This is a genomic window from Dyadobacter sp. (genome assembly GCF_039919315.1).
GTDB lineage: Bacteria > Bacteroidota > Bacteroidia > Cytophagales > Spirosomataceae > Dyadobacter.
Window position 1 is genome coordinate 1 of record NZ_JBDSFX010000068.1, and the last position, 51,342, is coordinate 51,342.

The 51,342-nt window shown below is 46.7% G+C and carries 44 protein-coding genes and 2 riboswitches; of the genes, 27 read left to right on the forward strand and 17 right to left on the reverse strand.

The annotated features are described in order from the left end of the window. Positions 1 to 129: 129 nt before the first annotated feature. Positions 130 to 780 (reverse strand): NAD(P)H-dependent oxidoreductase, encoded by a 651-nt coding sequence (locus ABIO93_RS18935; protein WP_348070475.1) that lies wholly within the window; start codon positions 778 to 780, stop codon positions 130 to 132. A gap of 107 nt (positions 781 to 887) precedes the next feature. On the opposite strand from ABIO93_RS18935, the gene ABIO93_RS18940 reads away from it, so the two are divergent. Then, entirely contained in the window at positions 888 to 1,790 is a 903-nt protein-coding gene (locus tag ABIO93_RS18940) for a LysR family transcriptional regulator (protein WP_348070477.1), read from the forward strand. A gap of 16 nt (positions 1,791 to 1,806) precedes the next feature. On the opposite strand, the gene ABIO93_RS18945 is transcribed toward ABIO93_RS18940, so the two are convergent. The 5 genes from ABIO93_RS18945 to ABIO93_RS18965 form a co-directional block, all read right to left on the reverse strand. Continuing rightward, the gene (locus tag ABIO93_RS18945; protein ID WP_348070479.1) at positions 1,807 to 2,439 is read right to left on the reverse strand and encodes a response regulator transcription factor; all 633 of its coding nucleotides are present in this window, start codon (positions 2,437 to 2,439) and stop codon (positions 1,807 to 1,809) included. An 80-nt stretch (positions 2,440 to 2,519) separates the two neighbouring features. After that, on the reverse strand, positions 2,520 to 3,626 hold the full coding sequence (locus ABIO93_RS18950; protein ID WP_348070481.1) for a histidine kinase: 1,107 nt from the start codon (positions 3,624 to 3,626) through the stop codon (positions 2,520 to 2,522). Beyond that, entirely contained in the window at positions 3,616 to 4,290 is a 675-nt protein-coding gene (locus tag ABIO93_RS18955) for a hypothetical protein (RefSeq protein ID WP_348070483.1), read from the reverse strand. Before ABIO93_RS18955 ends, ABIO93_RS18950 begins: the two co-directional genes overlap by 11 nt. 2 nt (positions 4,291 to 4,292) lie before the next feature. Then, positions 4,293 to 5,276, reverse strand: a complete 984-nt coding sequence (locus ABIO93_RS18960; protein WP_348070485.1) for a hypothetical protein — start codon at positions 5,274 to 5,276, stop codon at positions 4,293 to 4,295. Positions 5,277 to 5,407: 131 nt separating this feature from the next. Beyond that, a complete protein-coding gene (locus tag ABIO93_RS18965; RefSeq protein ID WP_348070487.1) occupies positions 5,408 to 6,547 on the reverse strand; it encodes an AraC family transcriptional regulator in 1,140 nt (379 codons plus the stop codon). A 103-nt stretch (positions 6,548 to 6,650) separates the two neighbouring features. Between ABIO93_RS18965 and ABIO93_RS18970 the strand changes: the two genes are divergently transcribed. Next, on the forward strand, positions 6,651 to 8,108 hold the full coding sequence (locus ABIO93_RS18970) for a S41 family peptidase (RefSeq protein WP_348070489.1): 1,458 nt from the start codon (positions 6,651 to 6,653) through the stop codon (positions 8,106 to 8,108). Here the strand turns inward: ABIO93_RS18970 and ABIO93_RS18975 are convergent. Continuing rightward, positions 8,086 to 8,340 carry a mannonate dehydratase gene (locus ABIO93_RS18975; protein ID WP_348070561.1) on the reverse strand — a complete coding sequence of 85 codons (255 nt, stop codon included), beginning with the start codon at positions 8,338 to 8,340 and terminating at the stop codon, positions 8,086 to 8,088. The two genes, ABIO93_RS18970 and ABIO93_RS18975, sit on opposite strands and share 23 nt — an antisense overlap. 247 nt (positions 8,341 to 8,587) lie before the next feature. Here ABIO93_RS18975 and ABIO93_RS18980 point away from each other — a divergent pair, with 247 nt between their 5' ends. After that, entirely contained in the window at positions 8,588 to 8,920 is a 333-nt protein-coding gene (locus tag ABIO93_RS18980; protein WP_348070491.1) for a YegP family protein, read from the forward strand. A 46-nt stretch (positions 8,921 to 8,966) separates the two neighbouring features. Here ABIO93_RS18980 and ABIO93_RS18985 read toward each other — a convergent pair whose 3' ends face one another. The 3 genes from ABIO93_RS18985 to ABIO93_RS18995 all read right to left on the reverse strand — a co-directional run bounded on the left by ABIO93_RS18985 (position 8,967) and on the right by ABIO93_RS18995 (position 14,773). Continuing rightward, a complete protein-coding gene (locus ABIO93_RS18985; protein WP_348070493.1) occupies positions 8,967 to 11,291 on the reverse strand; it encodes a hypothetical protein in 2,325 nt (774 codons plus the stop codon). Between the two features lie 192 nt (positions 11,292 to 11,483). Next, positions 11,484 to 12,257: a helix-turn-helix transcriptional regulator gene (locus ABIO93_RS18990; protein ID WP_348070495.1), complete on the reverse strand. Its 774-nt coding sequence runs from the start codon at positions 12,255 to 12,257 to the stop codon at positions 11,484 to 11,486. 65 nt (positions 12,258 to 12,322) lie between these two features. Further along, positions 12,323 to 14,773 (reverse strand): outer membrane beta-barrel protein, encoded by a 2,451-nt coding sequence (locus ABIO93_RS18995; RefSeq protein ID WP_348070497.1) that lies wholly within the window; start codon positions 14,771 to 14,773, stop codon positions 12,323 to 12,325. Positions 14,774 to 15,018: 245 nt separating this feature from the next. Here ABIO93_RS18995 and ABIO93_RS19000 point away from each other — a divergent pair, with 245 nt between their 5' ends. Together ABIO93_RS19000 and ABIO93_RS19005 are read left to right on the forward strand one after the other, a co-directional pair. Then, positions 15,019 to 16,059: a histidine kinase gene (locus ABIO93_RS19000; RefSeq protein ID WP_348070499.1), complete on the forward strand. Its 1,041-nt coding sequence runs from the start codon at positions 15,019 to 15,021 to the stop codon at positions 16,057 to 16,059. A 1-nt stretch (position 16,060) separates the two neighbouring features. Then, entirely contained in the window at positions 16,061 to 16,774 is a 714-nt protein-coding gene (locus tag ABIO93_RS19005) for a LytTR family DNA-binding domain-containing protein (RefSeq protein WP_348070501.1), read from the forward strand. Here ABIO93_RS19005 and ABIO93_RS19010 read toward each other — a convergent pair. Beyond that, a complete protein-coding gene (locus ABIO93_RS19010; protein ID WP_348070503.1) occupies positions 16,766 to 16,963 on the reverse strand; it encodes a hypothetical protein in 198 nt (65 codons plus the stop codon). The two genes, ABIO93_RS19005 and ABIO93_RS19010, sit on opposite strands and share 9 nt — an antisense overlap. A gap of 135 nt (positions 16,964 to 17,098) precedes the next feature. Between ABIO93_RS19010 and ABIO93_RS19015 the strand changes: the two genes are divergently transcribed. Then, positions 17,099 to 18,028 (forward strand): Rpn family recombination-promoting nuclease/putative transposase, encoded by a 930-nt coding sequence (locus ABIO93_RS19015; RefSeq protein ID WP_348070505.1) that lies wholly within the window; start codon positions 17,099 to 17,101, stop codon positions 18,026 to 18,028. 97 nt (positions 18,029 to 18,125) lie between these two features. Here the strand turns inward: ABIO93_RS19015 and ABIO93_RS19020 are convergent, their stop codons facing one another. Then, complete coding sequence (locus ABIO93_RS19020; RefSeq protein ID WP_348070507.1) at positions 18,126 to 18,611, reverse strand: hypothetical protein; 486 nt, start codon at positions 18,609 to 18,611, stop codon at positions 18,126 to 18,128. Next, positions 18,506 to 19,210, reverse strand: coding sequence for a hypothetical protein (locus tag ABIO93_RS19025; RefSeq protein WP_348070509.1), 705 nt, complete (start codon positions 19,208 to 19,210; stop codon positions 18,506 to 18,508). Before ABIO93_RS19025 ends, ABIO93_RS19020 begins: the two co-directional genes overlap by 106 nt. Before the next feature lie 150 nt (positions 19,211 to 19,360). Between ABIO93_RS19025 and ABIO93_RS19030 the strand changes: the two genes are divergently transcribed. The 4 genes from ABIO93_RS19030 (at position 19,361) to ABIO93_RS19045 (ending at position 24,509) form a co-directional block, all read left to right on the forward strand. After that, the gene (locus ABIO93_RS19030; protein WP_348070511.1) at positions 19,361 to 19,711 is read left to right on the forward strand and encodes a DUF1801 domain-containing protein; all 351 of its coding nucleotides are present in this window, start codon (positions 19,361 to 19,363) and stop codon (positions 19,709 to 19,711) included. 151 nt (positions 19,712 to 19,862) lie between these two features. Further along, a complete protein-coding gene (locus ABIO93_RS19035; RefSeq protein ID WP_348070513.1) occupies positions 19,863 to 22,730 on the forward strand; it encodes a PVC-type heme-binding CxxCH protein in 2,868 nt (955 codons plus the stop codon). A gap of 67 nt (positions 22,731 to 22,797) precedes the next feature. After that, the gene (locus tag ABIO93_RS19040) at positions 22,798 to 23,979 is read left to right on the forward strand and encodes an FG-GAP-like repeat-containing protein (protein ID WP_348070515.1); all 1,182 of its coding nucleotides are present in this window, start codon (positions 22,798 to 22,800) and stop codon (positions 23,977 to 23,979) included. 50 nt (positions 23,980 to 24,029) lie between these two features. Continuing rightward, positions 24,030 to 24,509 (forward strand): low affinity iron permease family protein, encoded by a 480-nt coding sequence (locus ABIO93_RS19045; RefSeq protein ID WP_348070517.1) that lies wholly within the window; start codon positions 24,030 to 24,032, stop codon positions 24,507 to 24,509. A gap of 6 nt (positions 24,510 to 24,515) precedes the next feature. Here ABIO93_RS19045 and ABIO93_RS19050 read toward each other — a convergent pair whose 3' ends face one another. After that, positions 24,516 to 25,688, reverse strand: coding sequence for a DUF748 domain-containing protein (locus ABIO93_RS19050; RefSeq protein WP_348070519.1), 1,173 nt, complete (start codon positions 25,686 to 25,688; stop codon positions 24,516 to 24,518). Positions 25,689 to 25,828: 140 nt separating this feature from the next. Here ABIO93_RS19050 and ABIO93_RS19055 point away from each other — a divergent pair, with 140 nt between their 5' ends. Further along, entirely contained in the window at positions 25,829 to 26,170 is a 342-nt protein-coding gene (locus ABIO93_RS19055; RefSeq protein ID WP_348070521.1) for a YciI family protein, read from the forward strand. Positions 26,171 to 26,227: 57 nt separating this feature from the next. Continuing rightward, positions 26,228 to 27,463, forward strand: a complete 1,236-nt coding sequence (locus tag ABIO93_RS19060; protein WP_348070523.1) for a sigma-70 family RNA polymerase sigma factor — start codon at positions 26,228 to 26,230, stop codon at positions 27,461 to 27,463. On the opposite strand, the gene ABIO93_RS19065 is transcribed toward ABIO93_RS19060, so the two are convergent. Next, entirely contained in the window at positions 27,449 to 29,752 is a 2,304-nt protein-coding gene (locus ABIO93_RS19065) for a hypothetical protein (protein ID WP_348070525.1), read from the reverse strand. The two genes, ABIO93_RS19060 and ABIO93_RS19065, sit on opposite strands and share 15 nt — an antisense overlap. 144 nt (positions 29,753 to 29,896) lie before the next feature. Here ABIO93_RS19065 and ABIO93_RS19070 point away from each other — a divergent pair, with 144 nt between their 5' ends. Next, the gene (locus ABIO93_RS19070; RefSeq protein WP_348070527.1) at positions 29,897 to 30,385 is read left to right on the forward strand and encodes a GNAT family N-acetyltransferase; all 489 of its coding nucleotides are present in this window, start codon (positions 29,897 to 29,899) and stop codon (positions 30,383 to 30,385) included. Positions 30,386 to 30,394: 9 nt separating this feature from the next. Beyond that, positions 30,395 to 30,583 carry a hypothetical protein gene (locus ABIO93_RS19075; RefSeq protein WP_348070529.1) on the forward strand — a complete coding sequence of 63 codons (189 nt, stop codon included), beginning with the start codon at positions 30,395 to 30,397 and terminating at the stop codon, positions 30,581 to 30,583. A gap of 27 nt (positions 30,584 to 30,610) precedes the next feature. Here ABIO93_RS19075 and ABIO93_RS19080 read toward each other — a convergent pair whose 3' ends face one another. Then, on the reverse strand, positions 30,611 to 32,815 hold the full coding sequence (locus ABIO93_RS19080; RefSeq protein WP_348070531.1) for a TonB-dependent receptor: 2,205 nt from the start codon (positions 32,813 to 32,815) through the stop codon (positions 30,611 to 30,613). Positions 32,816 to 32,921: 106 nt separating this feature from the next. Continuing rightward, a riboswitch (cobalamin riboswitch) is annotated at positions 32,922 to 33,146 on the reverse strand. Positions 33,147 to 33,248: 102 nt separating this feature from the next. Next, positions 33,249 to 33,385, forward strand: a riboswitch (cobalamin riboswitch). Between the two features lie 167 nt (positions 33,386 to 33,552). On the opposite strand from ABIO93_RS19080, the gene ABIO93_RS19085 reads away from it, so the two are divergent. From ABIO93_RS19085 to ABIO93_RS19145, 13 genes are all read left to right on the forward strand, one after another. Next, positions 33,553 to 34,929, forward strand: a complete 1,377-nt coding sequence (locus tag ABIO93_RS19085) for a cobyrinate a,c-diamide synthase (RefSeq protein WP_348070533.1) — start codon at positions 33,553 to 33,555, stop codon at positions 34,927 to 34,929. Then, entirely contained in the window at positions 34,926 to 39,206 is a 4,281-nt protein-coding gene (cobN, locus tag ABIO93_RS19090) for a cobaltochelatase subunit CobN (protein WP_348070535.1), read from the forward strand. Before ABIO93_RS19085 ends, cobN begins: the two co-directional genes overlap by 4 nt. 36 nt (positions 39,207 to 39,242) lie before the next feature. Further along, a complete protein-coding gene (locus ABIO93_RS19095; RefSeq protein WP_348070537.1) occupies positions 39,243 to 41,072 on the forward strand; it encodes a magnesium chelatase subunit D family protein in 1,830 nt (609 codons plus the stop codon). 23 nt (positions 41,073 to 41,095) lie between these two features. After that, positions 41,096 to 42,547, forward strand: a complete 1,452-nt coding sequence (locus ABIO93_RS19100; RefSeq protein WP_348070539.1) for a cobyric acid synthase — start codon at positions 41,096 to 41,098, stop codon at positions 42,545 to 42,547. A gap of 6 nt (positions 42,548 to 42,553) precedes the next feature. Further along, complete coding sequence (locus ABIO93_RS19105; protein ID WP_348070541.1) at positions 42,554 to 43,576, forward strand: aminotransferase class I/II-fold pyridoxal phosphate-dependent enzyme; 1,023 nt, start codon at positions 42,554 to 42,556, stop codon at positions 43,574 to 43,576. Then, complete coding sequence (gene cbiB, locus ABIO93_RS19110) at positions 43,555 to 45,603, forward strand: adenosylcobinamide-phosphate synthase CbiB (RefSeq protein WP_348070543.1); 2,049 nt, start codon at positions 43,555 to 43,557, stop codon at positions 45,601 to 45,603. The genes ABIO93_RS19105 and cbiB overlap by 22 nt, the downstream gene beginning before the upstream one ends. Next, positions 45,604 to 46,182 carry a cob(I)yrinic acid a,c-diamide adenosyltransferase gene (locus tag ABIO93_RS19115; RefSeq protein WP_348070545.1) on the forward strand — a complete coding sequence of 193 codons (579 nt, stop codon included), beginning with the start codon at positions 45,604 to 45,606 and terminating at the stop codon, positions 46,180 to 46,182. It begins immediately after the preceding gene. Further along, positions 46,183 to 46,689 carry a bifunctional adenosylcobinamide kinase/adenosylcobinamide-phosphate guanylyltransferase gene (locus tag ABIO93_RS19120; RefSeq protein ID WP_348070547.1) on the forward strand — a complete coding sequence of 169 codons (507 nt, stop codon included), beginning with the start codon at positions 46,183 to 46,185 and terminating at the stop codon, positions 46,687 to 46,689. 6 nt (positions 46,690 to 46,695) lie between these two features. Then, on the forward strand, positions 46,696 to 47,721 hold the full coding sequence (gene cobT / locus ABIO93_RS19125; protein WP_348070549.1) for a nicotinate-nucleotide--dimethylbenzimidazole phosphoribosyltransferase: 1,026 nt from the start codon (positions 46,696 to 46,698) through the stop codon (positions 47,719 to 47,721). Then, positions 47,718 to 48,500, forward strand: a complete 783-nt coding sequence (locus tag ABIO93_RS19130; RefSeq protein WP_348070551.1) for an adenosylcobinamide-GDP ribazoletransferase — start codon at positions 47,718 to 47,720, stop codon at positions 48,498 to 48,500. Before cobT ends, ABIO93_RS19130 begins: the two co-directional genes overlap by 4 nt. Next, entirely contained in the window at positions 48,485 to 49,015 is a 531-nt protein-coding gene (locus ABIO93_RS19135; protein WP_348070553.1) for a histidine phosphatase family protein, read from the forward strand. The genes ABIO93_RS19130 and ABIO93_RS19135 overlap by 16 nt, the downstream gene beginning before the upstream one ends. 51 nt (positions 49,016 to 49,066) lie before the next feature. Next, positions 49,067 to 49,642 (forward strand): DUF1572 domain-containing protein, encoded by a 576-nt coding sequence (locus tag ABIO93_RS19140; protein WP_348070555.1) that lies wholly within the window; start codon positions 49,067 to 49,069, stop codon positions 49,640 to 49,642. A gap of 132 nt (positions 49,643 to 49,774) precedes the next feature. Next, entirely contained in the window at positions 49,775 to 50,179 is a 405-nt protein-coding gene (locus ABIO93_RS19145) for a DoxX family protein (protein WP_348070557.1), read from the forward strand. A gap of 8 nt (positions 50,180 to 50,187) precedes the next feature. Here the strand turns inward: ABIO93_RS19145 and ABIO93_RS19150 are convergent. Beyond that, positions 50,188 to 51,342, reverse strand: a 1,155-nt coding sequence (locus ABIO93_RS19150; protein WP_348070559.1) for a phospholipase domain-containing protein, incomplete at its 5' end; no start/stop codon positions are given.

The following is a 51,342-nucleotide window of genomic DNA, read 5'->3' on the forward strand; positions in this document are numbered from 1 at the left end:
ATGCAAAGAGGCCAGTTAAGACTAGCAAGAAATTTTTCATGTCCAATTATTTAATTAATAACCGGACAAATTTGCGAAGGGCGATTTTTTGAAAAAACGACACCTGTGTTCAAGTGTCGTTTAGGCAGGTTAAACCGGAGTATATTGGGGTTCTTCAGTTTCCACTTTTTTTGAATTCAGGTCATTAGTACCGGAAAATACATGGACCAGGTGATCACGGTAGTATCCCAGGTCGCGGTTGATGTCCGCATTTTTTTCAACGTCATGAAAGTGAAAGCTTTTCAGCGGCTTCATTCCCGTGAATGCATTCATGCGGTGGAAGCCAAACATAGGTCCTTCGTCAACGCTTTTTTCATGGAAGAATTCGCCAGGTAATGTAAATGCCGTCGCGGGAGCATTCCAGCTGGTAGTCAGCATGTAATGTCTGCCGTGTAGCTGCCCGCCCGTGCCGTAATTGATCGCCGGATTGTCGGATTTCCGTCCATCGCTATGGTAAATGCCCTTGTTATGACCGGCTGTAAATACGACATCAATGTACTTTTTGAACTCGTGTGGCAGCTGGAACCACCATACCGGCGTATGATAAATGACCACATCCGCCCAGTTGTATTTTTCGACTTCCTCGGCAGGGACATATCCTTTGCTAATGTGCGTCGTACGGACTTCGAAGTCTTTGTTATCTTGAAAAAATGCCTCTGTGGATGCTGTGACGGAGTTATTATATCTGCCTCCTGAATGTCCGAAGTTCTGCCCGCCGTTAATGATGAATATTCTGGTCATGTCTTTTTGTTTTTCAAATTGCTATGACACAAAATTACCGGGGTATTAGTTATTATAAAAATAACATAAATCATACATTTGTATCATTATTATAATAATTAGATCACATGGTCAATCTGGAATGGTACCGCACTTTTAAGGCTATATATAAAACTGGAACCCTCACGGGCGCAGCCGAGGCATTGTTTATTTCTCAGCCGGGCGTAAGCCTTCACCTCGGTTCGTTGGAAAGTTATGTAGGTTATAAGCTGTTTGACCGCACGGGCCGGCGCATGATCCCGACCGAGCGGGGTAAGGTACTATTCAATTCCATTATCGAGCCCTTGATGCGCCTGGAAGACACAGAGAAGAACTTTCAGAAGAGCACTGAAAAACATACGCCTACCATCAGCGTTGGAATGTGTTTTGAAACCTTCCAGATTACACTGGAACAGTACATTTCGACATTACCTTTCAATGTCATCATCCGTTTCGGCGAGTACCGGGAAATGCTCGACCAGCTTGATAAGGGAATTCTGGACCTAATCATCACGCCTCAGAAAGGCACATCGCCCAATATTGAGCATGAGGCATTTTCTTCGGAAACCATTGTGATGGTGTGTGGTAATGAGGTGGATGACATTGCTTTTCATGAACTATTGAACAAAAAAGACAATGATGCAATCCTGGCCTGGCTGAAAGAGCAGAAGTGGTACGGAACGACCAGCGATATGGAACATTTATTCCGGTTCTGGCAACTCAATTTCAACAGTAACCCTGATTTTCGGCCTAACTACATTGTCCCGAACATCAACTCCATCGTTCGCTGCCTTACCAGCGGAAAAGGCCTGGCAGTAATCCCTGATTTTCTGTGTCGAAAAGAAGTGGAAAGCGGACTGGTCAAACTGTTGTGGGAAGGTTCGCCGAAGCTTAAAAACACATTGCACTTCGCGACTCGGAGGAGAACGCAATATGGCAGCGAGATTGCATTGATCAAAGATCTGTTCAGAAAAGTAATGGTGGAGGAATGAGCAATGGTGTGGATAATCAAACCAGTTTTTGCCTCAATGCCTTCGAAACAGCTTCCTGAGAGGAGTTCACATGCAGCTTTTCGTATATTTTGCGAATGTGTGAATTGACCGTGTTAATGCTGATGAAGCAGGTTTCGGCGATCATTTTGTAACTCTGGCCATCGACCAGGCATTTCAGAATTTCTTTCTCACGTTTGGATAGGTCATAAAATTCGGGCTCCGGCTGGTTCACCGACTGAAAAAACGACAAAACCTTCCGCGCAATGCTCGGGCTCATGGGCGACCCGCCGGTATACACCTCTGCAATGGATTCGAGTACCTGGTCGGGCGAGGTACCTTTGAGAATATAGCCCGAAGCCCCCGCACAAATGGCTGCAAAAACTTTATCCTCGTCTTCAAATACAGTTTGCATCAATATTTGCATGCCCGGAAATTCCTTTTTAATGATTTTAACCGCCTCAATCCCTGAGACTTCCGGCATTTTGATATCCATAATGATCACGTCTGGCTTGGCGCGGGCTACCTTTTGGAGCACATTGAGGGCATTGGAAAAAACGCCGCTTAGCAGATAGTCGTCGCTCCCTTCGAACAGCAGCGAAAGATTATCGGTAAAGGTTTTATTATCGTCAAAAATGGCTACCCGGATCATGATATTTTAACTAAAATGTTAGCATTGAAGACTTAGCGGATCAAAGGTCAATAAAGCGATGCACACAGTCAATAGCGAATTCATGCGATCGGGATGACCATTTTGACCTGCGTTCCCTGGCCGAGTTTTGAATTAATTTGCAAGTCGCCGCCGATCTGGGTGGCCCTGTTTTTCAGGTTTCGCAGGCCATTTCCTTCATTCAAGACGTCCTCTTCAAATCCTTTTCCATCGTCGCTGATCAGGATCCAGACATAGTTTTTTTCTTTCTGTATGGTCATGGCTACGTGAGATGCATCGGAATGCTTAGCCGCATTCACTACACTTTCTTTGAAGATCAGAAACAGGTTTCGTTGCACTTCCAGGCCCATTTGCCAATGCTGGGTGTCTTTGGCCGTGAATTTCAGCTCTATTTTTTTGCTTTGAAGAACTGATTCTGCGAATGATTTGACCTTCTCGAAAAAGTCTTCGGCCTGGTCATTCTGAGGATTAATAACCCATACCACACCGCGCATAGTTTGCATCATTTCCTTCGATTCGTCCATGATCCGTTCCAGAATCGGGCGGATCTCTTCGGGTTTTTTGTCAAACCGCGATCTCGCCATTTCACCAAGAAAAGTAATGCTGCTCAATGCGGTACCCACGTCGTCGTGCAAGTCGGCAGCAATTTCGTTCCGGATTTTTTGCAGGCGGATCTGGTTACGTAGACGGTACATTCGGATAAAATAGAGGACGATGCCTACTATCAGCAGCACATAGGCGGCGATCATGGGCACAAACCAGGGCCTTTGCCAGAAAGCTTCATCAAGGTGAAACGGGAGCGAGGCAATGTGTTCCGGGTAGTTGAGATTCCTGACCTGCAAGGTATAATCGCCCCCGAAAAGATTGATGTAATTGACAATGGTATGCTTCCCGTTTTCATGCCAGCGTTTGTCGAAACCTTCTAGTCGGTAGGCGTAACGTGCATTCAATGAGTCTTTTATGTCTTTGAATTGAATGATAATGTGTGTTTGATTGTAAAGGAGGGATATAGGTTTGCCCATGTTATAACTGGAATCCTGTTCTTCGTTGGTGGCCAGAAAAGAGGTGAATTGAATGTCCTGAGCCGGTGCGAGGTTGCATAGCAAAACACAGGCTGCAATTAGCGCAGCAAGCCTTTTACCGGCAAATCGGGTACATTCAATGTTCAAATTCTGGCATTCGATCAAGGCTGGGCAGTTTGGGTTTGACGGAAAATAGGATCGCGATCAGGCAAATGATCTTGATCAGGTTATAAGCGGGAATGATCTTGTCCCAAAGCAGATCCATGAAATTATCTGAAAAATAAGCCGTCAGAAAATTGCTCATGACATCGATAAAGAGGTTGATACAAAAATCAATGAGCAACACCAGCACCAGGTAAAATAGCGGCTCGTTGATGTGAGAGCTGTTTCTGAGCCGATCGGTAATGTAAATACCCGACAGTGCCATCATAATGACATCATAAGGAATAGTCGACCGCAGCTGAAACTCCTGAATGCCGTACGTAATGATGTACAGCCACACCACGATCCAGATCAGAACGGATAACCCGGCAATGAGTTTCGGCTGGACGATATGGTTTAACAGATTTTGAAAGATCATTCCAAATATCACACTCCCAAGCAACGGCATGCAATAGTAGGCCACATTACGTAATTGCAGCTGCGCGAGCACGGTTACCAGGAAAACGGAGCACACCGAACCCATCACATACAACCGAAAAGTGGTATCCAGACGCCGCCATTGCCACGCACCGGCGAGGATAGGCAGGTACCACAGATAGGCGCTGATCTGCGCGAGTTGGTCAAAAATGTTCTGTATCAGCAAAAGCATGGCTATCTGTTCAGCCGGCGTACACAGGAAGACGTCATATTAGGCGTGCTGCCGTCACCCAGTGGCGGTGGCTCCGACGGGTTGCCTGGATCTAGGGACACTTGCTTTGTCAGAAACGGCCGGGCGGTGGAAAATGGCAGGGTACCCCACACGGTTTCCCGTGGGTAGTCCGCAATCGTCGCGTCCTCGCTTTCGGCGCCAATAGCGATGATGTGCATGATCCGAAAAGGTTCGTTGTTGCGGCTTGGCGATCCGTAGCCGAGAAAAAACTTGATCCCGACACCATTGCCCTCGCCATTCCAGAGCTGATCAATGAGCGCGTTTTTGCCCAAAAAATAGCCTGTTACCAGTCTGGGCAGATTAATCGCCCTCAGTCCGCCGCTAGTGGCGACCGCCCTGGAAACATTTGCGCTGTTGGCAATTGCGAACACCCTGGGTGGAAGCTTGACCGTGAATTCAGGCGTGCCCTCACGGAAACGCTCTTTGAAATTATTGCGCAGCTCGTGGTAGTAGCTGTCATTCACATCCATCACATAAGCCTGCGTCTTTTCACCTTTATTGAAAGAAACTGAGGCGAAATCCACGAGCTCGAAAGTCTTGGTAACAGGCTTAAACACCGGCATGGTTTGTGATACTTCATTATATTGTTCAAATACCTCTGGTCTGCTGGTTAATGAGGCTCTGCGCATAAGCAGGAGCATTTTGTTATTTTCATCGAGACCGAAATATACATTGAGGCCGTCGAAATGAAAGCCGGTCGTGAAATCCCCTCCCGGATTGGGGCCGTTGCGGTTTTCGGTCAGCAGCTCTTCCAAGGTAGTTTTGTCAAGAAAGAAAGAGGCTTGTGAAACGTCAATGCTCTTGCTGGCCCGCAATCCCTCGAATCCGGCGATGAGATCGAATGCTTCCTGTTTGGAAAGCGGGTCAAAAGCATGGTGGGCAGGTGTAATCAGATTAGATATCCTAACAAAACCTCTTGAAGACATCGTGTTACATGGTTTAGGTTAAACAACTTATTATCTTTTAAAATAATATAGAAATTATCGCATTGTCAATGCGTTGATTTTGGGGTATTTATGGGTAATAGTACGTGTTCGGAATGGGGGTAAAGAACTAGTTACGATCTGTGCAGTTTAACATAAGCCGAGGGCGTTGTCCCTTCTGATTTTTTGAAAACCTGGTTAAATGTGGCCTTGGAGTTAAAGCCGCATTCCAAAGCTATCCCGAGAATGGATAAATGGCTGTTGGCCGGATCGATAGCTTGTTGCTTAAACTCATTTAATCGGTACTGATTGATCAGTTCATAAAAATTGCTTCCTAATTCAGCATTAATCGCCTGAGAAAGTTGGTGCTTGGGAATGTCCATCATGTCGCTGAGCTCCGCGATGGTCAGACTGGGATTGAGATAGGGCTTCTCGCGCGACATAAGATCCTTTAATTTTGCTGCGATCATCGTGCTGCCCTCGCTGTTCAGCCCGCTCTTTGAATATTTAACGGAAACTGGTTCTGCTGCAATTTCTGATGTCCGGAACGTATTGTGCTGCATGGGCGCAAAGGCCATTTTTTCCTGCAAAAGCTTGTAGGCGATCCAGTACACCAGTACAACTACCAATATAAAATGCGAAGGATAAATGCCTGAAAAGTGTGGTACCTGATATTTTTTGGCATAAAAAGTAAAAAGTGCGAAAACCATCAGGCCTAACAGGAGCCACAGAAATTCTTGCAGCCAGCGAATATTGACACGGGCATCGTCAGAAAAGTACTGCGAACGCTCGCCGACATTGCGGTAGAAAAACCACAATGCGGCCGAAGTAAAACCGATGTGCAGGTAATTGGTGATGTGATTCATCCAGCCAAAATCTGCCTGGCTCACCATAACCGGGTCGGACAGATAAGCCACTTTGGAGGCGGTTCCCGACAAGAAATAGGGTGTCAGCAGAACGAGGTAAACCAAAAACGGAATGGCGTAAAGCAAATGGGCCCGCCGGAAAGTAAAATCAATTTCGACGATACTTTGGGTTAACAGCAAGATCAGCGGTCCGTAAAGAACAGGTAAAAGCCACGATAACCTGCTGAAATGAGGGTAGGCAATGAACAGGTCTTCGACGTCCAGGCTAATCAGGAAAAGATGGAAAATGACCAGCAGGATGAAAAATGAGAGAATCCGGTTGGGAATCCTGTTCGATCCTTTTTTGTAGAGGAGGAAGATCAGAAAGCTCCCCTGAATGATGCCGGAAAGTAAAAGTGCAAAGATCAAAGCGAATGTGAAACCTCAAAAATAGCCAAATTATTTGGTCTGAACTTGTCGGCAGAGACGATCAGGACGATTTTTCGGGCAAACATTGCGGAAAATTTAAAAAATGAAATTGTCAATCTACACCACCATTATTACCCTGTCCCTGTTTTTCTGTCTAAGCCATGCACAACCCGCTTATGAAAAACGCTTTCCGTCCGATGTGCTGATCAAGGATCTTTCATTCATCCAAAACGCTGTAAAAGGCCTGCACCCGGGGTATGACCGATTTGGCAAAAAGGGAGAGTTTGATGCAGCTTGTGATTCTGTTCGCACTGTTTTAGAAAAACAGGATTCGTTAACATTGAAGTCATTTTTCAGGCTTGTAAATCCCATGCTGGTGAAAGTACGTTGCGGTCATACCAAGTTTTTCCCGCCTATGAAAGGCTTCCCATTTTACTTTCATACCGATCATCTTTTGCCTGTCATTGTCCGGTTTGACGACGGCGGCAGATTGTTAATTGTTAAGTCAACCAATGAAAGCTTTCGGGGAAAGTATCTGGAAATGATTAATGGGAAACCTGTCGGTGAAATCGTGAAGGAGTTGCGGAAGCAAATGTTCATCGATGGTTTCGTGCAATCCTCTGCTGATGCGCAGATTGAGCAGTATTTCAGTGCTTGGTATGCTGATTTTATTCAAGACGGTGAAGAATTTCAATTGGCTTTTAAAGACGAATCGGGTCGGGAGACATCGTCGGATGTGGCTGGGATTTCTAATGAAACCTGGCAGGAACTTAACAAAAAGACAAGTTCATTAATCGCCACGAATCGACTGGAAATGAAGAATGATTCTGTCGCATTGTTGCGGATACCAGGTTTTTATTCCAACAATGGCAACAAGCATTTTATCAGCTTTCTGGATTCGAGCTTTTCGGAGATCAGGAAAAAGAACATTCAAAACCTGATCGTCGACGTGCGGGATAATGAAGGCGGCAATGATGTTTTGGGAAAGGAACTGTTTGCCCGAATGGCAGTGAAAGATTTCAATTACTACGACCGGATCGAAGTGAAGGTCAAGACTAAAAAGCAGGTACCCAACTATAAAGCGGCTTATTTTCCGAAATTCATCGGTCTGGCCAGACTTTTCATTCACAAGGATGAACAGGGGAGGCTTTTGTTCAAAAAACATAAAAACCTGGGAGCGCATCACCCTCAAAAAGACACCTATCGAGGCAAGGTTTGGTTTCTGACCAATGGTTTGAGCTACTCAGTCACTTCGGAATTTCTGGCGGTCGCCAAGAGCGAAAACCGTGGCGTTTTCGCAGGTGCCGAATCGGGCGGGACTTATGAGGGTGACAACAGCGGTACCTTCGTTATTTTCAAGCTCCCAGCAACCGGACTGGATCTGGGTGTCCCGGTAGGAGGTTACTATATGGCTGTCAAACCCGCAGAGAAACCTGGCAGAGGCATTATTCCTGACATGACTATCTTGCCAACCCGCCAGGACTTGCTTGAAAACCGTGATCCGGCTATCCCATTGATCTTGAAAAAAATAGCCGGATCTACTCACCCAATTTCGCAATAGACTCGATCAGCCCGCGCATGTATCCGATCGCGAAAAGGGCGCCTATGTTGCTGTATCCCGGATGTTCGTTGCTGTCACCGGCCATGGTGGGGACGTGGTCCGGGCGCATCGGGCCTTTGAAACCAATGTCGTAGTAGTTTTTCATCGCCAGATACATATCGGTTTTACCATCATCGTGAAACGTTTCTTCGAAATGGGTTTTATCGCCGCGAACGTCCCGGGAATGCGGAATTGATCTCTCCCAAAAAAGTGTAAAAACTGCCTTTATAAAAAGTCGCGTCGATTTGCCATGTCCCTAATATTTTTCCCATCTAAGACCCTTTGTTGATTGGCCTGCTTCCAGTCTTTGGCTGTGCAGCCCCACATGGCAATGTTAAGCATGTCGGCCTCGGTTGCGATGATCCACATTAAAAAATCTCAAAGCATTGCCTTCCCCAAAAATATCCATACTTTGAATTCTCAATCAAACATATACTACTATGGGTAAATTTGCAGTGTCCACTAGGGCTAATGGTGAATACCAATTCAACCTGAAAGCTGACAACGGACAGACGATTTTGGCAAGCGAAGGCTATTCCACCAAAGCAAGCTGTGAGAACGGAATTGAATCCGTCAGAAAAAACGCCCCGGATGAGGGCCGCTACGAGCGGTTGACTTCTAAAAATGGTAAATACTACTTCTCCCTCAAAGCAGGAAATGGTCAGGTGATCGGAAGCAGCGAAATGTACGAAAGCACTTCCGGCCGTGATAACGGCATCGAATCGGTGAAGAAAAATGCGCCGGATGCTACTATTGATGATCAAACCGCATAAATACTAAAAAGAGGATGGTCAGGCGACCTTCCTCTTTTTCTCTCTACTACTCCAACATTAAACGGTGAGTCCGCGTCTGCCCGCGTTCAGCTACTTTGAGCAGATATACACCCACCGGTATCTTTTCCGGTATCCTGAGCCAGAGATTTCCGGATTGTCTGTCAATGGTTTCAATGGGTATTGCTCGTCCGGCGAGGCTTGTGAAAGTTACGGTCGCAGTAATGGGTTCGTCCAGTCGCAGCACAAATGGGCTGTTTCTGATAACCGGATTGGGGAATATGCCGTAGGGTTCCTGGCGAAGTATGACGGCCGTGGCTTTGTATCTCGTCAGTTTTTCGTCCATGTCTGTTTGGCTGAGCCGGTAATAGCTCGTCCCTGTATAGGGTGTGATGTCAATTAGGTCATAGTTTTTTAAATCGCTGCTTTCAGGTTCCAAATCGCTGACTTCCCCTGCTTTTTCGAAAATCTTTAAATCTTTGCTGCGTTCAACGACAAAGCTTTTATTGTTGGTCTCGAACGTGGTGGTCCACATGATTTTGACGGTCTGGTTTGGCAATGGTTCTGCACGGAATGACACCAACGTCACCGGAAGCGCATCCGGGTCTGTGGTGAGAAAGAAGCCGCTGAAATCACTTGCTTCAAAACTGACGACCCAGTAGCCGGATGTACTGTTCCAGGTTACGCTGGCAGGAGCCAATGTGGTAAATGTGCCGGGATAGCTGCCGGGAGTGCCGCTGCCGTCAGAGCTGGTACCACTTTTTTTAGCAATGCGGATATTGCCTTTGTTTCCGGCCATGTCCGTTGCATTCACCGGCATGTCGGGCCCGTGGCCGGGTACAGCATTGTAAGAGTCAAATTCAGATTGCAGAAAATACAATTTCACCGCTGCCGTAAATACATTTTCAGAGCTTACCTCATAATGTCTTGCCAGATAAAAGCCTCCATTGAAAGCCGGAGCGCTGTTTTCCACCCAAACTTTTCCTATGATGTTCCCGCCAGGGTCGGTCGGAGAAAGGGGAGTAACTGAGCCGATCAATGTGCAGCTGCCAGTTTGAAGTAAATTCTCACCTGCTATTAATGTTATAGTCGCATTCGTTGCTGCGAGCGGGAGCGTCGCATGCTGTTTTATTTGAATGTTAACCTTTGAAAATGGGTCATTGAAAGGAACATTGTCTACCAACACGCTAACGCTCGCTGCACCGCCTGCGCCGATGGTGTTGAAAGTAGCAGTAGCTTCTCCGCCTGGCTGAATGGGGGCAGTGACGTTGGAGGTCGACCCCAGCGAGGCGAAGAAAGTAACGGGCTGACCAGTCAATGCACTCAGATCGCTTCCTGCTATGAGCTCATTCTCCGAATTTCGGGTGAAACCTGTGGTGATCAAAGAGGTGTTGGACGGCGGACCGAGGCAGATTTCGCTGTTTTCAGTTGTTGTATTTAGCATGAGATATGGCGCAAAAGTGTATTTGGGATCGTCCATATCACCTGTTGAAGCTGCCTTATTGGAACAGTCCTTGGCTCCCAGGTTACAGCTCCACCAGTTGTTGGTGACATTCACATTTCCTTGCGAAACCTGAACCGCCACGGCACTTCGGGTGGTGTTATTGGAATGCACACCATTCCCTGAAAACCGGTTGTAATTGATCATTACGGTATTTCCAATGGCTGATCCATTGTTGACCATGATAGCGCCGCCGCCAATTCCGGTAGCACTCGTTGCAAAATTTCCGATAAAATTATTCTTCTGGATAGTCGCGGAGAAACCGGGGTTGCCCTCTCCTGAGATAATGCTCAGCGCACCGCCGCTGCTACCTGCTCCTGAGGCTGAATTGTTTAAAAAAATACAGTGTGTGAACGAAAACGAGGCGATGGCACCTGCGTTAGCACCAACTTCGAAATGAAGCGCCCCGCCATTGCTACCATGAGCGGGATCGATGGTGTTGTTTGTGAAACTACAATTGGAAATATTTAACACACTACCTGGTCCGCCGGCCAAAATGGCGCCTCCGCCCAGTACATCGCTGGTCAGTTTGCCTCGCGTAAAAGTGATGCCCGAAATCGTGACGTTCACATTACTGGTCGTCCTGCCGGGGTTGATCAGCAAAATCCGGTCTGCATTGTTACCGTCTATAATGGTATTGCCCGCACCAGCGCCGGTAATCGTGATGTCGGTAGGGTTGTTGCCGAGCTGTATCTGTCCCAATGTGAGCACATACGTGCCTGCCTGCACGCTGATCGTGTGCGGGCCAGCGGTCAGCGCGGCGTCCTGGATAGCACCCCGGAGCTGGTCCGTCGCGTTGCCGTCCGTGGTGACGCTCACCATGTAATTCGTCGCGTTAACCTGCAATGAAGCAAGCATTAGCAGACAGCCCATGACTGCACGGCAAGTTGGAAAGCGAAATTGAAAGGTTCTTTTTACATAATGAAAAATGTAATGGTTAATGATCATGATGGTGTGGATGAAGTTGAAGTGTAATTTGACCTGCCTTTGTTTCAAATGAGGCGGCAATTACAGGCTAACCAACTGCATTTAATATAGATATGGTAGGTAGTCAGTCCAACTTGATCACCAGAGCAGCGGGGATTTGAGAAACTCCGAAGGGGTTTGCCCGGTAAATAATTTGAAGTCTTTATTGAAATGGGGCTGATCAAAATAACCGGCACGAAAAGCTGCGTCGGCCAATGCGTCTCGTGTAAGTCCTTCATTGACAATAGACTGCATTCTGATAATATTTGAAAATTGCTTGGGAGAAATCCCTGCGACGCGTCGGAAACGTTTTTCAAAAGCATCCTGACTAATGAAGAGAGCGTCTGCTAATTCCTTGATCCTAATGACGCCTTTGGCTGTACGGATTCGCTCAATGGCGGCCAGTATTAATATATCCGGTTTGTAATGACCGATCTTGGAAAGTAAAAAATGTTCCAAGACCTTGATCCTCAGCCAATCATCGGTCATTTCGGCCAACTGGTCTTCTATGCGGGTAATGTCTTTAAAACCAGCCAGATCATCCATTGAAACGCTCTCACCAAGCAACTCGTGAAGTGGTTCTTTGAAAAACACGGCTGCCACCGCTTCTTTGAAAATAACCAGAACATTTGCTGCGCCTTTCGAATAATTGATCAGCTGCCGCGATTTTCTTACGCCCGATAAAACCGAGACCGGTAATTCTTTTTTGACATGATCATTCAGATAACTCACCGTACCCCGAACCCTGAACGCCATTACCAGCGACGTTTCCGGCAAAACCCTGTTCACCAATTCTTCACCGGATTCAATGATGAGGTACTTCTTGATGAACGGGGCCAGCGCCGGTGTCGGGGCAAAGGTTTGTATTTTCATTTTGGGACGAGATACGGCGTGTCATCTGCGGTAACTACGTCTTAACATTCATTTTCCCCAATTTGTTACTGATCAATCCTTCCTTTTTCATCGTCCGAAGCATTGTTATTATGTCTGCGTTTACGGGCGAATGTGTCCTTGCCAAACCGGTAGGAAATTGATAGGCCAACTCGCTGCGTGTCGGATTCGCTGGTTTGAAAGTATTCGGATTGTCTCAGGCTGAGCGATTTGTTGTGGTAAATCCAGGTGTGAAAAATATCCTCGGCGCTCAGACTAATGTTACCTTTGCCCTTCCAGATCTTCTTCTGGATCCCCGCATTCACCCGGTACATCCCTGATGTGACCGTTTGCCCATTCAGGTCGCGGCTTGCATAGTAGCCTCCCAGCTCGGCGGACCACCCATTTTTCATTGTAAAATAGTTGTTCACTTCCAGCCGTGCAATGTTGGTCTCAAAGCTTAGTTGCTCGGTATAAACCGGTCCCTGGATCTCCATTCTTGATAACCTCAAAGTCGTATTGGTATACCACCATTTGGTCGGGGACACGGATACTGTCGTGTTGAGTAACACCATGTAGCCGTTTGCGATGTTCTCGGGCCGGGTCGTGAATATTTCACCAACGGCTTGGGTAGTCTGGAAAATGACGTCCGTGAATTTGTTGTAACTCAGGCCCATATTCAGGAATTGTTTGTGCTGGTATTTCAGTTCCAAACGGTTTTGGTACTGCGGGGTCACCATCGGATTGCCGGAAGAGTAGGAGTACTGATCTTTGAAGACTACGAATGGATTGAGTAACTGGTAATTTGGACGGCTTATTCTTCGTACCGCCATCAGTACCAATGTATTATTGCCTTTTTTATCCAGTTTATAACTCAAAAAAGCGCTTGGGAACAATCCAGTGTAGCTTTTGGTAAAACGTATGCCCGGTATCGAATCATTACCGATCTGATTACCACGGGCCTCCGTATTTTCCACCCTAACACCCAGCTGCACCCCTAAACGGCTCCACGATTTTTGCCCGTTCATGTAAACAGCGTTGATATTTTCGTGGTACTTAAAATGATTAGACCGGCGGTTATCAATGGTTTGAATGCCTTCATTTACATTGAAATGATCGAAAATAATATCATTATCCACAATGCTCGACTTGAAACCCGCATCCATTTTCGCCTTGTTTTTGAGCGGATGCGAATAATCAGCCTTGGCAGTGTAAATGTTGATCAATGATGGAATGTGGTATAAAAACTCCTCTTGGCCGGTAACCGCTCCATTCGGCTGAAATGTTGTATTCCGGATCGTCTGGCTACCCTGTGAATGGTATCGCAGGTAGTTGGCATCCACGGCCAGCTCGCGACCGGTAGTGTTAAATTTATGCAGCATATTCAGGTTAAAACCCTTGTTGTCCCGGCTGTCATGAGCCCTGTTGTCGCCGCTGCCGATTGCGTCAAGATTATGCGTGGCATTAAAGTTGGTACTCTCATAATCAAGCGTTCCCGTTCTTTTTCCACCATTCAAATTGACAATCAAACCGTAGGTGGTTTTAGGCGTAGCCGCGAAATCCATTCCAAAATTGGCATTGAAACCATTGTTTCGGGAAGTCTGGTGATTGACAAGATCTATGAAGGAAGATGGCTTGGAATCAATGGTGTAAAACCGTCTGTCGTAGACGTCGAGGCTGTAATTTTTCTCGTGATTATAACCCAGATTGGCGAACAAGTTTACTTTTTTACGGTTGTAATTGAGGTTAATGGCATCATTATTCCTTGCATATTTGCCCATGCTCGCACCGAATGAAACGCTGCCGGTCAGTCCTCCGGCGCGGCTTTTTTTCAGACGAATGTCAATGATCGCATTGCCAGCTGCATCGTAACGCGCTGGCGGATTGTCGATCAGTTCAATTTTATCAAGCACGCCGCCAGGCAGAGATTTCAGGTAAGCAGCCAGGTCCTGGCCGGACATATAAGTACTTCTGCCATCGATCAGTACCATCACGCCACTTTTACCATTCAGGCTGATCTCGCCATTCGCACTAACGCTAACACCCGGAGTTTTTCCCAATATTTCCAAAGTATTGCTTGACGCGCTACTGATCATGGATTCTACATTCAGGACTGTTCTGTCTATTTCCTGAACGATCAGCGGCTTTTTTGTTTTGATAGTAACTTCATTTAGCTCAATGTTTTTGGCGGGAAGCAAGATCACTGGCGGCATGCTAACCGACGGATGTGCCTCGTCTATTGTCAGGGAAACGCTGGTAAATGGTTTCTGGCCCATGGCGGTGATGCTGATGAGGTAGGTTGCCGGATCTACTTTTTTGAACCGGAATTTGCCGTCGATGTCTGTAATTTCACCCAGTACCATGGAAGAGTCGGCCGCCCTCAGTAGTTTGACGGTAGCGCCCGGGATGACTTCATTGCGGGTGTCCCTCACAGCCCCGGAGATGCTATTTTCAATGTTTTGCGCCGAAGCTGTCCATATTATAAAGAGTGAAAAAAGGATGCTGATAAACGTTTTCATGGCTTTTTTTGATTTGCGTTGCTAATAAGAATGGTCAAATATTGACTACGCAAGCAGCGACGTGAAATAAATGTGTTGTAACTTCCCAAATCACTGACAGAACGGGTTTTTGAGCTGACAAAACATTTTGAAACCGCTTATCGGGCTTCTGTCAGGAATTACGGCCCGTCTGACCGAGAAAGTTGATGTGTGATGATTGCGAGGCGAATTTTGCGATTGTAATGTCACATGCAAAAGGAATAAAAATGACTTCAATAAAGAATTTTTCCAAAAATGAGCAGATCTCAATCTGGGTATATTTCCTCCTGACTGCTATAACTTCGGTACCCGTTTGGCTGGCGATACAGGCTTACCTGGAAGCCCTACATACGCATTTGGACGAGGCGGCTGCCACCGCTGCGACATTCTGCTTTTTTGCAGGTGTTTTTCTAGGCAGGTACTTTGGTCTGCTTTGGACTGCCAATAATAAACCGGTTACCAATAGCCTTCTGACTATACTTGCGTTGGTAATGGTTTTGAACTTTACCTGGCTTTTTGTTCATGCTGATTACCCGATGGAAAACAACCGGGCTGTGGGTTTGCTGCTGTACTGGCTGCCATTTTTGCTGTTCAGTGTGTCACTCGGTATGCTGATCAAGCTGGCGCGGGGCGTTTCGCAAAATCAGTTGAAGGAGGCGCGGACACTGGCAGCGCAAAGCCAGAGCGAGTTGCACCTTTTGCAGTCGCAGTTAAGCCCTCATTTTTTGTTCAATACATTAAATAATATGTACGGGCTCTCCATTACCCAGCATGAAAAGGTGCCCGCATTGTTGCTGAAACTGTCGGAGCTGCTGCGGTATTCGGTGTATGACGCGAATGAGATTTTTGTGCCTTTGAAAGACGAGCTGGCCTACATTCGCAATTACATTGATTTTGAGCAATTAAGACTGGGGGACCGGCTGGTACTGACGACCGATTTGGAAGAAGTGAGGGATTCTACGGTAAAAATTGCTCCTATGCTCCTCATTGTATTCATTGAAAATGCTTTCAAACATTCCAAAAACACGACAGAGCATGAGATTTTTATTACCATTACCATGAAAACCTGGGCGAATTACATTCTTTTTACAATTGAAAACTCGCGCAGTCGGGTTGTTACGGAAGAACAAATCGACGATAAACATAGCGGGTTCGGGCTAGCCAATGTGAACAAACGGCTTGCATTGCTTTACCCCGGCGAGCACGGACTGGAAATCGAAGACGGAGATACGGAATATACAGTGAACCTGAGGCTGAAAATCAAATAATATGCAGACATTCAATTGCCTGATCGTTGACGATGAGCCCATTGCGAGGGATATCATCAATAAATATTGCGGGCATTTGCCATACTTGAATGTAGTCGCTTCCTGTGGTATGGCGCTGGAAGCCAAGACGGTTTTGCAGCAGCAGAGGGTTGATATCCTGTTTCTGGACATCAATATGCCGGTTATGGATGGTATAATGTTTTTGAAAACGCTGAAAAACCCGCCGCAGGTTATTTTCACAACTGCATACAAGGAATACGCGCTCGACGCTTTCGATCTTTCGGCCTGTGATTACCTCCTGAAACCTTTTTCAATGGAAAGGTTTATGGTCGCGGTGGACAAGGCAATTGAAAAATTGAACACTACTCCCGTTACTTTTCAGGAAAATACAGAACCGAAAACAGAAGATTTTATATTCATCAAAACAGACGGGAAGATCTACAAAATCCGCCACGATGACCTGCTGTATGCGGAAGCAAACGGGAACTACACCAAAATCAAAACGGTGCAGAACACGTTACTTCCTGCCATGACATTCTCCAATTTTGAAGAACTGGTCCCGAAATCGCTATTCCTCCGCGTTCACCGGTCCTTCATCATTAATAAGTCAAAAATCGATCATATTGAAGGAAATAGGGTGTTTATCAATGAAACCGAAATTCCGATTGGGAGTAACTATAAGGAGCTTTTTATGAGGCAGTTGGGCTTATCTTGACCTTGTCTTCTTCCCCGGTTTTGACAAAAACCACACCGTGATCACGACCGGAAGGCCCAGTGTAAGCCACGATGTAACATTCCAGATCCCGTTACCGGTAAGGGCGGCTAGCAGGCCTACCCCCGAACAGATTCCAATTATAATCGGATTAGACCAAACCTTCCCGAAAGTACTTTTTGTTTGTTGCATCAGTTGATTTGGGTTTAGTTAGGCATTCTCTTTCATTGGATAAATAAAAGGGGGATTTTTCGACCGTTCGTTGTAAAACTCAATGACGAGTGAAGGGAATTGATATATTTGGGCTTTTCACACACACACTGATTTATGCAGGAATATACCATCGGCAGGTTTATCGATCCGTTCACTGATTTCGGATTTAAGAGGTTGTTCGGTTCAGAGCCGCACAAAGATTTACTGATTGATTTTCTCAATCAGTTGTTTCTCGGCGAGAGGCAGATCGTTGATCTCGCTTATAATAAAAATGAACATGTTGGTCAGCTGCTCGAAGACAGGAGGGTGATATTTGACCTCTCCTGTACAGGATTGGACGGGGAGCAGTTCATCATCGAAGTACAGCGACTGCGGCAGCAATATTTTAAAGACAGATGTGTCTATTACACATCATCACTCATCCGCGAGCAAGCTCCGCCGGGCGTACCGCGTTGGGATTACAGATTGAAACCAGTTTATTTAATCGGTTTAATGGATTTTACGTTCGATGATACGCTACCGGATCAATATTTGCATAAAATACAACTAACCAGACTTGGTACGGGCGAGGTATTTTATGATAAGCTGGGATATACTTTTATTGAAATGCCGAAGTTCAATAAAACTGAATCAGAGCTCGTTACGGAACTGGACAACTGGTTCTTTTTGTTAAAAAACCTGAGTAAATTGGACAAAATTCCAGTATTTTTGAGAAAGCCCATTTTCAGTAAATTGTTTAATATCGCAGAAGTCTGTAAACTAAATAAAATAGAAAGGATGGCCTACGATTCAAGTTTAAAATATCAATGGGACTGGTATAACTCGCTGGACTATATTCAGAAGGAGGGTTTTGAGAAAGGAATGGAAAGGGGAAGAGAGGAAGGATTCGAAAAAGGAATCGACGAGGGAATTGAGAAAGGTATCATTGAGGGCAGACAGGAAGAAAAAATAACTGTCGCCCGTGGAATGAAGAAAAAAGGCTTGGATAATTCTCTGATATCAGAGCTGTTGGAACTGACTTTGGAAGAGGTCGAAAAACTGTGAGCCAAATCTAATGTAGCTGGTTAATTCGCAGCGTGTTATCTACATTTCCGGTGAATTGGAGCCCTTTTTCTAGTTTGTGTTCTTTGGAATCATAAATCTAGGTAAAACTTCCTTCGCGGTCCGAGTTGGCAGTAATATATTCAAGACCATTTTTACGGATCACACATTGCCTTGCCGAACCCTTATCAAGCGGTAGATTCAGTTTAGTAGTTGATTGCGTGTTCAAATCGACGACGAAAAAGTAGAAATGAGGGACTTTGTAATGATCCTTCATCCCCGTAAATATTCCCTTCCGTTCCGTTCTAACGATGGCATTACCGTCGACCGGGTACCACAATCCGTATCCATGATGCTGAATAGGGGGTAGGTTGAGCGCGTGTCTTTTAAAGTTTTCAATGGAGACAGGCAGGAATAGGCTAAAATACTGTACTTTTTTGATGTACTTGCCCCGTATCAAATGCCGCACGTCAATGGACATTACACTTGCGGGTATATGTGTTTTTTGGAGCATTTCGCGGCCATTGATGTAGTAAATGACAATATGTAGCGGGGCGCCGCCCTCCTTAGTCGCCAGATTGAGCATACCACCGGTTGGATTGGGATACAATGAAAACCGCTGAGCAGCAGCCTGCTTAACATAAATAATAGATGAATAGCTAGTCGTACCATCATAATCAACCGGTTTGAGACGATAATATGTGTCGGGTTGCAGCAAACCTTGTGAAGGCAGCAATGTTTATTGCTTATGTTGGGGCCATTCGAAAGCCATTGATTATCAGCCCTGTTGAGTGCAAATGGCACGCTCAGTAACTGGCTGGTACCCATATCTGCAAATGAGCTGCCACCATTCGGGTCAATTTCGACTTTCAAAAATTTGTCGCCGCTGTTCCATGATGTGAAAGCTACCGAGCCCGTTACATCTGAAGCACCGTCGTCGCCAATGGCCATACTGAAAAGTCCCAGCGAATTGGTAGTAATACTTCTGGTTTCGGTATATTGTACCGGGCCATCGGGAGCATCCTGGCGGATACTCAGGCGCAATTTAATACCCTGATTCATCAGCGGCATGCCGGCTGCATCGCGTGCTACGGCTTGGTAATTAATTTTATTCGGCGCCTGGGTCATTACGGTAACCTTGCCCAGGAAGGCGATCAGGTAAGTGAGAAGAGACAAATATTTCATAGCAAATCATAGGTAGTAAATGATGCATCAAATCTAATCCAGTCCTCTTCTTTGTTTTCAGACCGTTGAGTATCATGCATATTTTTTGCGTGGATGACATTAAAATGTCTGTGGTGATTTCTTTCTGTAAAACGGTAAATATCAATCACTATGTCAGCAAACAAACCCAAAACGATCGACGAATACATTGCCGGTTTTCCGAAAGAAACCCAGGTGATACTGGAAGCAGTCAGAAAAACCATTCGGGAAGCGGCGCCTGAGGCCGGGGAGACCATTTCTTACGATATGCCCACGTTTACGCTCGGCGGCTCTTACCTGATTTATTTCGCGGGCTGGAAAAAGCACATTGCATTATATCCGGTATCGGGGAAATTACTGGAAGAACTCGGGGAGGAACTTTCACAGTACAAGGGCTCCAAAGGATCGGTACATTTCCCGCTCGACAAGCCCATGCCGCTGGACCTCATCACGCGGATTGTCAAAATAAGATTACAGGACTAAACTGGGCGTTCGCAGGCTCAGAAAACTGAATCTTAGAATACTCTACTGTACTCTACTAATAAATTTGGTAATATGATTTTGCATGTATAGTAGGACTGGTAGACGCCAGGACTTTAATAGGAAATTATTGCTGAAATTAACCATTGATGCTATGTATCAAATACGTTGCCTACTGCTACATTTTGTCATCCTCTCGCTAGCGGTACCTTCCGGGATGGCGCAATCCAAAACCGCTCAGCCCAAAGACACCACCAAATATGACCGCGACTATGCATTGGAAGCTACTATGCTCGGTTTTTTCGGAAAAGATGGTTCGCGTAACCCTACTTTGAAAGCGAATAAAGGCGATAAAGTACGCATCACCATTACCAATGGTGAACTCATGACCCACGACATCGCGCTGGAAAAACTTGGTATCAAAAGCAAGGTAATTCTCGAAAAAGGATCGAGTACCAGTCTCATTTTCAAGGCACTGCAAAGCGATATTTACTTTTGCTCGGTTCCTGGTCACCGTGCCGCTGGAATGGTTGGCACATTTGAAGTCGTGGAGGGGGCTATTTCCAATGCTACGATCGCGGGGCAGCTTCCGACGAAAGACGGGCAGCCACTGAACCTGAATTTCGAAACCGGAACATTAAAAGACTGGACTGCAACCGGTGACGCTTTTGCTAATCCGCTTTTCAATTCAGATCCATCCCCTGTTCATGAAAAAGAAATGAATATTGGCTTTGAGGGCAAATACTTTCTGAGCAGCGGCGGTACTACCAATTATAAACTGACTGGTACGCTTACTTCCGCGCCATTTAAAGTGACCCAGCCTTTTGCCGCTTTCCGGGTTTCGGGGGGTGCATTGCAGGACACGCGCGTGGAACTGGTACTGGCGGGAACTGATAATGTGATTTACCACATTACCGGGCAGGGCAGGGCGACATTGCAGCCTGCCGTGGTGGATTTACAGGCTTATTTGAACAAGGATATTTTCATCCGTATCATCGACAATGAGACCGGAATTTCGCAGATACCCTACATTGCCAACGACAAATGGGCACATATTAACTTTGACGAATTTCTGTTCTACCCCAGCAGACCAGATTTCCCCAATGAACTGAAACAGAAGGATATCATTGTACTTCCACCGCTCGATCCCGTGTTGAATGCAGGACTTTCAGGAGAAAAAGCCGCCAAAGCGATGACTCCCCCCAAAGGATTCAAGGTAACGCTGGCCGCTTCTGAGCCGGAGGTAGTGAAGCCTATCAGTTTTACAATTGATTCAAAAGGGAGACTTTGGGTGGTAGAAGGACATACTTACCCGGTTCGTGCACCGGAGGGCCAGGGCAGGGACCGGATATTGATTCTGGAAGACACCGATGGGGATGGCACGCTGGATAAAAAGAAAGTTTTCGCTGAAAATCTCAACCTGATCAGTGGAATAGAAGTTGGAATGGGCGGTGTATGGCTTGGTTCTGCTCCTTACTTATTATTTATTCCGATTGATGCCAAGAATGATAAACCTGCCGGACCTGCACAAACATTACTGGATGGCTGGGGACTCGAAGACACCCATGAGATACTCAATAACCTTCGATGGGGGCCCGATGGATGGCTTTACGGCACGCACGGAGTATTTACGCATTCCAATGTAGGCAAGCCTGGCGCGCCCGACTCGGAACGCACCAAACTGAATGCAGGGGTCTGGCGGTTGCATCCAGTGACGCACAAGTTTGAGCTGTTTGCCGAAGGTTCCAGCAATCCATGGGGCATCGATTTCAATGACTACGGGCATCCGTTCATCACGGTTTGCGTAATCCCGCACATGTACCACATTATCCAGGGCGCGCGGTACCAGCGTCAGGCGGGCAAGCATTTCAATCCTTATACCTATGACGATATCAAAACCATAGGCGACCACGTGCACTGGGTAGGAGAGCGCGGGCCACATGCGGGTAATTTCCGTTCTGCATCTGCGGGCGGTGGTCACGCGCATGCCGGAGCGATGATTTACCTGGGTGGTGACAGCTGGCCGAAGGAATACCGGAATGAGATTTTTATGAACAACATTAATGGTGCGCGCCTTAACATTGACCATTTTGAAAGAAATGGATCTGGTTATGTAGCCTCTCACAAGCCGGACTTTCTGGCCATGAATGATTCCTGGTCACAGTGGCTGAACTTTAAATACGATCCTAGCGGGTCCGTGTGGGCGATCGACTGGTATGATAAAAACCAATGTCACAGTCCCAATCCCGATGTGCATGATAAGACCATGGGCCGGATTTTTAAGATCAGTCATGAAAATGATAAATGGGTAAAGGCGGATCTTTCCAAAGCATCGGATATGGAACTGGTTAACTATCAGCTGCACCGAAATGAATGGTATGTGCGCCAGGCGAGAACGATTTTACAGGAAAGAGGGCCCAACAAAAAAGTACACAAAGCATTAAAGGAAATTCTGGCGAAAAATCCCGACGAAACCAGAAAGCTGCGCGCATTATGGACACTTCACGTGACGAAAGGCCTGACTGAAAAAGAACTGACGGATCTACTATCAAGCGAAGGAGAATATGTGAGAAGCTGGGCTATACAGCTGTTGACAGAAGGGAAAACGGTGTCACCCGAAACCCTGAAACGCTTTGCAGAGCTGGCGAAAAGTGATAATTCGTCACTGGTAAGACTGTACCTCACATCGGGCATGCTTCGACTAGATCCTAGCCAGCGCTGGGATGTGCTGGATGCATTGGTTCAAAAAGCCGAAGACAAAGATGACCATAACCTTCCTTTGATGGTGTGGTATGCTGCTGAACCACTGGCCGCACTCGACATGAAACGTGCGCTGCAAATGGCCGAGAAATCCAAGCTGCCCAAAATATTGCCATACACCATTCAGCGCGTAGCTGCGATCGGCACCGAAGAATCGAAAAAAGTGCTGAAAGACCTGAATGAAAAACTCGGCAAGGCAGAGTCGCACGAAAATCACGAAACCCAGATGCTCATCGCCAAAGCCCTCAACCCCGGACTTTAAAACCCCGGACACCCCTTAACCCCGGATTAAGTCCGGGGCTATTGCCAACCAAGAACTAACGAAAAGCATGCACATCCCATCAAATGTCCTCTTCTGGCTAACCGGCGCATCCATAGCCCTGACATCCGGCATCGCAATCGCCCAAACATCACCCGATTTCAAAAAGACCAAACTCACCGGTGATTTTATCTCGGAAGGAGTGGCAGTTGCTGACCTGAATAAGGACGGCAAGCCAGACATTGTAGCCGGGTACTACTGGTTTGAAGCCCCCCAATGGACAAAACATGAAATGGCTCCTTCCCGGGTATTTGACCCGCGAAAAGAGTATAGCAATTCATTTCTCAACATGGGAATGGATGTGAACCAGGACGGTTGGGAGGATGTCGTGATCGTTGATTTTCCCGGGAAACCCGGTTTTTGGTTTGAAAACAATCAAAATAAACCGGGTGAATGGAAAAAGCATATCATTGCTGATTCCATGGGTATAGCCAATGAGTCGCCGGGGTTCATTGACATTGATGGCGACGGAAAGCTCGATATCCTTTGCAGCGATCCGAAAAAAAAGCAGATTGTGTGGTTAAAAGCTCCTCTAAAAGCCGGTGATACGGAATGGAAGCGCTATCCGTTGAGCAAAGAGAATGTCAACGGTACCGAAAATTTCTCCCACGGGATCGGATTTGGGGACGTCAATAATGACGGTATCAGTGATGTGGTGATCAAGGAAGGATGGTTCCAGGGAACGAGGGATTTGAAAGCGGGAAACTGGGAGTTTCACCCGGCCAACCTGGGCGAGGCCTGCTCGCACATGCAGATTTTGGATGTGAATGGGGATGGTAAAAATGATGTCGTGAGCGCCTCAGCACATGCGTTGGGTGTATGGTGGCATGAGCAGGTGAAGGATGCGAATGGCAAAATCGACTTCAAAACTCACCTCATGAGCAATACCACTGCGCAAACACATTCGTCCATCATGGCCGATCTGAATGAAGACGGTCGGAAGGATTATATTACTGGAAAACGATTTCTGGCTCATCACGGCCGTGATCCGGGAGATAGCGACCCCGCTATCCTACTGTGGTTTGAATTTACTCCGGGTAAGGAGCCCTATTTTAAGGAACATAGGATCGACAATGATTCGGGTGCGGGACTGAATATTGTTGTGACTGATATCAATGCAGACAAAAAACAGGATATAGTCGTTGCCAACAAAAACGGCGTATTTTTGTTTGAAAATGCAATGAAAAAGTAACTTTCAGGCATAATAATTGAAAACGATTCATTTTCAGACCTTCACAAATTATGCACAAAGAAAAAGTTAATTTTTTCGAACGAATGGCTACCAAGATCACTAGCTGGACGGGTAGTTCAATGGCCTTCGGTACTGCTTTTACCATCATTATCGTATGGGGTATCACCGGCCCGATCTTCCAATACTCCGATACGTGGCAGCTGGTTATTAACACCGGAACGACCATTATCACGTTCCTGATGGTTTTTTTGATCCAAAAATCTCAAAACAAGGATTCAAAAGCCATTCAGATCAAACTCAATGAACTGATCGCCGCCAGCCGCCACGCCAGCAACCGTATCGTGGATATCGAGGACCTGAGCGAGTCGGAACTGGACGTGTTGAAGAAGTTTTATCAGACACTGTCCGATATGTCGGAAGAGGATGGCGACATTCATAAGTCCCACTCCATTGACGCTGCGCAAAACCTGCACAAACGGAAAAGTATTTCGAACACCACTAACGGTAATAAAATGAATGATTTGGAGTGAGGCGACTCATTTCTTATCTTTTTTCTGATCCTTTTTGTCTTTTTTATCATCCTTGGAGAAGATCTTTTGTAAAAAAGTCTTCTTTTCATTTTTTTGCGCCTTCACTGATCCAATGTTGATCTCATTGTCAATGGATGGTTGAATGGCGTGAATGAATGCATTTTGCATGATATTCGTGATCGCAAGCCAGATATTTGTTTTGGGATCGTCGAGGCTTCCTTTGAAAGGTATCTTGGTCGCTACCTGATCTTTACGCTGATTCTCGAAAATTTCGCCCAGACCTCCGGCAGCCGCTTCCCACAGTTTTTGGAATAAATTATCCTTCCGGTCCTCTTTTCCTAAAATGTCAAGATCCTGAATCAATGGCTTCACATAGCCAGCAAATGCTTTGTCCTTGGCAGCGACTTCCGTGTAAAGTCCGAAGCGCCCCTTGTTCACGTCAATTTTAGCATAGGCCTGAAAAAAGTCATTCAATTTGACCAGATTGGTGTTTTTGAGTTCAGCACTCATGTCAAATGTCGGTGCGTCGGCCAGCGGGTTCAGCTTAGCGTCCATCCGCAGCTGCCCCTCGTACACGTGCGCCGTCGCATTGATCGTAGCGGGAAGAATTGCGGAAGAATCGTAACTGTTTTTTAAATTTTGGGCCACTACGTGCAGGTCCGTCATTTCAATGTCAACGTGTGGGGTAGTACTTAGATCCTTGAATTGAATCTTTCCATTCCTCAATTCGCAACGGTTAATGCTCAGGGGCATGAACTTGTCCAGCACTTTCCGGAAATCTGCCGAATCTTTGAGGATCTCTTTGGGTTCTACCTTATCTTTTGTAAAAAGCAGGTAAGGCCTTTGGAAAACCAGCTCACCGACGATGGATCCTTTCAGCAAAGCTTTCCATTCAACGGAAAGGTCGATGACCGAAGAGGCGAAAAATGGTGTTTGCTTACCAGTGATGGTATCCGCTTTGTTGAGATAAATACTATCAATTTTATAAGCGCCGCGTAAAATGGAGAGGTCAATGTCTTCTATATGACCATAATAACCATTCATATTCGCCAGGCTTTTGTTGGCAAAATGCAGGACGACATAAGGCAGGATAAGCCGGACGACTATAATTAGTGCCACCAGGGCCAGAAAAAATGTTGCGATCCTTCTCTTCTTCGATCTGTGACGAGGGTTGTTCATTAGATTTATTTTTAAATGGAAAGTGCTAAAAATCATACCAGTCGGGAATATTCAATTTGTTTGAAAAAAAAATGTCAACTTTTGTCCAATTCCTGATTCCGCGTTCGTCATTCGATTTTAACCATCAAACTTTTATAAAAATGAAAGACTTTCTATTGATTTTCAGATCAAGTGCCAACGCTCCAACTACTGCATCACCAGAAGAAATGCAGGCTTCTATGCAAAGATGGATGGATTGGATGGGAGGGATCGCTGCCCAAAACAAGCTGATCGACCGTGGTAACCGGCTCAACCCGGCCGGGAAAGTGGTGAATGCAAGTCAGGTCGTAACCGACGGCCCCTACATGGAAATTAAGGAAGCCATCGGCGGCTACACCCTCATCCGTGCGGAGTCGCTGGACGATGCGGCTGAAATCTCAAAAGGGTGCCCCATTTTGCTGGCTGGCGGTAATGTGGAGGTGCGCGAGATTGTCGTGATGTAAACAATGCTGCTCAAACTATTTCCTAAGCCTTTGTATTTTGCAAAGGCTTTTTTATCAATGGAACAAACTGAACTACTACCACATCTTTTCAGGACTGAGTACAGGAAAATAACTGCTGTACTCAGCAAACTTTTTGGTTTGGAACACATCGAGATCGCACAGGATATTGCGAGTGATACATTTTTGCTGGCATCGGAAAGCTGGTCGATAAAGGGTCTGCCCGAAAATCCGGTAGCTTGGCTTTACACCGTGGCGAAAAACAAAGCGAAGGACTACCTGCGCCGGGATAAGCTTTTTAACCAAAAGGTCATTAATCAGATCGATAACCAGCATTTTGATAGTGAGGAAATTAACATTGATTTGTCGGAGCAGAATATTGCGGATAGCCAGCTGCAAATGATGTTTGCGGTTTGTCATCCTTCGATCCCGGCAGAGGCGCAGATCGGTTTGTCGCTGCATATCCTGTGCGGTTTTGGAATCGGGGAAATTGCAGCTGCCTTTTTGACTAACAAAGAAACCATTAACAAGCGACTGTTCCGGGCAAAGGAAAAGCTGAGGCAAAACGAAGTGAAGATCGAATTTCCTGGCCAATCTGAGGTGGGAAAACGGCTGGAAACCGTGCTTACCACACTGTACCTGCTCTTCAATGAGGGCTACTATGCAGCGAGCCGAGACGTAACATTGCGAAAGGACGTGTGCCTGGAAGCAATGCGGCTTACTTATCTGCTTCTCGAAAACGAAAAGACAAACCAGCCAGCCGTGAATGCATTACTGTCACTCATGTGCTTCCATTCTTCGCGATTTGAGGCCAGGACTGGTTCAGATGGTGAAACAGTCCTGTATCAAGATCAGAATGAGGCGCTTTGGGATGAGGAACTGATCCGGACGGGGGAGTATTTTCTAAACCAGGCTTCGGAAGGTAGCCAGCTTTCCAAGTACCACCTGGAAGCCGGTATTGCGTATTGGCATACCATTAAAAGTGATACGACTGAAAAGTGGCAGAATATATTGCAGTTTTATAATCAATTACTGCTGATTGAGTACTCGCCCATGGCCGCGCTGAACCGGACTTATGCCCTTTCCAAGGCGAGAGGCAAGGAAATGGCGATTATGGAAGCTGAAAAGCTGGACCTTTCGGGCAATCATCTGTACCATTCACTGCTGGGGGAATTGTATACGGATATTGATAATTCCAAAGCGGAAACCCATTTCCGGACGTCCCTGTCCATGGCAAAATCGAAGGCGGATCAGAGCATCATTGAAAAGAAAATTGCGAGGCTAGCTTCGGTATAGGCTCGCCCTCAGGACTTTCAGACCAGATACGCCCTGTAAATCCTCAACTTCTAATTTTTCGACCAGGTTGCTTAGTAATCCACGTTTTTGAAGAATCTGAATATAACCCATGTACTCCTCTTCAATGGCTGGACTGGAATAAACAATGGCAATTTTGCCAGGCTGTGTGATCCGCTCGTCGGTACCGCGCACAAAAGCCTTGTCAATGCGTTTTTTGACAATTTCATACCGTGCATTGTAGCTTCCGTGCACATCAAAACGTTTTTCGTCCAGCCTGAAATGAATGTCGATCGTGGAATGGTAAACAAGGACCAGCGTGGTGACGTCGAGCGGGTAGGGGAGCGTCATTTTTAGTGCAGCATGTGCAATTTCCATTTCACACAAAGTGGCAAGCTGCCATAGTCGCAGCTCTGAAAGTTTGGCTGTGTCAAACGGCTGTCCGGGCGAAATGGATGGGCCAATGTACAGATTATGCTCAATGCCATCGGTCTTGAACCTTTCGTAATAATGCGGAAAGATGGTCTGCGCCTGTTCCTGACCATGGTCAATGATCCTGGCCATTTTATCATTAATGATCGAAATGGTCGTTTCATATCTGCGTCTGGAAGCATGGAAATCGCCGGTTTCCTTACTGGTTTCTTTCAGGTACTTGTCAATTTCCGCAGTGCAATCAGGATCGGCTATTTCCTTGATAAGTAAATGAATGCAATTTTCGACATAGCTATTGACGTACTGCTCCGTGCTGGCTTTCAGCGAAATAGTCAGGTCAGTGAGGTAGTTGCTGAGCTTGCGTTTTTCAGACTGGAATATACCGGTCTGTTTTGTCCTGGTTTCTATTCCGTCTAACAGAGACAGTAGTGTCGTGATCTGCTTTTTCAGGTCATTCTGCACGCTCGCATTTCGGGCTTCGGAAGATCCTTTAATGTCAATCTGGCCATATAAAGGATGTACTTCCGAAAATATGATCTCTTTTAGTTCATAAGCTTCGCCAAGCTGGCGGTAGTGGATCAGCTTTTGGGCTTCGGCATTGAACTTCCAGTAAACGCTGCTGTGAATAGCTGTAAATTTTTCCTGAATAACGGCCTGTACCTGATTTTGCAGCTCAGCCGCAAGTCGTTCAATCGTATCCGTGAGGAACGGCATGACAACGGCTAACTTATTGGCATTGATCGCATTCAGTTCTTTTGGTCTGACCGATACCACTTCTAGTATGCCGTACAGGTAGTCGTTTTTGACGATAGGCGCAAGGATAAAACTATGTATACCCTGGGATAAAAACGTCGCAGCCAGCGGGCTTGCCGGGTTTTGAGCGTAAAATTCGGCGGTATCAGAAATACTGAAATACGCTTTTTTTACAATGAGCCTTTCATAGGACTGGTCGCATAGGATTTGCCTCACATCCACCTTATGGGTGTTGAACAAGATAAAACTGGGCAATTGCTGACCAAATGTATCCGGGCTGAACTTTCCTTCTTCCTGGTTAAAGACGGTAAAGCCAATTTCAATATCAGGTATCCGGTAAATGGACTGAAAAATAGAATAAATGCTTTGCCTGAAATCGATCGTATTGATGCCCAGCAGCTTTTCTTTGAGCAGGGAAACCGCGCTTTCCACCGTGGCATCGTACAAAGTCATGATCGCGAATCCCCTCACAATCCAGCTTCGTGCCGGGAATTTTTCTTTCCAAAGGGCCAGGTTATCGTAGTTGTCTCTGAGTAAGTCAATGTCGTCCTCGGTCAGCGTCACAGCTTTTTCTGTGGGAAGGATCTCTATGAAATCTCCGTTGTACAGGATCCTGTAATGTTTGATGAGGCCGTTTGCGGTGGGAATGTCGTAAAAAAGTGGCCTGCTGAAATCCAGGTTTACATTATAATGTTGCAACAAAATCAGACAGCAGCTGCTAATATAAAACTGATGATCATCAAAATCCCTGATGTTGATATCAAAATCATCTCCTGCTGCATTCAAAATATTTTTAAAACGCTCAGTGTGGTTGAATATAAAGCCAGAATAAGGCATACTCACGGCCTTGATCTCGTTCAAGGTAAGTCCTTTCGGAAAAAAATCAGCCATGATGTCATGGATGAGATCCAGGTTGTCGCTTATCTGCGAAGGGTCAGTAATGCCGTTTTTGAGCTCCGGGACTTTCGCTGCCTCTGCTAACAAACTCTTGTGACGTTCCGCCAAAGGGTTACCAGGATCAATCGAAGATCTTTCCAGGTTTTCGATCACCTGACCAAAGCAAAGCTGAACCTGAAAAGGCGATTCTGAAAAGTAATGAAGATCCATGTATGGCGATTTAAATCACCGCAAAGATCATAAAAGCAGGATTATAATGGGTTTGCGGGAGGGAAAATAATTGTGATTGACTAAATGGCGAAAGGAATACATTCGCTCCTTGCTCATTTATTTTTTCTGCTTAATTTCGACTTTATGAATAAAATATACACACTAACATCAGCTTTCACATCTAATACTTCCGGCCAGAAATGCAATGCTATCGCGGCTCCTGCAACAAAGGAAGAAATCAAGCGATGTACGGACTTGTTCGACTTCGACTTTCTCAGCTTACATGAAGATTACATCATTTACAAAATGTTTGTCTATTATGAACCGGACGCCGTCCAGGGTTTAGTAGCGTTTCGCCCAACACCCGGAATTTTGGAATGTGCTAACATGGAAACGAGCCGTTTCAATAAGCGTGGTGCCCCGTTATACAGTGGAATAGGGAAAGCACTTATTGCATTATGTTGTAAGTTTTCGACGGATCACGGTATGGACGGATACATTTATTTTGATGCAAAAAACAGGTTGATTCCTTATTATCAACGAATGGGTGCCAAATCGATATTTGGGCTAAGAATGGTAATCGAGTCTGATAATGCGCAAAAATTAATTGACTACTACTTTAAAAATTCTTAATTTTAGTAAATGGACACATTAATCAAAAAGAAAAACACTCAAAATAATCCGGACTTGGAAGACGAAGCCTGTGATGGACCAATGATGGTTTGGAATGGCGTGCGTTCTGCCGAGGATGTTAAATTAATGAGTGACTGGGCTTCCAGAAGTAAAGAAGAACTGGCGAAAAAGAAAAGTTCTTCCAAAATAGCAAAATAGGTATATGAGAGTTGCTCTTGGTATCTGCTAAAACCTAACATCATACCTCACAGCAATCGCCCGCCCTGGGAGATTATATCCTCTTTTTTCGTAATAATTTTCGTCAGTCAGGTTGCTTAGTTTTAGAGAAATCGAATGCTGGCTGGTAATTTTGAATGCTGCCGTAAAGTCTAGCACCATATAGTTCGGATATTCAATTTCCGGGTTGATCGGGTCGGTATAGTCGATGTCAGTCCGGTTTCCTACACTCCGGCCCGACAAGCGGATGCGCAGCCACTTCAAGTTATCGTATTCAATGCCGTAATTGAAAGTATTACGCGCCACATTCTGAATCCGGCGGGTTGTTTCCGACGCATCCGTTCCGACGATTACCTCCTTCGCTTTAAGTAGGGAAGTGCCGTTCCAGAAAAATTTCAATGAATATCTCCCGTCACTGGCCGCTCCGAAATCGTATGCCAATGCAGTTTCAATGCCCGAAATATTGGCTTCTGCAGCATTGACGAATGTCGCCCGTGATACAATCACGTCCAGGTTAGGCAGAGGCTCATTCACCGTTTTGATGATCTTTGCGATCCGGTTTTGAACCTGTGTCGAGAAATAAGTTATTCCTGCTGAAATGCCGGATTTGGGTTTGTTTAACTCCAATCCGAGGTCCCAGCTCAGGCTACTTTCGTTTTTGAGATTCGGATTGCCCGTAGTGACAGCAATGCGCCCCTTGGCATCGCGTATTTCATTATAACCCGCCACGCTATACGCATCCGTGGTCACAAATGCTCGGCCGACCGTTGCTTTCGCCCGCAGGAAAGATGTCAGCGCGTAAGTGATACCCAGGCTCGGGCTCGTGAATGGATTGCTCTTTTTTCCGGCTTTGTAAGTAGGCAGTAAGGCTGTTTCGCGCACATCAAAAGTAATGTTATCAAGCCGTACCCCAGGCTGTACGGCGAGTTTTCCGAAGTTCAGCAACGCCTGTGCGTAAAATGCGGAAGAAATAATAGCATATTCAGGTTGGGTAGGGGCACGTTCTGTCGTATCGTTGGTCCACCGCCTGCTGATGGTACTTGCATTGAGATAATCGTATCCCAAAACCAAAGAATGCATTCCCATTTTCCAGACATCCTTCACCTGCACACCGCGCCACGCATTATGCCCACGTGCGGAACGAAACGGGACAACTGGTTTTCCAGACACATTCAGCGTGTAATTAGCAGTATTTTCTTCTGACGTAAAAACTTTAAAAGTAGGAGAATGGTTACCGATCGCGCCGGTCACGGACACTTCCAGAGTAGCGCGGTCAATGTCCTTTTTACTAGCCTCTATACTCCCTGATGCTATTTCACCCGGCGATTCAACGTCCCTGGCCTGGAATTTCTCGCCGCGAACATCCATACGCCATTGCTCGCTAAACTGATAACCCAATCGTAAGGCCCCGGAGTAATAATGAAGTTGGGTAAATGGTCTTTTCGCGCCGTCATCAACGGTTTCGTCTACTTTTTGAATGGGCTGGGCGGTATAGTTCTTTTGTGCACTGGTATATCCTGACAAGTCCCTCAGCCAGTTGTCTTTTCCGATCTTGTAATCTTTTGATCTTTCAAAATAAGCAAAGGAAACGTCGTAGTCGAACCGTTTGGTGAGGTTCCCGCCTGCATTTAGTCCCGCTTGTAATGTTTGAAAGCTGCCACATTCCAGAAAACCATTTCCATGGGTATCACCTCTGGATTTTCGAGTGATCACATTGATAACCCCGCCCATCGCCTGGGATCCATAAAGTGAGGAAGCCGGCCCCTTTAAAACCTCTATGCGCTCCACACCATTCAGGTTGATCTGGGATAAATTGGTAGCACCCGCCGGACGACCGTCTATCAGCAGTAAAGTTCTTTGATTGAGACCCGAAAACTGAGGCCGGAAGCCCCGTATACCGATTCCAGATGAAAGATTAGGATACTGGATCACATCTACGGCAGATATTTTTCTGACAATATCCGTAAGATCGGTGGCTGGTGTCATCTGAATGTCGTCTTTGGTAATCACATCAAGCTTTTGAGCAATCGTCGCCTTTTTTGTTTCGGTCCGCGCAGCCGTTACCACTACCGGATCCAAAGCATTGCCTTCTGTGGAATCAGTGGTAATTTGTTGTGAATGAGCGATAGATGCAGTCAGTGAGAAAGCAAGCGATAGCATTGCCTTGCGGCCGGAAAACCCTCGAAAGTTTGTTTTGTTAATGTAATGGAGCATTGTAAGTCCTCGTAAATTTTAAAATAAACTCACGGGAAAATGCAGGAGAAGACAATGACCGCAATGCAGCCTGCCAGATTCCTCTTACCTTTCTTCCCGAAAGCAAAACCGGATATTTTCAACTGGCAGGTCTTCTGACTCGTTCAAATTTGGCGCCTTCCCGGGGTTATGCAGTGAATTTTGAAACTTGTCGTCTCATTCACACCAAGTCCCAGTGACATTCATGCCAAAACTTTTTTAATGAACTTACAGCAGCGGGTACTGTCCCGGATTCACACCGGATTCCCTTTTAATCGCGCCAAAGGCGCAAACCAACGAAAGCGCAAAGCTAGTTTATTTTGCGAGAGAGGGAAGTGAATTTTTGAATTGAGTGAAAAACGGTTATAATTTGAAATATCCTTTACCTTTACGACCAAACAAGTTCTTTACAATATTTTTCCAACAGGAAAAGGATTTGCATTTAATGCATTAGAGGGGAATCGTGTGAGAATCACGAGCTGTCGCGCAACTGTAAGTAACACCGCAAGGTAGTTACAAGTCAGGAAACCTACCTTTTCCATGTTGACAACGCTTTCGCGGTTTGAAGCTTAGTCTGGTTTGGATAATTTTTCAGAAATACCTCATTTCTGATCTCAGAATGATCTTTTCGTCCTGAAAATCCTTTCTATTCTCCCCTCATTTTCGCGGACGCTGCCAAAGTACTGAAAGAGCTTTAAATCGGTTTAAAGATTTAAAGAATGTCCGAACATCCATCCCATTTCCTGATTTCCGCGCCTTCCAGCAATTCCGGCAAGACTACCATTACGTTGGGGTTGCTTCGCGCTTTGGGGGAGCGAGGGTTAAAGGTCCAACCATTCAAATGCGGCCCGGACTACATTGACACCATCCATCACACTGCCGCTGCCGGGACGCAAAGCATCAATCTCGACACCTTTATGACTTCCGGGGAGCATGTGAAGGAAATTTACAGGCACTACTCCGCCGGGGCTGATGTGTCGGTGACCGAAGGCGTAATGGGTCTGTTCGATGGGGCGGACAGAATGGAAGGAAGCAGCGCAGCCATTGCGGAATTGCTGGACATTCCGGTGATACTGGTCATTAATGCCCGTTCAATGGCCTATTCGGTGGCTCCGTTGATTTATGGTTTCAAAAATTTCAATAAAAATATCAGAGTAGCAGGCGTCATTTTCAATTTTGTCAACACGGCTTCTCATTACCGGTTTTTACAAGATGCATGTGAAGATGCTGGTGTAGAAGCACTGGGGTATCTGCCTGAAAACAGGAATCTGAGCATTCCTTCCCGACATTTGGGACTGCATATATCGGCCGAAACTGACTACGAAGCAATCATTCAAAAGCTAGCTGAGCAGATACCGTTGACAGTAAATCTCGACCGGCTCCTCGAAATTACCCGTCATCAGGTTCTTGTCAATAACGAACCACCAGCAAGCATACCTGTTCAAACTGGCAAGAAGCTGCGAATCACCATTGCCCGTGACGAAGCATTTTCATTTACCTACCATCAAAACATTGAGGTACTGTCCCAATTTGGCGAAATAACCTGGTTCAGTCCCATGCATGACAGCGATTTGCCTGAAACAGACCTTCTTTACCTACCCGGCGGCTACCCTGAATTGTTTGCCCGAACATTGGCAGACAATGAAAGTATGCGCCAAAGTATACATCATTATTGCAGCAACGACGGGCTGACTTATGCCGAATGTGGCGGGTTGATGTATCTCGCCAAAACCTTGATCAACAGCAAAGGTGAAAGCTTCCCAATGACCGGCGTTTTAAACTGCCATACCTCCATGGAAAATGCAAAAATGACCCTGGGATACAGGATCATGCATTGGAATGGCAGGGAGGTACGCGGGCATGAGTTTCACTATTCCAAAATATCGGATGAAAGGCTTCAAGCTGTGCCGGCCACGCTTACCAATGCAAAAGGAATAGCAGTGGACACGAAAATGTACCGGTCCAAAAATACATTCGCATCCTATACACACTTGTACTGGGGCGACAAGCCTGAATTTATTGAGCAACTTTTAACAACCATTGATGCTGAAAGCGAGTCACGGAATGATAACGCACAGCCAAAAACCGAAAAATGAAAAGACAGCGCGTTACCCGGTCGGATGGCAAGGCGATAAACCTGGTGCAGCGACGGGGACATTTATCCTATTGCTACAATGCCTGCTGCTGCGGACGGGTAGACAGAGGTTATGCACCGGTTCCGGTAGAACTTTACAAAAGCGAATGGCTACGCAGAAAGCTGCGCAATGTAGTGCATATGACGAAAGGAGGCTGCCTGGGCCCCTGTACGCTGGCTAATGTGGTGACATTACTGTTCGACGGACATTCGGTTTGGTTCCATTCCATTAACAACGACTGGCAAATCGTCGCGATCTTTGATTATCTCGAAAGTATGGTCAAGGCGGACCGCTACCTGGTACCGCCGTCCGATCTGGCTGAATATGTTTTTCAATTTTATACCTGGAAAGGCTCAGAAACAGCGACTATTTCAGCTCAAACTGCATTGCCGTCCGAAGGGATTGTTTTTCTGACGCATGCCGATACAGACCTGCTTACGCTGAACCGCACGATGCAGCTCTTGCCGGATGATTTTTCCAAAACACTGGGTATTAGTTTGCTCGCTATTAAAAGTGAGGAGCAAATGGAGCAATTGCTTCAAAGGGAATTGGCCGAGGCCCAGATTATCATTGTCCGCATTCATGGGCGACTCAGTAGCATTCCTGGTTTTGGAGAACTTGTTAGTCTTGCTCAAAAAAGGCAGCAGCATCTGATCGTGGTCAGTGGAACTGGCGAGCTGAACCCGGAATTTGCAGCCGTTTCTACGGTTTCCCCAGCAATCCTGCATGAAACATTGGCCTACCTACAGGCAGGGGGTTATAACAACTTCTTATCACTGTTATATTTTCTATCGGATCACTTGTTACTGACCGGTTTTGGGGCCGAATCGCCTCTGAATCTCCCAGAACATGGTATTTACCATCCTGATCTGCCAGAAAATGCAGACATGTCCGATTGGTTGAAATATTATAACCCGGCGCTGCCGATCATTGGGATCACTTTTTACCGGGCACATTGGATCAGTGGAAATGTCAGCTTTGTGAATGCGATGATCAGGTCGCTGGAAGACCTGGGGGTCAATGTGCTGCCCGTTTTTACTTCCTCATTGAAAGCCGCAAACCCTGAAACCGGCATACCATTTGCCTTCGAATTTTTCGAAATCCCATCCAGGTTTCGCTTTGACGTACTGATCAATACCATTTCATTTGCCATTACCGATATTCAACCAGCCGGTACCATCAGCAAACCCGCCGAGGCATTGACAGGCCTGGACGTTCCGATTTTGCAGGCCATTACCAGCGGAATGAGCCGCGGTCCGTGGGAATCGTCTGCCCGGGGACTTAATCCGCTGGATACGGCTATGAATGTGGCGATTCCTGAATTTGACGGCCGCATTATCACCGTTCCTGTTTCATTCAAAGAAAAGGGAAAAGATACAAGAGGCTATGAACCGCTGGACGACAGGATTGAGCGGGTAACCGGCCTCGCTGTACGTTTTGCAAGACTCAGGCATTTAAAAAACAGAGAAAAAAGGGTAGCATTCATTTTTACCAATTCCAATACCAAGGCATCCCAGGTCGGAAATGCCGTCGGACTGGATGCTCCTGCTTCACTCATGAACATGCTGCATGCCATGCAGGCCGAAGGTTACCAGATCAATAACCTGCCTGCCACCGGGACAGAATTGATCCATACCCTGATAGACCGCTGTTCGTACGACGAAAATTACCTGACGCTGGATCAGCTTGCTAATGCTGTTGGTCGTGTTTCAGCGAAACAGTATACAGACTGGTTTCAGGAGTTGCCCATTGCATTGCAACAAAAAATGACAAAGCAATGGGGCCCGGCGCCGGGAGAAACCTATGTGCATGAAAACAATATTGCACTTGCCGGACTCGATCTGGGCAATGCGTTTGTAGCATTACAGCCGCCGCGTGGGTACGGGATGGATGCCGACGCCATTTACCACCAGCCGGATCTGCCACCGACCCATCATTACCACGCATTGTATCGCTGGCTCAGGGATAGCTGGCGTGCCGATGCGATTGTGCACGTTGGCAAGCACGGAACATTGGAATGGCTACCGGGCAAAGGTATAGGGTTGTCGGAAAACTGTTTTCCAGATGCTTTTTTAGGCGATTTGCCATTGTTTTATCCTTTCATTATCAATGATCCGGGCGAAGGCTCGCAGGCAAAACGCCGCGCACATGCGGTTATTATCGATCACCTGACCCCGCCCATGACTTCTGCGGACAGCTATGGCGAACTCGCTCAACTGACGCAGCTGGTAGACGAATATTATCAGGTAGAAAGCCTTGATCCGGCCAAATTGCCATTGTTACAAAGGCAAATCTGGGAATTGATCAAACAAACTAACCTGGATACCGATCTCGCGGCCATGCTCAGCCGCGTCCACGGCGATCATAAACACGACTGGGATGATGAGATGACGCCCGAGGGTGTTCCGGTTAGTCTCACCGAAATGGATGGGAAGGACATTGCGCATTTGATCGAAGATATCGACGGCTATTTGTGTGAACTGGGTGCCGCGCAGATCCGTAACGGGCTGCACACATTAGGCGAAATGCCCCAGGACGATGCGCTGGTGGATATGCTGCAATCGCTCACCAGGCTGCCTAATGCTAATGTTCCCGGTTTGCAGGGAGAACTCGCAACACTTTTTCAGTTTGAAATAAACACGCTGCTCGATCATAAAGGAGAGAAACTGGAAGCTGTTTCTGAGCATTTTCAGTCATTGGCAGGAAGACCAGTGGTCACCTCAGCGGATGCGCTCGAAGTACTTGCTGAACTTGGAAACCATCTTTTCAGGCTGCTGGCGCGTCATGGCTTTGATATAAAAAAACTGGATCAGGTTCTTTACGAAACACTGGATATGATTCCAACCGAGCCTGCATTGACCTGTATTCGCGGTATCATGGAGTTTGTATGCCATGAATTGCTTCCTAATCTTGCCAAAACCGATGAGGAAATAACAAATCTCCTGCACGGGCTCTCAGGCGGGTATGTACCTGCGGGGCCGAGCGGTGCGCCTACGCGTGGGATGGCGCATATCCTGCCCACGGGAAGGAATTTTTACGCGGTCGATCCACGGGTACTGCCATCGAAGGCGGCGTGGGAGGTAGGGCAGCAGCTGGCGAAAGAAGTGCTGGATCGCCATTACAAGGAAACGGGACGTTACCCGGAAAGCGTCGGGATCAGTATCTGGGGCACGAGCGCCATGCGTACCCACGGGGATGATGTGGCTGAGGTGCTTGCATTGCTCGGTGTACGTCCGGTGTGGCAGGCGGAAAGCAGACGAATTACCGGTGTGGAAATCATATCGCTGGAAGAATTGGGTCGGCCAAGAATTGATGTGACAACCCGGATCAGTGGTTTTTTCAGGGACGCTTTCCCGCATTTGATTGATCTGATGGACGATGCGGTGCAAATGGCGATTGCGCTCGATGAAAATGTAGAGCAGAATTTTATTCGAAAGCATTATTTAAAAGAGTTAACGGAGCTTCAAAAAGATAACCAGTTGTCCGTCGAAGAAGCAGAAGAACGGGCTGCTTACCGCATTTTCGGTTCGATGCCGGGAAGTTACGGAGCGGGTATTCTACCATTAATCAATGAAAAAAACTGGCATACGGACGCAGATTTCGCCCAGGCTTATGTGAACTGGGGCGGCTACGCATATACCCGGAATGTGCAGGGCATCGATGCCCGGAACGAGTTCAAAGAGCGGCTTTCCGGGGTGGAGGTCGCGCTTCATAATCAGGACAATCGGGAGCATGACATTTTCGACAGCGACGATTACCTGCAATTTCATGGCGGAATGATCGCTACGATCCGCAATCTCACGGGCCGTCAGCCCAAGCATTACTTTGGCGATTCGCACGATACATCACGACCGGTCGTGCGGGATTTGAAAGAAGAAACATTGCGGGTTTTTCGTTCCCGTGTTGTGAATCCGAAATGGATCGAGAGCATTAAAAAACATGGATATAAAGGCGGATTGGAACTGACTGCTACCGTCGATTATCTGTTTGGCTATGATGCCACAGCCAATGTGGTGGACGACTGGATGTATGAGAAAGTAGCCGAAACCTATGCGCTGGACGGGGCTATGCAGCAGTTTTTCGCGGAAAGTAATCCCTGGGCATTGCAGGCCATTGCGGAAAGGTTACTGGAAGCGGTACAAAGGGAATTGTGGAAAAATCCGTCGGAAAAAGCATTGCAGGAATTGAAAGATCTGTACCTGAAAAGTGAGGAATTACTGGAATCCAGGGCAGATTAGGAGGTGAATTTTTATTGAATTGAAAAAATAACAAACATGAATTTGTACCCGTTTTCCGCCATAGTCGGACAGGAGAAGTTGAAAAAGGCGCTGCTAATGTGTGCCATCAATCCTGCTATCGGGGGCGTGCTGATCAAAGGTGAAAAAGGGACGGCCAAGACGACGGCGGTACGAGGTCTGTCGGCCATTATACCCCATACATCGCAGGAAGAGGGTTTTGAAACAGAAAAAATGACTGTACCTTTTGTCGATCTGCCATTGGGCGCCTCAGAAGACAGGATTTTGGGAAGCCTTGATCTCCAAGCCATTGTTTCCGAAAAGAAGAAAAAATTCCTGCCCGGATTGCTCGCCAGCGCCCACCAGGGCATACTGTACATTGACGAAGTGAATTTGCTGGCCGATCATTTGGTGGATATTTTACTGGATGTCGCTGCTTCCGGCATCAATACGGTGCAGCGGGAAGGGCTTTCTGAAAGCCATCCTGCGCGGTTTATGTTAATTGGGACGATGAACCCGGAAGAAGGTAATCTGCGTCCACAGTTCCTGGATCGTTTTGGATTAATGGTTGAGGTAGAAGGGCATATGAACCTGGTCGACCGGGTGGAAGTGGTACGCAGAAGGATCGCGTTTGAGAGCGGGCCGGAACTGTTTGTATCTCAATGGCAAGCTGCACAACTCACCTTACAATCACAAATACTGAAAGCCCAGCAATTATTACCCTCCGTGAAAATGCCGGAGGGGCTGCTTACTTTAATCAGTCAGTTGTGTATTGAGCGGTCAGTCAGTAGCTTACGGGCAGATATTGTTATGTTTAAAACGGCAACCGCGCTGGCGGCGTGGGCGGGTAGACTGAATGTTACTGCCGAAGATATCCGCGAGGCAGCCGAATTAGTACTCAACCACCGACAGGGCAAAAAGCAATCTCAAACTAATCCTAACAATCAAACTGACCAGCAGAAAAGCGAGCCGAAGGAAAATCAGGATCTTGGACAAAATAAGGATTCCGAAGAATGTGGTGAGGGTAATTGCCCAGAGATAGCCGATGAAAAGGTTTTTGGCAGTGATAAAGAAGCGGTAGTACCGACCCTAAAAAGCGAGCAGCCGATCACCATTCCTGAATTGGTAAATGGTCGCAGTCAAAAGGCGTTAGAAACTTCCAGAGGTTTTCAGGTGCGGGCTGAAAAAACACATACTGTTCACAATCTGGCAGTTAATGAAACGATCCTGCATGCCGTCATGCGCGACCCCGATCACCTCATGATCCGGAATGAAGATCTGCATCAAAAAGTAAAAAACGGCAAAGCGGGCCACCTGATACTGTTTGTCGTGGATGCCTCAGGTTCCATGGCTGCGGGCAAGCGCATGGAAGCAGTGAAGGGATGTATATTGGGCTTATTGAAAGACGCTTATCAAGAAAGAGATATGGTCGGGTTAATCTCTTTTCGGGGCGTGGAGGCCACTATTTTGCTTGAACCCACCAATAGCATTAATGACGCTGAGGATTCAATGGACCTTCTGCCGACCGGAGGCCGCACGCCATTGTCGCACGCGTTGCTGCTCGCTTCGGAAGTACTGAAATCTTATGAAAAAGCGAAGGATTTGCAACCATTACTCGTGGTACTGAGCGATGGAAAGGCCAATGTACCATTGCCGGGTGGTGGCGATCCATGGCGGCAAGTGTTGCTGGTGGCTTCCCAAATGGCTGAAAAATCGGTTCGTGCACTCGTTATTGATACCGAAACCGGATACCTCAGATTTGGAAAAGCGCAGGAGCTTGCATCCGCGCTGGGAGCTGAATGTTTGTCCCTGGATGAGCTTTCTTCGGAAAATCTGACTCATTTGATCAAAACCAGAATAATCAGATGATAAGTGAAAAATTAAAGCCCATCATGTTTGTTGGTACTGGTTCGGATGTTGGTAAAAGCGTCATCACAGCCGGATTTTGCAGGATTTTTAAACAAGACGGGTACGAACCAGCGCCATTCAAAGCGCAAAATATGTCGCTCAATAGCTATGTGACTGCCGAAGGACTGGAAATAGGGCGCGCGCAGGCAGTACAGGCCGAAGCTGCCCGAATACCTTGTTTGTCGGATATGAACCCGGTGCTTTTGAAGCCTACCAGTGACCAGTCGTCACAGGTCGTTTTGAATGGCAAACCCATTGGAAATCAGTCGGCCTACTCGTATTTCATGGCGAATGACAGACACGAATTGTTTGCAGCCGTGAAACAGTCATTTGATCGTCTTGCGGCGCAGTATAATCCCATCGTGATGGAGGGGGCCGGGAGCATTTCGGAGCTTAATCTGAAACACCGGGACATTACCAATCTACGTATGGCCACCCACGCCGAAGCCGCTACCTACCTGATCGCGGACATTGACAAGGGCGGTGTGTTCGGAAGTATATATGGGACCATTGCTTTGCTCACCGCAGAGGAAAAGGCTTGCATGAAAGGCATTATCATCAACAAGTTCCGAGGGGATGCGCGGTTGTTTGAAGAAGGGAAAAAGATGCTTGAAGAACTTACCGGGCTACCTGTGGCGGGCATTCTGCCTTATTTTCGCGACATCCATATTGAACAGGAGGATTCTGTTTCTTTGGAATCCAAATACCGTACCGCGGTGGAGGGAAAAGTGAATGTAGCCGTCATTCTGCTGACCCGTCTTTCCAATTTCACCGATTTTGACAGATTGGAAAATGATCCGAGGGTCAATTTATTTTATACCAATGATCCAGCGGAGATTTCAAAAGCGTCCATTGTGATCATTCCCGGAAGTAAAAATACCATTGCCGATATGCTCGCATTGAAAAATAATGGTGTGGCCAGGGCCATTACCGAAGTTTACAAGGCTGGAAAAACAGTGATTGGTATTTGCGGTGGCTACCAGATGATGGGCGAAACGATTGAAGATCCGCTGCATGTGGAAGGAGAGATTGAACAGATTCCGGGACTTGGAATTTTGCCTGTTACAACCATTCTGCAAGGTGAAAAAACCACATTGCAACGCCAGTTTACGTTCCGGGAAAACGGCGAAAACTGTACAGGATACGAGATACACATGGGTGAAACCTATTTTATAAAAGAGCAGTCGCCCGTTGCGATGCTGAGCGATGGCCGAAAGGATGGTTATTATCAAAACAGCAAGGTGTGGGGCACTTACCTGCACGGTATCCTGGACAATGGTGCGGTCATTGAAGACGTACTAGCGCCTTACACTACTGAAATTTCTGATAAAATATTTGATTTTCAAAGGTTTAAAGAAACGCAATACGACCGGCTGGCGGATCTGATCCGGGAGAATATAGATATGGAGTTGATTTACAAAAGCTTACAATACTAAGACGAAATGTTGCACGGGCATGGAGATGATGGATATAAGTACGGGAGGGAAATTCTTGCCGATTTCAGCACCAACGTCTGGTACGGGGCAGAGCCGGCAGGGATGAAGGAATATGTTTTTGAGAGGTGGAATCACGTCAATCGTTATCCGGAAGTGGTTTCGGAAAGTTTGCGCGAAAAGATTGCACTGCACCATAAATGTGCTGTGAATGAGGTGATTGCCTCCAATGGGACAGCTGAAAGTATCTATCTGATCGCGCAACTTTTCACTGGTAAGAAATCAACCATTGTTATCCCTGCATTTTCAGAATATGAAGATTCCTGCCTCATTTTTGATCATGAAGTCACGTTTTTGAACTGGAAGGAAGCATTGGAATTACCGGTTTTGAGAACCGACCTGGTTTTTATCTGCAATCCGAACAATCCCACCGGACAGATTTTTCCAGACCTGGAATACTGGCTGAAACTGAACCCGCATTGCGTGTTCGTAGTAGACGAAGCATTCATCGATTTTACTTTGGACTTAAAATCCATTGCCCCGCTCGTACAACGTTACCCAAACCTGATCCTGATGCGCTCACTGACCAAGACTTACGCGATCCCGGGCCTGCGGCTAGGTTACCTGCTCGCACATGAAGATATGATCAATCGGCTGATGGCCATTAAACCTCCATGGACCGTGAACGCGCTGGCTGCTGCTGCGGGTACATTCATTTTTGAAAATTGGCCAGACATTCAGTTGCCTATTCAGCAGATAATGGCCGACAAAGATGCATTCGTCAGGGAATTGCGGGAAAACGATGCCATCGCGATTGAAGACAGCAGTACTCATTTTTTTACTGGAAAAACAATGGTCAAAAGTGCCCGGCAGCTGAAAGAATTTTTACTGAATAATCACCAGCTCCTCATCCGGGACGCGGCAAATTTCAGAAGTCTGAACAGGCAGCATTTTCGCATTGCTACATTGAGTTCTCAACATAATCGATTATTGATCAAAGCATTGGAGGAATGGAAAACGCTATATTATTGATTTCACCTCTGCTCACTGGTTACCTGCTGGATCTCTGGCTCGGTGACCCGGATCATTGGCCACATCCGGTACGCGTTTTCGGTAATCTGATAGCAGCCGGAGAGCGGTTTTTGAACCATGGACGCTTCCCGTTTATCAAGGGAATGTTGCTTTCCGTCGCATTGGTAGTTTTGGTGTTTCTTTTCTTTACAGTGTTAGATAATGCGCTCAGGAAGTATTCAGGACTATTTTGGTTAATCAACAGTCTTTTTGTGTACTTCGGTTTGGCCAATAAAAATCTCATTGCAGAGGGGCAGCAGGTGTTTTCAGTTTTGCAGAACCGTGGCCTGAATGAAGGACGCCAACAACTTGCCCGCATCGTGGGTAGGGATACCTCACAATTGACTGAAAATCAGGTACGGATCGCTGTTTTTGAAACGATGTCGGAGAATCTGAGCGATGGTGTCGTTGCGCCTTTGTTTTACTACGCGATCGGCGGGGTTCCCGGAATGATGGCCTATAAGATGATCAATACGATGGATTCGATGCTGGGTTACCGTAATGATCACTATGAATGGTTTGGTAAATTTCCCGCCCGACTAGACGATGTCGCCAATTTTATCCCTGCGCGCATCACCGCCGTTTTAATGGTGCTACTGACTGCCAGCGGAAGAGGCTGGAAAGCAATTCTTAAATACGGAAACAAGCATAAAAGCCCCAACGCTGGCTACCCGGAAGCTGCATTGGCTGGTATCCTGGACTGCCGTTTTGGGGGGCCTAACGTGTACCATGGAAAAATAGTTGAGAAACCCTACATCGGTGAAACGGAACGGGTGATCCAGAGCGACGAGATCAGACGTGTGAGCAGTATCAATCACAAAGTTTGTCTGACGGCTGTTCTTTTGTTAATGATGGGCTTGCTGGCAGCTTGTAGCACATCGTCTGCTATTTACGAAAAAGGCGATGCAGCAGCGGCAGTAGCGGATCTCTTTCCTGAAAAAGTGAAGATCAACCACGCCAATGGCTTTTCCATCGCCTATCATGGCAATTATAAAACGGTCAAAATAGTAAGTCCTTTCGAAAAAACCATCGATACCGCCACTTTCGTACTCGTGCAGCGCGGTACGCCCAGACCCCGTGGATTTTCCGACAGTCAGATCATTGAAATACCGGTACGCAGCCTGGTTGTGATGTCGTCGCTGCACATTGGTCTGGTTGGTTTTCTCGAAGCCGAGGAGGTTTTGACAGGTATGGGAAACCTGAAATACGTGTCTTCGGCGAAGGTATTGGCGAGGATTGGTGCCGGTAAAATCGCAGAGGTGGGGAAGGAACAGGGGCTGAATGAGGAACTGCTGATCAGTATGCACCCGGATCTCATCATGGCTACCGGCAGCCCGGTAACGCGAATGGCCCGCTACCAGGCTATGAATCAGGCGGGTATACCGGTGATGGTGAATTCGGAATGGGTGGAGACTACGCCGCTGGGCCGTGCAGAATGGGTGAAGCTGCTCGCCGCTCTTTTGAATAGGGAAGCATTGGTGAATCAGAAGTTTATGGCAGTTGAAAAAGAGTACAAAAGACTTGCTGCCCTTGCTCAAAAAGCCAAAAACAAGCCCAGCCTGATCACCGGCATGAATTCCAAAGACGCGTGGTTTGTACCGAATGGGAATAGTTACGCCAACAGGTTTTTTCAAGATGCGGGAGCTACGTATCATTGGGCTGATACCAAAGCGACAGGCAGTTTGCCGTTGAGCTTTGAAACCGTGTACCCGGTGGCTTTACAGGCTGATTACTGGCTGAATGTGAGCATTGGGAATTTGAAAACCAGGCAGGATATTTTGGCGAAGGACGTTCGATATGCTGATTTTAAGGCATTTAAAACCAACAAAGTGTACGGCTATCACAACCGCACCAATGCGCAGGGAGCCAATGATTACTGGGAGTCGGGTGCTGTGAACCCGCATCTGGTACTGGCGGATCTGGTCAAAATATTGCATCCGGAGTTGCTGCCGGAACATCAATTGATATACTACAAACCAATTAACTGAATGAAGATTTACACCAAAAAAGGGGATAAAGGAACGACCGGATTGTTCGGCGGCAGCCGCGTGAGCAAGGATGATGTGCGGATCGAATGCATTGGAACGCTCGATGAGGCCAATTCTACCATTGGGGTACTGCGGGTGAAGCTGGGTAATGATCATTCCTGGCAACCCAATTTGCATAAAATCCAGAAAGACCTGATGGATATGATGTCGCATTTGGCGAGGCCTTCGGACGCCAAAAAAGAGAACAAAAATCCGATGCCGGTGGACGGGGCGGAATTTTGCGAACAATGGATCGACGAGTTGGAAACCGCCATGACCTCGCCTTCCGATTACTTTTTGTTGCCGGGCGGAAATGAGGTTTCGGCACTATGCCATGTAGCACGCACGCAAATGCGACGGGGCGAGCGCAGACTGGTTTCATTGATCAAAACGGACGAAGTACACGAGGCGATACCTGCCTATATCAACCGTTTATCGGACTTATTTTTTACACTGGCACGTGCTGAAATGGACAAGGCTGGTGTGGCGGAAGAGAAGTGGCAATTGTTTCTGTACAAGCGCTTTAAAACGGCTGAGTAGATGATTATTTACATTTCAGGTGGGGCGAGAAGCGGGAAAAGCAGGTATGCCATGGAGCTGGCTTTGGAGAAAAGTAGCGACCCCGTGTACGTGGCCACGGCAAGGATTTGGGATGAGGATTTTGGTCAAAGAGTGGAACGTCACCGGCAGGAGCGCGGGCCGGAATGGGCCTTGTTTGAATGTGAGCAGGACCTGCACCTGCTTCCGCTGACTGGTCGTACTGCTGTGATCGATTGCGTTACACTTTGGCTTACCAGCCTGTTTATGGCGCACGATCAGGACATAGACAGTGCATTGGCGGCTTTTAAAACCGAAATAAATGCCATAGCAAAGATGCAGGGCACATTCATTATCATTTCCAATGAAATAGGAATGGGTGTTCACGCGGAAACCGAGGTTGGACGGAAATTTACAGACTTACAGGGCTGGGCCAACCAATATGTCGCGGCACTCGCAGGGGAAGCTGTTTTTATGGTTTCAGGCCTGCCATTAATTCTTAAAAAATAATACGCCATGAAAACAGATACATTAATAGCGACAGAAATCTCTGAAAAAATAAACAACAAAACCAAGCCGTTGGGCGCATTGGGGATGTTGGAAAAACTGGCTTTTCAAATTGCCTCGGTTCAAAATACATTGTTTCCAAAACTGGAAAATCCCCACATCATTGTGTTTGCAGGAAGTCACGGCATTGCGGCGAAGGGCGTGAGCGCGTATCCATCTGAGGTGACGCCGCAAATGGTGCTCAATTTTATAAGCGGAGGCGCGGCGATCAATGTGTTTACCCGGCAGCATGACATTCAGCTTTTGCTGGTGGATGCGGGTGTCGATTATGATTTTGAAAAGAGCGAAAAACTGATTGACGCGAAAATCAATTATGGCACCAGAAATTTTCTGGAACAGCCCGCGATGACCGCGGAGGAATGCAGCAGATGTTTTGAAAAAGGTGCTGAATTGGTGCAGCAGGTTAAAGCAACTGGCTGTAACGTGATCGGTTTCGGGGAAATGGGAATCGGTAATACCTCTTCTGCTGCGTTGATCATGAGTAAATTGCTCACTATACCCATTGAAGATTGCGTAGGCAGAGGTACCGGATTGGACGACCAGCAGCTGGCACAAAAGATATCGATATTGAGCGAAGCATTAAAAGTACATCAACATGCAGGCAACGAGCCGGTGACTGTGATGCAAACTTTTGGTGGATTTGAGATCGCGATGATGTGCGGTGCGATGATGGAGGCTGCCAGGCAGGACATGATTATTTTGGTAGATGGCTTTATCGCCTCGGCGAGTTATTTATGTGCACTTCAGCTGTTTCCATCTGTGAAAACTAATGCTGTTTTCTGTCACCAGTCTGACGAAAAGGGGCATAGGCTATTATTGCAGGCATTGGAAGCTGAGCCGATTTTGAAGCTGGGTTTACGACTAGGAGAAGGAACCGGCTGCGCGCTGGCTTACCCGATACTGGCCAGCGCGGTGGCTTTTTTCGATGAAATGGCTAGCTTTGAAAGCGCAGGGGTCAGCAATAAATCATCATGAAACGGCAGATAACGCTTTTTTTTACCGCATTACAATTTTACACCAGAATTCCGGTACCGAAATGGGTCGCCTACCAGCCGGAAAACCTTAGCGCTGCAACGGCGTATTTGCCTTTTATTGGTTGGATCGTCGGAATGATTGCCGGAGTCGCCTGGCTGGGCGGATTGTATGTTACGGACGTGACCGTGGGCCTATTGATTTCATTGACAGCTTCGATACTGACAACGGGCGCATTTCATGAAGATGGTTTGGCTGATGTTTGCGACGGTTTCGGCGGAGGCTGGACAAAGGAAAAGATCCTCGAAATCATGAAGGACAGCCGCCTCGGAACTTATGGTACCACTGGCTTAGTACTGATTCTTGCATTCAAATTCTCGCTATTACAGATCCTGGCAGTCAGAGACCAGGCTGCATTGGTACTTTTACTGGTGGCCGGGCATTCCGTAAGTCGTCTGATGCCCACATTTGTTATTTTTTTTCAAAATTACGCACGCGATACTAACGATAGCAAGGCCAAACCTGTGGCTGAAAAACCCAGCTGGCTCACATTAACAGCAGCCTGCTTTTTTGGCGTTATTCCATTGATACTGCTTGCATTTTCCAAACAGGAACCGCTGGTGTTATTAGCATTGGTTTTCCTTGGCACCATTACATTTTTCATGAGCCGTTATTTCAAAAAATGGATCGGCGGATATACCGGCGATTGCCTGGGGGCTATTCAGCAGGTTAGTGAGACTGGATTTTACCTCTTTATAGTCGCATTGTGGAAGTATATTTGATCCGCCACACGACCCCGGTTTTAGAGCCCGGCCTTATTTACGGTCGAAAAGAGCTGCTTTTACACGATACCTTTCCTGACGAGCTGGCAGTGGTAATGCGTCAACTTCCTGAGCATTTCGAAGTGGTTTATTCCAGCCCCGCATTCCGTTGTGTGGAACTGGCGAAGGAAATAAGTCCGGATTTTATTATCGACACCCGTCTGCAGGAACTGGATTTTGGAGAATGGGAGGGGAAAACTTGGGACACCGTCGATCAGGTGGCTTTGCAATGCTGGATGGATGACTATGTGACTGTATGCGTGCCGGGCGGGGAAAGTATGGTGCAGATGCGTGACCGGGTCATGGAATTTTGGAATGAGTTACTCACCCAAGCACATACTCGCGTGTGCATTGTCACACACGCGGGAGTGATCCGTTTGTTGCTAGCGAGCGTGAGGAACATTGCATTGACGGATATTTTTGACATCAAAGTACATTATGGAGAAGTGATAGTAGTTAAGCCATTTACTTCCTGATCTGCGTTTTGTAATTTGAACCTCAATTTTCAGCCTTTAAATTGAGCAGCCATGGAAAACGATTATCTGCAAAGTGTTCGGAAACAATTTGAGTATTACAAAATGCTGGGTGACAAAACCATCGCCCAGGTTACTGACGAGCAGCTTTTTTGGAATTACAATGAAGAAAGCAATAGTATAGCTACCATTGTCAAGCATTTGTGGGGGAATATGCTGTCGCGCTGGACGGATTTCCTGACGACCGACGGAGAAAAAGAATGGCGTGACCGGGAAGGCGAGTTTGAAAACGATATCAGCGACCGGGCGGAGTTACTAGCGAAGTGGAACGAGGGCTGGAACTGTCTTTTTGCAGCATTGGACTCGCTGAATGAAAGTAATTTTAACCAACTGGTTTATATCAGAAACCAGGGCCATACGGTCACGGAGGCCATTAACCGTCAGCTGGCACATTATCCTTACCACGTCGGACAGATCGTTTTTATTGGTAAAATGGTTTTGAATGACCAATGGACTTCGCTATCGATTCCGCGCGGCGATTCCGGAAAATACAATGCGGATAAATTTGCAAAACCTAAGGGCAAGACCCATTTCACTGACGAGTATATACGAGGCGACTACAACAAGTAATGGTGGATTTGTACCCGAATGTCGTAATCGCCCCCTGATATTGCCGGAATCACACAGTATGTATCCTTTTTGTATAGGCTAGTTTTGTAATGTCAAGTTAATCAACCAAAACACTTATAAACCTATACCATCATGGAAGCTACATTCGCAAATCAAACTGTTAAAAGCCAAAGTAACAAAGGATTACTGGCCGGAAAAATCATCAGCGCACTGTGCATTCTGTTCCTGCTATTCGACGCCATTATGAAAATCATCAAAGAATCACATTCTATCGAAGGCTCGGCGCAGCTGGGCTGGCCGGTGGATCAGGTTCAGAGCATTGGCATCGTGCTACTCATTGCCACGATACTTTACATCATCCCACGCACCGCAATTTTAGGGGCGATTCTACTGACAGGTTACCTCGGCGGCGCCATCGCTATCATGGTCCGGGCAGGACAGCCACTCTATTTCGCACTTACATTCGGTGTGCTCGTATGGGCAGGATTGTACCTTCGTGATGAGAAGTTGCGGAAGCTGATTCCTTTTGAAAAGTAACAACAAAGCTACACAACACCACCCATTAACGGGTCGGTCTTAGTTACTGCTCCTGTCTCAACGTGGCCTGCGAAGCGTTCTTCGTAGGCTTCGTTGCCTTTTAGTTTTAGGCTGAAATCGTACCAGTTGAATGATTTGTTTAGATTCAAGGTAATGTTCGTTTTGGCGCCGGCGGCAATGATTTTGCTGCGGCTTCCGGTTTCGTAGCTGTTATCTGCGAGCGTAACTGTATGGGATTTTGAATCATTGTTCTGGATCGTTACCACCACATTCCCAGTCAGTTTGGAAGATCCGGACGCTTCGTAGTTGCAGGTGATTTGCAGCAATGGATTGGTTTTATTTCCCGAAAATTCACGGTAAAAACCATTGGGCCCGTAAATCCGCAGGTGGTAGTTTCCATTTTTAAAATCATCGATTTTCCATTCATCCTGCAACATATCCCCGGCAGCTACGCTGTAATCCCATGCACGAAGCGGATCATTCTGGTAAGGGTTCATGGCGTAAACGCGGAACGGCGAACCGGTCGCTTTGTTTCCAAAAACCTTGTTCCCAGCCTTGAATGACAATGCGATACTGTTTTTGGCCTGATCAAAATGCAGGTTTGTATAAGGCTCGTAGGGTAATGCGCATGCCGAGCGGATACCTTTTTCCTGTTTGGGGAAATAAGGAGATTTCTCAGGGTCTTTATTTATTTCCTCGATTTCAGCGGCAGTCAGTTTCTTGAAGTTCTCAGGGACTTGTTTGAATTGTGACTGGTGAATGCTTTCAAGAAAAGGTTCTCTTTTCAGAAATGCGGGTTTCTCTATTTTTTCACCATTAAATGGCCTGAAAACAGAAGTAAGGTCACCACAGATCGTTCGACGCCATTGTGTTATATTTTCTTCTTTTACTTTTTTGTTGAACTTCTTTTCCAGGAAATTTTCAAGGAATTGCAATGATGAAGTATGATCAAATACCTCTGAATTGACAAATCCGCCGCGCGACCAAGGCGACGCTACGATCATAGGCACACGGTATCCGAGCCCGATGGAGCCCTCGCGAATGTTACTCGCTACTGACGAAGGATTGGTCTGTTGGTCACGCGTTGCGAAGTCCAGTTTTGGATCAATGCCTGCGGATACTTTGCCGGTATTTTCTTTGTAAGGATTTGGAACAATATAAGG

What these genes read in the sequence shown, in the direction of transcription:
- ABIO93_RS19050 (WP_348070519.1), bottom strand. Translation starts at nt 25,688, where the DNA reads ATGAACAACCCTCGTCACAGATCGAAGAAGAGAAGGATCGCAACATTT.
- ABIO93_RS19100 (WP_348070539.1), top strand. Translation starts at nt 41,096, where the DNA reads ATGTTTGTTGGTACTGGTTCGGATGTTGGTAAAAGCGTCATCACAGCC.
- ABIO93_RS19065 (WP_348070525.1), bottom strand. Translation starts at nt 29,752, where the DNA reads ATGGATCTTCATTACTTTTCAGAATCGCCTTTTCAGGTTCAGCTTTGC.
- ABIO93_RS19095 (WP_348070537.1), top strand. Translation starts at nt 39,243, where the DNA reads ATGAATTTGTACCCGTTTTCCGCCATAGTCGGACAGGAGAAGTTGAAA.
- ABIO93_RS18940 (WP_348070477.1), top strand. Translation starts at nt 888, where the DNA reads ATGGTCAATCTGGAATGGTACCGCACTTTTAAGGCTATATATAAAACT.
- ABIO93_RS18990 (WP_348070495.1), bottom strand. Translation starts at nt 12,257, where the DNA reads ATGAAAATACAAACCTTTGCCCCGACACCGGCGCTGGCCCCGTTCATC.
- ABIO93_RS18980 (WP_348070491.1), top strand. Translation starts at nt 8,588, where the DNA reads ATGGGTAAATTTGCAGTGTCCACTAGGGCTAATGGTGAATACCAATTC.
- ABIO93_RS19120 (WP_348070547.1), top strand. Translation starts at nt 46,183, where the DNA reads ATGATTATTTACATTTCAGGTGGGGCGAGAAGCGGGAAAAGCAGGTAT.
- ABIO93_RS18985 (WP_348070493.1), bottom strand. Translation starts at nt 11,291, where the DNA reads ATGGGCTGTCTGCTAATGCTTGCTTCATTGCAGGTTAACGCGACGAAT.
- ABIO93_RS19140 (WP_348070555.1), top strand. Translation starts at nt 49,067, where the DNA reads ATGGAAAACGATTATCTGCAAAGTGTTCGGAAACAATTTGAGTATTAC.
- ABIO93_RS18935 (WP_348070475.1), bottom strand. Translation starts at nt 780, where the DNA reads ATGACCAGAATATTCATCATTAACGGCGGGCAGAACTTCGGACATTCA.
- ABIO93_RS19130 (WP_348070551.1), top strand. Translation starts at nt 47,718, where the DNA reads ATGAAACGGCAGATAACGCTTTTTTTTACCGCATTACAATTTTACACC.
- cbiB (WP_348070543.1), top strand. Translation starts at nt 43,555, where the DNA reads ATGGAAAACGCTATATTATTGATTTCACCTCTGCTCACTGGTTACCTG.
- ABIO93_RS19145 (WP_348070557.1), top strand. Translation starts at nt 49,775, where the DNA reads ATGGAAGCTACATTCGCAAATCAAACTGTTAAAAGCCAAAGTAACAAA.
- ABIO93_RS19080 (WP_348070531.1), bottom strand. Translation starts at nt 32,815, where the DNA reads ATGCTCCATTACATTAACAAAACAAACTTTCGAGGGTTTTCCGGCCGC.
- ABIO93_RS19045 (WP_348070517.1), top strand. Translation starts at nt 24,030, where the DNA reads ATGCACAAAGAAAAAGTTAATTTTTTCGAACGAATGGCTACCAAGATC.
- ABIO93_RS19075 (WP_348070529.1), top strand. Translation starts at nt 30,395, where the DNA reads ATGGACACATTAATCAAAAAGAAAAACACTCAAAATAATCCGGACTTG.
- ABIO93_RS18945 (WP_348070479.1), bottom strand. Translation starts at nt 2,439, where the DNA reads ATGATCCGGGTAGCCATTTTTGACGATAATAAAACCTTTACCGATAAT.
- ABIO93_RS18955 (WP_348070483.1), bottom strand. Translation starts at nt 4,290, where the DNA reads ATGCTTTTGCTGATACAGAACATTTTTGACCAACTCGCGCAGATCAGC.
- ABIO93_RS19010 (WP_348070503.1), bottom strand. Translation starts at nt 16,963, where the DNA reads ATGCAACAAACAAAAAGTACTTTCGGGAAGGTTTGGTCTAATCCGATT.
- cobT (WP_348070549.1), top strand. Translation starts at nt 46,696, where the DNA reads ATGAAAACAGATACATTAATAGCGACAGAAATCTCTGAAAAAATAAAC.
- ABIO93_RS19060 (WP_348070523.1), top strand. Translation starts at nt 26,228, where the DNA reads ATGGAACAAACTGAACTACTACCACATCTTTTCAGGACTGAGTACAGG.
- ABIO93_RS18995 (WP_348070497.1), bottom strand. Translation starts at nt 14,773, where the DNA reads ATGAAAACGTTTATCAGCATCCTTTTTTCACTCTTTATAATATGGACA.
- ABIO93_RS18970 (WP_348070489.1), top strand. Translation starts at nt 6,651, where the DNA reads ATGAAATTGTCAATCTACACCACCATTATTACCCTGTCCCTGTTTTTC.
- ABIO93_RS19015 (WP_348070505.1), top strand. Translation starts at nt 17,099, where the DNA reads ATGCAGGAATATACCATCGGCAGGTTTATCGATCCGTTCACTGATTTC.
- ABIO93_RS19105 (WP_348070541.1), top strand. Translation starts at nt 42,554, where the DNA reads ATGTTGCACGGGCATGGAGATGATGGATATAAGTACGGGAGGGAAATT.
- cobN (WP_348070535.1), top strand. Translation starts at nt 34,926, where the DNA reads ATGAAAAGACAGCGCGTTACCCGGTCGGATGGCAAGGCGATAAACCTG.
- ABIO93_RS19000 (WP_348070499.1), top strand. Translation starts at nt 15,019, where the DNA reads ATGACTTCAATAAAGAATTTTTCCAAAAATGAGCAGATCTCAATCTGG.
- ABIO93_RS19025 (WP_348070509.1), bottom strand. Translation starts at nt 19,210, where the DNA reads ATGAAATATTTGTCTCTTCTCACTTACCTGATCGCCTTCCTGGGCAAG.
- ABIO93_RS19030 (WP_348070511.1), top strand. Translation starts at nt 19,361, where the DNA reads ATGTCAGCAAACAAACCCAAAACGATCGACGAATACATTGCCGGTTTT.
- ABIO93_RS19035 (WP_348070513.1), top strand. Translation starts at nt 19,863, where the DNA reads ATGTATCAAATACGTTGCCTACTGCTACATTTTGTCATCCTCTCGCTA.
- ABIO93_RS19005 (WP_348070501.1), top strand. Translation starts at nt 16,061, where the DNA reads ATGCAGACATTCAATTGCCTGATCGTTGACGATGAGCCCATTGCGAGG.
- ABIO93_RS19115 (WP_348070545.1), top strand. Translation starts at nt 45,604, where the DNA reads ATGAAGATTTACACCAAAAAAGGGGATAAAGGAACGACCGGATTGTTC.
- ABIO93_RS19020 (WP_348070507.1), bottom strand. Translation starts at nt 18,611, where the DNA reads ATGCTCAATCTGGCGACTAAGGAGGGCGGCGCCCCGCTACATATTGTC.
- ABIO93_RS19070 (WP_348070527.1), top strand. Translation starts at nt 29,897, where the DNA reads ATGAATAAAATATACACACTAACATCAGCTTTCACATCTAATACTTCC.
- ABIO93_RS18960 (WP_348070485.1), bottom strand. Translation starts at nt 5,276, where the DNA reads ATGTCTTCAAGAGGTTTTGTTAGGATATCTAATCTGATTACACCTGCC.
- ABIO93_RS19085 (WP_348070533.1), top strand. Translation starts at nt 33,553, where the DNA reads ATGTCCGAACATCCATCCCATTTCCTGATTTCCGCGCCTTCCAGCAAT.
- ABIO93_RS19055 (WP_348070521.1), top strand. Translation starts at nt 25,829, where the DNA reads ATGAAAGACTTTCTATTGATTTTCAGATCAAGTGCCAACGCTCCAACT.
- ABIO93_RS19040 (WP_348070515.1), top strand. Translation starts at nt 22,798, where the DNA reads ATGCACATCCCATCAAATGTCCTCTTCTGGCTAACCGGCGCATCCATA.